The sequence below is a fragment of the Alteromonas sp. 07-89-2 genome (assembly GCF_013113925.1).
GTDB classification, from domain to species: Bacteria; Pseudomonadota; Gammaproteobacteria; order Enterobacterales; family Alteromonadaceae; genus Alteromonas; species Alteromonas macleodii.
The window spans coordinates 57,672-115,342 of record NZ_VTYM01000001.1; the positions used below are offsets into that span (position 1 = coordinate 57,672).

The 57,671-nt window shown below is 45.3% G+C and carries 47 protein-coding genes (2 of these 47 cut by a window edge); 11 read left to right on the top strand and 36 right to left on the bottom strand.

All coding sequences use genetic code 11. The annotated features are described in order from the left end of the window. The 4 genes from F0261_RS00245 to arcA form a co-directional block, all read left to right on the top strand. Positions 1 to 542: the 3' portion of a methyltransferase gene (locus F0261_RS00245; RefSeq protein WP_171336919.1), read on the top strand. Its footprint begins 541 nt before the window's first position; the window shows 542 of its 1,083 coding nt (coding positions 542-1,083); its start codon lies beyond the left edge, outside the window; it ends in the stop codon at positions 540 to 542. Between the two features lie 149 nt (positions 543 to 691). Further along, positions 692 to 2,116 (top strand): glycogen synthase GlgA, encoded by a 1,425-nt coding sequence (gene glgA, locus F0261_RS00250; protein WP_014978022.1) that lies wholly within the window; start codon positions 692 to 694, stop codon positions 2,114 to 2,116. Positions 2,117 to 2,223: 107 nt separating this feature from the next. Continuing rightward, entirely contained in the window at positions 2,224 to 3,870 is a 1,647-nt protein-coding gene (locus F0261_RS00255; protein ID WP_171336920.1) for a sensor histidine kinase, read from the top strand. Between the two features lie 154 nt (positions 3,871 to 4,024). Further along, positions 4,025 to 4,732: a two-component system response regulator ArcA gene (gene arcA / locus F0261_RS00260; RefSeq protein WP_014947922.1), complete on the top strand. Its 708-nt coding sequence runs from the start codon at positions 4,025 to 4,027 to the stop codon at positions 4,730 to 4,732. Between the two features lie 157 nt (positions 4,733 to 4,889). Here the strand turns inward: arcA and F0261_RS00265 are convergent, their stop codons facing one another. Continuing rightward, positions 4,890 to 8,009, bottom strand: coding sequence for a beta-galactosidase (locus tag F0261_RS00265; protein WP_171336921.1), 3,120 nt, complete (start codon positions 8,007 to 8,009; stop codon positions 4,890 to 4,892). 104 nt (positions 8,010 to 8,113) lie between these two features. Here F0261_RS00265 and F0261_RS00270 point away from each other — a divergent pair, with 104 nt between their 5' ends. Next, entirely contained in the window at positions 8,114 to 8,968 is an 855-nt protein-coding gene (locus F0261_RS00270) for an AraC family transcriptional regulator (RefSeq protein WP_069943554.1), read from the top strand. Here the strand turns inward: F0261_RS00270 and pmbA are convergent. After that, entirely contained in the window at positions 8,965 to 10,296 is a 1,332-nt protein-coding gene (gene pmbA / locus F0261_RS00275; RefSeq protein WP_039236933.1) for a metalloprotease PmbA, read from the bottom strand. The genes F0261_RS00270 and pmbA overlap by 4 nt on opposite strands. Before the next feature lie 72 nt (positions 10,297 to 10,368). On the opposite strand from pmbA, the gene yjgA reads away from it, so the two are divergent. Beyond that, the gene (yjgA, locus tag F0261_RS00280; RefSeq protein ID WP_014975398.1) at positions 10,369 to 10,926 is read left to right on the top strand and encodes a ribosome biogenesis factor YjgA; all 558 of its coding nucleotides are present in this window, start codon (positions 10,369 to 10,371) and stop codon (positions 10,924 to 10,926) included. Positions 10,927 to 10,987: 61 nt separating this feature from the next. Continuing rightward, the gene (locus tag F0261_RS00285; protein ID WP_156085774.1) at positions 10,988 to 11,416 is read left to right on the top strand and encodes a hypothetical protein; all 429 of its coding nucleotides are present in this window, start codon (positions 10,988 to 10,990) and stop codon (positions 11,414 to 11,416) included. 87 nt (positions 11,417 to 11,503) lie between these two features. Here F0261_RS00285 and tldD read toward each other — a convergent pair whose 3' ends face one another. The 29 genes from tldD to F0261_RS00430 form a co-directional block, all read right to left on the bottom strand. Beyond that, the gene (gene tldD, locus F0261_RS00290) at positions 11,504 to 12,946 is read right to left on the bottom strand and encodes a metalloprotease TldD (RefSeq protein ID WP_039217280.1); all 1,443 of its coding nucleotides are present in this window, start codon (positions 12,944 to 12,946) and stop codon (positions 11,504 to 11,506) included. Further along, positions 12,939 to 13,757, bottom strand: coding sequence for a carbon-nitrogen hydrolase family protein (locus F0261_RS00295; RefSeq protein ID WP_171336922.1), 819 nt, complete (start codon positions 13,755 to 13,757; stop codon positions 12,939 to 12,941). Before F0261_RS00295 ends, tldD begins: the two co-directional genes overlap by 8 nt. Beyond that, positions 13,750 to 17,745 (bottom strand): YhdP family protein, encoded by a 3,996-nt coding sequence (locus F0261_RS00300; protein WP_171336923.1) that lies wholly within the window; start codon positions 17,743 to 17,745, stop codon positions 13,750 to 13,752. The genes F0261_RS00295 and F0261_RS00300 overlap by 8 nt, the downstream gene beginning before the upstream one ends. A gap of 26 nt (positions 17,746 to 17,771) precedes the next feature. After that, positions 17,772 to 19,238 (bottom strand): ribonuclease G, encoded by a 1,467-nt coding sequence (gene rng, locus F0261_RS00305; protein WP_014947913.1) that lies wholly within the window; start codon positions 19,236 to 19,238, stop codon positions 17,772 to 17,774. Then, a complete protein-coding gene (locus F0261_RS00310) occupies positions 19,235 to 19,825 on the bottom strand; it encodes a nucleoside triphosphate pyrophosphatase (RefSeq protein WP_039236916.1) in 591 nt (196 codons plus the stop codon). Before F0261_RS00310 ends, rng begins: the two co-directional genes overlap by 4 nt. Positions 19,826 to 19,861: 36 nt before the next feature. Further along, positions 19,862 to 20,338, bottom strand: a complete 477-nt coding sequence (mreD, locus tag F0261_RS00315) for a rod shape-determining protein MreD (RefSeq protein WP_061093985.1) — start codon at positions 20,336 to 20,338, stop codon at positions 19,862 to 19,864. Next, positions 20,331 to 21,233, bottom strand: a complete 903-nt coding sequence (mreC, locus tag F0261_RS00320; protein ID WP_014978010.1) for a rod shape-determining protein MreC — start codon at positions 21,231 to 21,233, stop codon at positions 20,331 to 20,333. Before mreC ends, mreD begins: the two co-directional genes overlap by 8 nt. A gap of 37 nt (positions 21,234 to 21,270) precedes the next feature. Continuing rightward, a complete protein-coding gene (locus tag F0261_RS00325) occupies positions 21,271 to 22,314 on the bottom strand; it encodes a rod shape-determining protein (protein WP_014947909.1) in 1,044 nt (347 codons plus the stop codon). Positions 22,315 to 22,669: 355 nt separating this feature from the next. Then, complete coding sequence (locus F0261_RS00330) at positions 22,670 to 26,362, bottom strand: H-type lectin domain-containing protein (RefSeq protein ID WP_171336924.1); 3,693 nt, start codon at positions 26,360 to 26,362, stop codon at positions 22,670 to 22,672. Then, positions 26,362 to 26,823, bottom strand: a complete 462-nt coding sequence (locus tag F0261_RS00335) for an agglutinin biogenesis protein MshP (protein ID WP_171336925.1) — start codon at positions 26,821 to 26,823, stop codon at positions 26,362 to 26,364. Before F0261_RS00335 ends, F0261_RS00330 begins: the two co-directional genes overlap by 1 nt. After that, positions 26,813 to 27,568 carry a type II secretion system protein J gene (locus F0261_RS00340; protein ID WP_171336926.1) on the bottom strand — a complete coding sequence of 252 codons (756 nt, stop codon included), beginning with the start codon at positions 27,566 to 27,568 and terminating at the stop codon, positions 26,813 to 26,815. The genes F0261_RS00335 and F0261_RS00340 overlap by 11 nt, the downstream gene beginning before the upstream one ends. Next, positions 27,568 to 28,176 carry a type II secretion system protein gene (locus tag F0261_RS00345; RefSeq protein WP_171336927.1) on the bottom strand — a complete coding sequence of 203 codons (609 nt, stop codon included), beginning with the start codon at positions 28,174 to 28,176 and terminating at the stop codon, positions 27,568 to 27,570. The genes F0261_RS00340 and F0261_RS00345 overlap by 1 nt, the downstream gene beginning before the upstream one ends. Next, a complete protein-coding gene (locus F0261_RS20065; RefSeq protein ID WP_171336928.1) occupies positions 28,166 to 28,627 on the bottom strand; it encodes a type II secretion system protein in 462 nt (153 codons plus the stop codon). The genes F0261_RS00345 and F0261_RS20065 overlap by 11 nt, the downstream gene beginning before the upstream one ends. Before the next feature lies 1 nt (position 28,628). Further along, positions 28,629 to 29,132 carry a prepilin-type N-terminal cleavage/methylation domain-containing protein gene (locus F0261_RS00355; RefSeq protein WP_075177603.1) on the bottom strand — a complete coding sequence of 168 codons (504 nt, stop codon included), beginning with the start codon at positions 29,130 to 29,132 and terminating at the stop codon, positions 28,629 to 28,631. 22 nt (positions 29,133 to 29,154) lie between these two features. Further along, the gene (locus F0261_RS00360; RefSeq protein ID WP_014978004.1) at positions 29,155 to 29,742 is read right to left on the bottom strand and encodes a prepilin-type N-terminal cleavage/methylation domain-containing protein; all 588 of its coding nucleotides are present in this window, start codon (positions 29,740 to 29,742) and stop codon (positions 29,155 to 29,157) included. Positions 29,743 to 29,787: 45 nt separating this feature from the next. Then, positions 29,788 to 30,282, bottom strand: coding sequence for a hypothetical protein (locus tag F0261_RS00365; RefSeq protein ID WP_171336929.1), 495 nt, complete (start codon positions 30,280 to 30,282; stop codon positions 29,788 to 29,790). Between the two features lie 27 nt (positions 30,283 to 30,309). Further along, positions 30,310 to 31,545, bottom strand: a complete 1,236-nt coding sequence (locus F0261_RS00370) for a type II secretion system F family protein (protein WP_171336930.1) — start codon at positions 31,543 to 31,545, stop codon at positions 30,310 to 30,312. Then, positions 31,545 to 33,257, bottom strand: coding sequence for a GspE/PulE family protein (locus F0261_RS00375; protein WP_171336931.1), 1,713 nt, complete (start codon positions 33,255 to 33,257; stop codon positions 31,545 to 31,547). Before F0261_RS00375 ends, F0261_RS00370 begins: the two co-directional genes overlap by 1 nt. Continuing rightward, positions 33,257 to 34,483 (bottom strand): lipopolysaccharide assembly protein LapB, encoded by a 1,227-nt coding sequence (locus tag F0261_RS00380; RefSeq protein WP_171336932.1) that lies wholly within the window; start codon positions 34,481 to 34,483, stop codon positions 33,257 to 33,259. The genes F0261_RS00375 and F0261_RS00380 overlap by 1 nt, the downstream gene beginning before the upstream one ends. Continuing rightward, positions 34,480 to 35,382, bottom strand: coding sequence for an ExeA family protein (locus tag F0261_RS00385; RefSeq protein ID WP_014977999.1), 903 nt, complete (start codon positions 35,380 to 35,382; stop codon positions 34,480 to 34,482). Before F0261_RS00385 ends, F0261_RS00380 begins: the two co-directional genes overlap by 4 nt. Positions 35,383 to 35,384: 2 nt before the next feature. Further along, entirely contained in the window at positions 35,385 to 37,133 is a 1,749-nt protein-coding gene (gene mshL, locus F0261_RS00390) for a pilus (MSHA type) biogenesis protein MshL (protein ID WP_171336933.1), read from the bottom strand. Further along, positions 37,117 to 37,437 (bottom strand): agglutinin biogenesis protein MshK, encoded by a 321-nt coding sequence (locus tag F0261_RS00395; RefSeq protein WP_014947895.1) that lies wholly within the window; start codon positions 37,435 to 37,437, stop codon positions 37,117 to 37,119. Before F0261_RS00395 ends, mshL begins: the two co-directional genes overlap by 17 nt. Before the next feature lie 9 nt (positions 37,438 to 37,446). After that, the gene (locus F0261_RS00400; RefSeq protein WP_061439059.1) at positions 37,447 to 38,094 is read right to left on the bottom strand and encodes a type II secretion system protein M; all 648 of its coding nucleotides are present in this window, start codon (positions 38,092 to 38,094) and stop codon (positions 37,447 to 37,449) included. After that, positions 38,069 to 38,695 (bottom strand): PilN domain-containing protein, encoded by a 627-nt coding sequence (locus tag F0261_RS00405; RefSeq protein ID WP_061439056.1) that lies wholly within the window; start codon positions 38,693 to 38,695, stop codon positions 38,069 to 38,071. The genes F0261_RS00400 and F0261_RS00405 overlap by 26 nt, the downstream gene beginning before the upstream one ends. Then, entirely contained in the window at positions 38,692 to 39,606 is a 915-nt protein-coding gene (locus F0261_RS00410; RefSeq protein WP_156085765.1) for an agglutinin biogenesis protein MshI, read from the bottom strand. Before F0261_RS00410 ends, F0261_RS00405 begins: the two co-directional genes overlap by 4 nt. A 166-nt stretch (positions 39,607 to 39,772) precedes the next feature. Further along, positions 39,773 to 40,276 carry a hypothetical protein gene (locus F0261_RS00415; RefSeq protein WP_156085764.1) on the bottom strand — a complete coding sequence of 168 codons (504 nt, stop codon included), beginning with the start codon at positions 40,274 to 40,276 and terminating at the stop codon, positions 39,773 to 39,775. Between the two features lie 136 nt (positions 40,277 to 40,412). Continuing rightward, positions 40,413 to 40,997 carry a phosphoglycerate mutase family protein gene (locus tag F0261_RS00420; protein ID WP_171336934.1) on the bottom strand — a complete coding sequence of 195 codons (585 nt, stop codon included), beginning with the start codon at positions 40,995 to 40,997 and terminating at the stop codon, positions 40,413 to 40,415. 108 nt (positions 40,998 to 41,105) lie between these two features. Next, positions 41,106 to 42,653: a glycerol-3-phosphate dehydrogenase gene (gene glpD, locus F0261_RS00425; RefSeq protein ID WP_171336935.1), complete on the bottom strand. Its 1,548-nt coding sequence runs from the start codon at positions 42,651 to 42,653 to the stop codon at positions 41,106 to 41,108. A gap of 304 nt (positions 42,654 to 42,957) precedes the next feature. Next, on the bottom strand, positions 42,958 to 43,716 hold the full coding sequence (locus F0261_RS00430) for a DeoR/GlpR family transcriptional regulator (RefSeq protein ID WP_014947888.1): 759 nt from the start codon (positions 43,714 to 43,716) through the stop codon (positions 42,958 to 42,960). Between the two features lie 160 nt (positions 43,717 to 43,876). On the opposite strand from F0261_RS00430, the gene glpK reads away from it, so the two are divergent. The 4 genes from glpK to F0261_RS00450 all read left to right on the top strand — a co-directional run bounded on the left by glpK (position 43,877) and on the right by F0261_RS00450 (position 52,371). Next, positions 43,877 to 45,361: a glycerol kinase GlpK gene (glpK, locus tag F0261_RS00435; RefSeq protein ID WP_014947887.1), complete on the top strand. Its 1,485-nt coding sequence runs from the start codon at positions 43,877 to 43,879 to the stop codon at positions 45,359 to 45,361. A 305-nt stretch (positions 45,362 to 45,666) separates the two neighbouring features. After that, entirely contained in the window at positions 45,667 to 48,411 is a 2,745-nt protein-coding gene (locus tag F0261_RS00440; protein WP_014947886.1) for a TonB-dependent receptor, read from the top strand. A gap of 66 nt (positions 48,412 to 48,477) precedes the next feature. Further along, positions 48,478 to 49,932 (top strand): sodium/solute symporter, encoded by a 1,455-nt coding sequence (locus F0261_RS00445; protein ID WP_171336936.1) that lies wholly within the window; start codon positions 48,478 to 48,480, stop codon positions 49,930 to 49,932. A gap of 309 nt (positions 49,933 to 50,241) precedes the next feature. Then, positions 50,242 to 52,371: an alpha-galactosidase gene (locus tag F0261_RS00450; RefSeq protein WP_171336937.1), complete on the top strand. Its 2,130-nt coding sequence runs from the start codon at positions 50,242 to 50,244 to the stop codon at positions 52,369 to 52,371. A gap of 29 nt (positions 52,372 to 52,400) precedes the next feature. Here the strand turns inward: F0261_RS00450 and F0261_RS00455 are convergent, their stop codons facing one another. From F0261_RS00455 to F0261_RS00475, 5 genes are all read right to left on the bottom strand, one after another. Next, on the bottom strand, positions 52,401 to 53,498 hold the full coding sequence (locus F0261_RS00455) for a lipopolysaccharide assembly protein LapB (protein ID WP_171336938.1): 1,098 nt from the start codon (positions 53,496 to 53,498) through the stop codon (positions 52,401 to 52,403). Positions 53,499 to 53,668: 170 nt separating this feature from the next. Then, positions 53,669 to 54,955 (bottom strand): dienelactone hydrolase family protein, encoded by a 1,287-nt coding sequence (locus tag F0261_RS00460; protein ID WP_216600657.1) that lies wholly within the window; start codon positions 54,953 to 54,955, stop codon positions 53,669 to 53,671. A 179-nt stretch (positions 54,956 to 55,134) separates the two neighbouring features. Beyond that, positions 55,135 to 56,088: a hypothetical protein gene (locus tag F0261_RS00465; protein WP_039217390.1), complete on the bottom strand. Its 954-nt coding sequence runs from the start codon at positions 56,086 to 56,088 to the stop codon at positions 55,135 to 55,137. 208 nt (positions 56,089 to 56,296) lie between these two features. Next, entirely contained in the window at positions 56,297 to 56,881 is a 585-nt protein-coding gene (locus F0261_RS00470; RefSeq protein ID WP_014947881.1) for a single-stranded DNA-binding protein, read from the bottom strand. Positions 56,882 to 57,148: 267 nt separating this feature from the next. Further along, positions 57,149 to 57,671, bottom strand: partial view of a sodium/sugar symporter gene (locus F0261_RS00475; protein WP_014977986.1) — the 3' end only. The gene runs 1,040 nt beyond the window's last position; the window shows 523 of its 1,563 coding nt (coding positions 1,041-1,563); the start codon falls outside the window, past its right edge; it ends in the stop codon at positions 57,149 to 57,151.

The following is a 57,671-nucleotide window of genomic DNA, read 5'->3' on the forward strand; positions in this document are numbered from 1 at the left end:
TGAACACGTATCATGTTGAGGGCACAGCTTGGCAAGTGGCCTCTATGCCTGGTGTATTCAGCTACAAAGAACTGGATGCGGGAACTGAGCTTTTACTAGAAAAGCTCTCAACATCACTGAGTGGTGAAATTCTGGATTTCGCATGCGGCGCTGGCGTGATTGCCAGTTATATAATGCTTAAGTATCCGCATTTGAAGCTTCATCTTACTGATGTTAGCGCACTTGCAGTTTACTGTAGTGCACTCACCCTAGCAGACAACGGATTATCAGCAACACTATATGCTGCGGATGGATTGCACGGTTTTACCCAAAAAGTACAGCATATTGTCACCAACCCGCCATTTCATACTGGCATTAAAACTGACTACACCATCACTAAGCGCTTTATTTCTGACGCTAAAGCAAGCTTAAGTCGTGGCGGCACTATGCAGATGGTGGCAAACCGATTCTTACCCTACCCAGGTTTACTCGCTGAGCACTTCCAAACGGTCTATACCACAGCACAAACGTCGCAATTTTCTGTTTATCAAGCGGCTTTGTAATTAAAAAAACCATTAGCTTGTGCTAATTTAGCTTTTCTACCTGTTGCTCATGCCATTGCGTATTCCACGCAATGGCATACGGCGCTTTTTCCGTACACTATATTTAAGCATTACAAGTGCACTGCACGTTACGCTCTGGGGGATCACCTGTGAATATTGTATTTGCTATTTCAGAAGTTGAAGAATTGGTAAAAACCGGCGGCCTTGCAGACGTTGGAAAAGCACTCCCACTCGCGCTTGATACCTTGGGCGAAAGCATCACCATTGTTATGCCTTATTACCAAGTGCTGGCTGAACAGTTGAACCTACCAACTGTAACCGAGCAACAAACCCTGTTTACTGAAGGTCAAGTGTACCATTTTGATATTCGCTACATGCAATGGCACGGTATTCCTATTTACTTTGTAGACTCGCCTGAATACTTTATGCGTGAAGGGCTATACGCCAACGCATTTGAGGCCTATGAAGACAATGGTGAGCGCTTTAGCTTTTTCAGTGGCGCCGTACTTCAAACGCTAAAAGCTATCGATAAAAAGCCTGACATTATTCACTGTCACGACTGGCATGCGGCCATGCTGCCGTTTTTACTTACCCACGACAAATCTGGGTATTTTGACGGTACTAAAACCATATTCACTATACATAACGCCGCTTTTCAAGGCGTGCATAAGCTTGAGAGCATTCCCTTTCTTCGCCATCATCCAAACATTCTGGCGCAAGTGCACGGCGGTTACATCAATATGCTACAAAGCGGGATTGAATTTGCCACGAAAGTGACAACCGTAAGTCCTAACTATGCGAGCGAGTTACTTACTGACCTAGGTAGTCATGGCCTGCACGAGCGGCTTGTAAATCGTCAAGCCGACTTAAGCGGTATTCTTAACGGATGTGACTACACGCAGTGGAACCCCGAGACAGATACATTCCTACCTGAGAATTACAGTGTAGATAATCTTCATCCAAAGACCGCATGTAAACGAGCATTACAGGAGAAGTCGGGATTACCTGAGAATGGCAACGTACCGCTTATTGGAATGGTGTGCCGGCTGACTGAACAAAAAGGCTTTGGCTACATACTGCCCATTTTGGACGATTTAATTAAGCACAATGTTCAAATGGTAATTGTGGGCACGGGCGACCCTAAAGTGTGTATGGATCTTGGCGAATTCGCTCAACAACACCCTGACCAATTCGCGTTTATAAACGGGTTTAGTTCCGAACATGCCCATTTGGTAGAAGCCGGCGCTGATTTTTTCCTAATGCCTTCTCAGTTTGAGCCGTGCGGATTGAACCAGATGTACAGCTTAGCTTATGGAACCATCCCCATCGTACGTTCGGTAGGCGGACTCAAAGACACGGTTATCGATTACAGCAACGATAGCGAAGGTACGGGTTTTGTGTTTGATGATCCTACGCCACATGCACTGCTATCTTGCATTCGTCGAGCTCTGCTGGCGTTCTACGAAGATGCCGGAAAATTCAGGGCGATGCAGCAACGTGGAATGCGAACGCGATTCACATGGGAAGCAGCGGCGAAGAATTACCAGCAACTATACGTTTTAACCCTCAACTAAAGGGCTTTGCGTACATTAATTATTGTTTATGGGCGTCTTCCTTTTTGCGCATTTTTGCGCCACTATGAGTATATGGAAGACGCGAATGGACAATACGCAAAACGGATATGACGGATAAAGTAGTCAAGCTTACGATTAAAAGCCTTTTCATTTGGGTGGTAATGTCAATTACTACGTTTTCGCTTGCAGTGTTATCCAGTCTTGCCGTCTACACGCAAATTAAAACCTACCGTCATGAACTTGAGTCTAACGCACTCATGTTAGCCAAGTTGGTCGCAAGCAGTTCAGCTATGTATCTTTATGACGAAACGCCAGAGCGCATTGAACTTGCCCTAAGTAACCTTGCTGCCGCCGACCATGTATTAAATGCCCACGTTTACAAAGCGCAAAGCGGTAACCTAGAGCCCCAGATTTTCGCCTCTTATAACAAGGAAGGCCAGTTATTGTTAGGAGGCAAGGAAAATCAACTGGCGTCCATGTTTATGACACCTCAGTTGGCCGACAATGGGCAATACCTTGAATTAAGTGCAAAAGTCTTCGACACTGAGACGAACATTCAGTTGGGCTGGATATATTTACGAATTTCCTCAGAGAATTTTAACCAGCTTGTTGGAAAGTCGATTTGGCTTAATTTGGCAGTAGCCTTGGCGCTATTGGCTATTAGCTTTTACTTTGCAGTGCGTATGCAGCGTATTGTAACTGGCCCCGTTGAAGACATTGCTAACTTCTTGCAGCGTACTTCACGACAACGTGATTATTCAGCCCGTGCCAGCGGCTCCACCATTAGAGAACTCGATATCTTGGCTGACGCCGTGAATGTGATGCTGTTTCGTATGCAAGAGTATATGCAAAAGCAACGACAGGCGGAGGAGCAACATAGAAAGCTCAATGCCAGCCTTGAAGATATGGTAAGTCACCGAACCACCGCCCTTAAGGATGCAAACCAGGAACTTATTCAAACGCTAGAAAAGCTACATCAGTTCCAGCGTCAAATTGTACAGAATGAAAAGATGGCCTCGCTTGGTGATATGGTTGCGGGCGTTGCGCACGAGGTAAATACTCCGATAGGTTTAGGCGTTACTGCGTCGACAATGATGTTAGACAGGTTAGCGGTTATTCAAAAAGACTTTGAAAATAAAACGCTGAAAGCCAGTGTAATGAAACGCTTTTTGGATGAAAGTAACGAAAACCTCAACATTATTTACCGCAATTTGAACAGAGCTGCCGAACTTATTAGCAGTTTTAAGCAGGTTGCTGTAGATCAAACCTCAGAATCTAGTCGAAGTTTTTGCGTTGTACAGCTAGTTAATGAGATACTATTGTCATTGCAGCCTCGACTCAAAAAATTAAAACACAACATCAACGTAGATTGCGACCCTACCCTTAGCGTTGAAACGAAGGCTGGCCCAATAAATCAAATCTTGATTAATTTAATCATGAATTCGGTTATTCATGGGTTTGAAACCATGGATGAAGGCACAATTGATATTCGTGCCGAAATGGTGAGTAGCAATAAGCTCAAGCTTGTTTATACCGATAACGGAAAAGGCATTTCCCCAGAAATTCGCAAACGGATATTTGACCCCTTTGTCACCACGAAGCGTGGGCAAGGTGGTTCCGGATTGGGAATGCACTTGGTATACAACTTAGTAACGCAAGCCCTTAATGGTTCAATATCGATTACCAGTGAGGAAGGCAACGGCGTAGAATTTGTAATTATCTTCCCCGTTGTTAATGCGAAAACGTCAGAATAGTTGTATAAAGTATGAACTTTTCTTGATTTTTATTGGCTAACCCCAATACCTTAACAGTAAGAATATTCACAAGTTGCTTGCAATCAAGTACATGAATATTAAAATTTAACCAGTTAGTTGCTTAAATCGTATTTTAGAAAGAGTGTAGAACACCATGCAGACGCCAAATGTGTTAATTGTTGAAGATGAGGTGGTAACCCGTACCACGCTTAAGAGTTTATTTGAAGCGGAAGGGTATAATGTGTTTGAGGCCGAGAACGGTGATCAAATGCATGATTTCTTCGAGAATCACGCTATCAATTTGGTTATCATGGACATTAACCTACCGGGTAAAAATGGCCTTATTTTGGCACGTGAAGTACGTGACCGTAAAAACGTTGGGCTTATCTTCCTAACGGGTCGTGATAACGACGTTGACCGTATTCTAGGTCTTGAAATTGGCGCAGACGATTATCTGACTAAGCCATTCAACCCTCGTGAATTGACTATTCGCGCGCGCAACTTACTGTCTCGTACTACAAACTCTTCAGAAGACGACGATTTACCAAGCCGTGTAAGCTTCAACGGTTGGACGCTTGACGGTGATAGCCGTTCATTGATTTCGCCTAGCGGAAAAGAGTTCCGTTTACCACGCAGTGAATTCCGCGCTCTTCACCTTTTCCTAAGCAATCCAGGTAAAATCCTTACCCGTGAGCAGCTAATTATGGAAATGACGGGGCGTGAACTTCGTCCGAATGACCGTACGGTTGACGTAACGATTCGTCGTATTCGTAAGCACTTCGAATCAGATCCTTCAGATGAAGAATTGATTGTAACCATTCACGGTGAAGGTTACCGTTTCTGCGGTCAGGTTGACGGCTAAGACGTTGCCTGAACGAGTTTTGAATTAATGAAAAGCCGCTACTGTGTAGCGGCTTTTTTATATGTAAACACTTTATCCCAATGACGGCATAACTAAGCTATGCCGCGAATTGTCATTTGAGATATCGAGTGCTAAATGATCGACTTCACACTGAGGATTAGCTGTCAGCAGCGCTAAAGCAAATTGAATAGCGGTATTGCTTCTCTTCCAACAAGAATGCTTTATGTGTACTTGGGCTCCATGAATCATCGCCGCCTACGCCCATGTGGGCATGATCTATGTACACAAACACACAATCTTGAGGTGTTAAATCACAGGTGTGTTTTGCCTCGTCTAGCTGTGCTTGCCCATATTCGCTCACGTTAAAATAGAACTGTCCTTTTGCTTTCAGGCCACTAACTTCAAGTTGTGTACAGCCACAGCGCAAGCCGTTGTCCGTTGGGAATATGTAGCACGTTTGCATCTCTTCTATCGGTAAGGTGTAGCGACCATAACGCGCTGCCGCTTTTCTGTCAGGGTAGTTCTCAAATGGCCCTAGTCCTTGCCAGGTAATCGACGTTGGCTTATCGGCTACAGGCACTGCCGTTTGTATACCAATTCGCGGCATAGGTGGTAAACCGTCATCCAAGAGCACTTCAACGTCTACCGATAGCTTGGCCTGTGCATTTATGGTGTAAACCCACTTTGTTGCCGCTACCAGCTTTTCTGAATGGTGATAATCAAATAACGATGTTATACGCACGTCTTGCGCACCCTGCTCAACGTTTACGCCCGTGCAAGTGCGTGTCCACTTGCCAATTCCTGCACGACGCCAGCGAGACTCCCACGCATTTGGGTCTGGATTATCAACTTCGCTTACCCCAATGTCGTTATCTAGCGGCGCTCTGAAGAAGTTATCTTCTAGCGGCGCGCTAAGTGTTTCCTCCGCGCCTTGAAGCCACGAGGTTAATAGCCCGCTCTCACTATTAAAGCTAAATACGTTATTTTGCGCATGTACCAGCAACATCCCATCCTGAGCTTCAATTGATAGCTCACTAATGCCGCTTGTTATGTCGTTATCATTAAGAGAAAACGATACTATTCCACGCTTGTTGACTAGCGCTAACTGGGCGGTGTCCATAACATGCCCTGCTTTAGCCCACGAGCAGTCATTCGCTAGTACCACATCAATATTTAAGTGGTAGTCAGCGCCTGCTTTAAACGTAATATCAGGGCTAAGACTGAGCGTTTGTGCTTGTTGTGGCGCTATGTCGATTTCGCATTCGCCCTTCGCCTCAGCAATCGGTTGTCCATTTTCTAGCACTTGCCAACGTAACAACTCGTTGTCTGTGTGTCTAAATAAGTAATCGCTGCTTACCGTAAGCTCAAACTTGTTGTCTTTCTCAACCAACGAAAAGCTTAAGTGCTGCTGACAATATTTAGCTTCTAATAAGTGCGGATGTGGCGTTCTGTCTGGAAATAACAGACCGTTTATACAGAATTGTCTGTCGTTTTCAGTATCGCCGAAGTCTCCGCCGTAAGCCCAGTATGCTTCGCCGCTATTAGTGTGCTTTACTAACCCTTGATCAACCCAGTCCCAAATAAAGCCACCTTGAAGGCGAGGATAAGCCTTAAACGCTTTCCAGTATTCATCAAAGCTACCCAAGCTATTACCCATAGCATGCGCATATTCGCATAGAATAACGGGGCGGTTTTCCCCCGGCATCGACAACCATTTTTTAATGGCCCACTTAGGGACTGCATCGTCTTTAATGTCGGTATCAACCCGTGCGTACATTGGCGCAATAATGTCGGTAGCCGAAGTATCAGCGCCGCCGCCTTCGTACTGTACAGGGCGCGATGGGTCAAATGACTTTGCCCAGCCATACATTGCATCGTGGGTAGGGCCATGACCAGACTCATTCCCCAACGACCAAATAATGATGCTGGGGTGGTTTTTGTCTCGCTCGACCATTTGCGTAAAGCGCGCCATGTAAGCGCCGGCCCAGAGCGGGTCGCGAGAAAGCCTTCCCATCGGGAACATACCGTGGGTTTCGATGTTGGCTTCATCTACCACATAAAGCCCGTATTCATCACAAAGCTCATACCAACGAGGGTGATTTGGATAATGAGCGGTACGCACAGCATTGAAGTTGTTTTGCTTTAACAACTTAATGTCTTCAAGCATGTCATTTTCATTGATTGCATGCCCTTTCGTTTGATGGTGTTCGTGACGGTTAACCCCACGAATTAGCACGGCTTTACCATTTACCAGTAATTGGCCGTTTTTGATTTCAATGTTTCTAAAGCCAACGTTATAGGCCTCAACATCAACGGCATTGCCATCCTCATCAATAAGCGAGACTACGATGCGGTACAGATTCGGTGTTTCAGCAGTCCAGTGTTTAGGTTCATTCACATGAAGCGTTTGAAAAACTACATCATCCCAACCGCCCTTTTCATCAATACGCTTATTGTTAGTGCCGGTAATGACTTGCTCGGTGACAGCGTTATCGCCATCAAAAAGCTGGATGCCCACTTTGTAAGTAGAAGGCGCATTGATGGCGGTACGTACGGTTACTGTTGCGTCGCGATAGCATGCGTCAAGGCTTGGCGTAACAAACACGTCCTGAATGTGATGCTGAGGTTTGGTGACTAGATTTACGTCGCGGAAGATACCGCTAAGCCACCACATGTCCTGATCTTCTAAGTAGCTGCCGTCTGACCATCGGATCACCATTACCGCTAGTCGGTTTTCACCTTCGACCAAGTAGCCAGACAAATCGAATTCAGCCGGTAGTCGACTGTCTTGGGAATAGCCTACATACTCGCCGTTGCACCACAAGTGAAACGCGCTATTTACCCCTTCAAAGACAATATGATTGCGCTGTTTTAACTCATCCTCGGTAACGTTGAACGTTGTTCGGTAGCAACCCGTTGGATTCTCGCTGGGTACCACTGGAGGGTTCACCGCGAAAGGATATTTAACGTTACAGTAAATCGGTTTGTCGTGACCTTGCAGCTGCCAATTAGAAGGTACCGCAATAGGCTGCCAATTAGCAGATTCATCATCACTTAATGTTTTAGAAAGCAGGCTTTCAGGTACTTTTGCTGGTGCTTCAAATAAACGGAAATCCCACTGACCGTTTAAACTACGTTTTTGCGCATTGGTATTTTGCAATGCGTCTTTTAGCGTTTTGTATCCGTGATGTGGACTGTGGGCATTGATGCGATTCCTCTGAAATACAACCGGGTTTTGCCAATCGTTTTGAGCCACTACTTGCGCAACATTAAGCATGTCATATCCTTTACTTTTTCGTTAAGCGCAATATAGCTAACTTTCATTAAATCCTTTATGCTCTAATCTTTCATATATTTATCCAAAACTATCATTTCACATTTATGCAACTTAGCTTTAGAGACATTGTAGACATAGGCCCTAAGTGCTTTGAACGCTTTATTGATAGTAGTAATACGCCTGAAATCAGCGACCTGGAGATTGAACTAGCAGGATGCTCTAACTTATCAGGTAACTATACGGTAGGTCGCGTTTCGCCTCCTAACCACACCTTGTTTTACAGCATTCATGGTCAAGGAAAATTTCGTGTCCCGTCAGGCGAGATGCAATTGGATGAAGGACAGCTAATTATTTTACCCGCTGGACAAAGTTTCGAAGTCACAATAGTCAGTGAGCAATGGGATATAATTTGGGTAAACTTGGCAGACTCCGAACGCTGGACACCATTTAATAAGCTAGGTGCTGTGATAGTGGATAATGCCATGCTGGAAGGACTGCATCATGCAATGGAACTTTTGTATTTAGAGCGTGACGTCGAGAATCGAAATTCGGCGATGCAAGTTGTGTCTCGCTACCTGTACCGTATTATTGATGCGCCTTTGAGTGACGTACATACTCACGATGAGAAAGAACGACGCCAAGTAAGCAGACTACACAGCCTCTTTTCTGCGGTTGAAAAACAGCTTCAGTTTGATTGGGATATGGAAAGCTTAAGTGAGAAAGCGCATTATTCTGCCCCTCACCTTCACAGGCTGTGCTTACAAGTATTTGGGAGAAGCCCCAAACAGCACGTTATCCATTTGCGTATGACACGAGCCAAAAGCTTATTACTAAGCACGCAGTGGCCCGTATCTTATATCGCCAGTTATGTAGGCTACGCAAATGTATTTACGTTCTCGAAACGCTTTAAGAAGTCCACCGGGCTGTCTCCTTCAGCGTTTCGAGAAAGCGTAAACTAGCTGCCTGCTATCTTCATTTGGTCAATAAGCACAGAACCGGTCTGTACACTACCGCGCACATCTTTTTCAGCGCCAATTGCCACAATGCCTTTAAACATATCTTTCAGATTGCCAGCAATAGTTACCTCGTGAACTGGGTATTGGATGATGCCATTTTCAACCCAGTATCCCGCTGCGCCGCGCGAGTAATCGCCCGTCACACCGTTAACGCCCTGCCCCATCAGTTCGGTTACGAACAAACCTGTGCCCATTTCTTTAAGCAGGTCGGCGTCGCTGTGACCCGTATCACCTACTAGCCAGTTATGAATACCACCGGCGTGGCCATTCGAGCGGGTGTTTAGCTTACGCGACGAGTAGGTAGTATAAAGGTATGTAGCCAATTTACCCGCATCGACAATGGTCATGTCAGAACATGCCACACCTTCGTTATCGAAGCTTGAGCTTGCCAGACCGCCTTTAATAAACGGACGCTCTTCAATATTAAGCCATTCTGGGAAAACTTGTTTACCCAAGCTATCTAGCAAGAAGCTAGAGCGACGGTAAAGGCTGCCACCACTAATGGCTCCTACGTAATGACCAAACAAACTAGATGCGATGTCACGGTGTAAAAGCACAGGCACGTTTGCCGTGTTGATTTTACGAGCCCCCAAACGGTCTACAGTAGCTTTAGCGGCATCAATACCCACTGCACTTGCTGATTGCAGCAAAGACGCTTTACGACTTACTGTGTAAGCGTAATCGCGCTGCATATCGTTATCTTGTGCGCCAATAACCATACAGCTTAGTGAATAACGGCTGCTAGGATAACCTGCATTGATACCGTGCGTGTTGCCGTAAACGCGCATACCTAGATTTGCGTTATACGACGCGCCATCTGAATTTGTAATGCGCGAGTCGTAATTCATTGCCGCCGTTTCGGCTTCAATAGCAGTTTTAATGGCCTTTTCAGTATCTAATTCTTCAGGGTGATACAGATCTAAATCAGGGAACTCGGTAGCAATAAGGTCGGCATCGGCCAAACCTGTACAAGGATCTTCACTGGTATAGCGAGCAATATCGACGGCTTTTTCTACCGCGAGTGTTAGCGCCGCTTTGCTCAGATCTGCGGTAGACGCACTCCCCTTTCGCTTGCCTACGTATACGCTTATACCTAAGCCACCGTCGTTGGTAAATTCAACGTTTTCAACTTCTTGCATACGTGAAGAAACGGCGATGCCCTGCACTTTAGACATGCTGGCTTCGGCTTGTGTTGCGCCTTTAGAAAGGGCTAATTTCAGTACATCATCTACGACATTTTGAATGTCGGCTAACTGCTGCTCAATTTGCATAGTAAGTTTCGCTGTCTTAATTCGACTGTGATAGTTACAATTTAGCTAAAGTGTAACACTAATGAGTTTGAAATGAGTGATCAGAAATACAATTCTCCTGAAGATCCTTACTTCGAAGATGCGCAAGCAGATGAGTTCGAAGAGGAAGAATTAATCAGTAAAACTGAGCTGAAGCGTCAAGCTAAAGAACTTCACAAACTAGGTGAAACGTTGGTTAACCTGACCGATGCTCACATAGCGACGATTCCAATGGATGAAGAGCTTGCTGACGCCGTAGCTATTGCCCGCAAAGTGAATAAGAAAAAAGACGGTTACCGCCGTCAGCTTCAGTTTATCGGCAAAGCTTTACGTCATAGAGATACCGCCCCTATTGAAGAGGCGTTGGCTAAAATTACACATCAGCATCAGGCAAGCAATGCGGCCTTTCATGCACTAGAAAAAGCCCGTGAAGCCGTGATTGAACAGGGCGACCCCGCTATTCAAAAGCTGATTGAAGCGCATCCTGAACTGGACCGCCAAAAGCTGCGCCAATTTCATCGCCAAGTTAAAAAAGAGCGTGAAAAAAATGCGCCGCCTAAAGCATTCAGAGAGCTGTTTCAGTATTTGAAAGACGTTATTCATGAGGATTAACGGTCTGCAATTAAAGTAATCTCAACATCAAAGTTTCGTTCACCAGCCAAAGGGGGATAGTGTGAAAATATTTTCTAACCCTAACGCAACACTGAAAAGCAAGTACGGTCAGTATCAAATTGCTGTGCTTGGTAGCATTGTTGGCGTGTCGGCTGAAGGTATTGCCGATGGTTCAGCCATTGAACGCTATGCGCGGGATATGATGGATGTGATTAATAGCTTTGGTGGGGATAGCTGGGCATTTTTAGGTTTTTTGCATGGTTCTGCCCTTCTCACTAAAGCAGGTGAGACAGAACTGCAGCGTTCAATAGAGTGGCGTGCGAAGCACGGAATGGCGCTTGGCGCGCTGGTTATCGGCGATACCACGGTGCAGCCCATTGTAAGAGCGCAATTTCAGAGAATTTACGACAATGCAGGCCTTGAGCTAGGTATTTTTACCAACGAAGAAGATGCTATTGAGTGGTTGAATGGAAAAGGATTTGAAAGTTAGCCACGACTTATACCAGTTTGCATACAAAAAAGGTTGGTGCCTAGGCCCAACCTTTTTTAATTTTCCAGTTTACGGGTTTGAGCTGAATTAAGCCGTACCACCCACCGTCAACTCGTCAATTTTAAGTGTGGGCTGACCTACACCCACCGGCACGCTTTGACCGTCTTTACCACATACACCCACGCCTTTATCTAGGGCAGTGTCGTTGCCAATCATTGAGATTTTTTGCATAACCTCTGGACCGTTACCAATTAAGGTAGCCCCTTTCACTGGTGCAGTAATTTTACCGTTTTCAATTAAGTAGGCTTCCGCGCTAGAAAATACAAATTTGCCTGACGTAATGTCTACCTGTCCGCCAGCAAAGTTCGGCGCGTAAATACCTTTGTCGATAGACGCGATAATTTCCTGCGGATCGTGTTGGCCTTCCAACATATAAGTATTCGTCATGCGGGGCATAGGCAAGTGCGCATAGGATTCACGACGACCGTTACCGGTAGGCGCAACGCCCATAAGCTTGGCGTTATGTTTATCCTGCATATAACCTTTCAAGATACCATCTTCAATAAGCACGTTGTGCGCTGTTGGTGTGCCTTCATCGTCTACCGACAACGAGCCACGACGGTCGTTTAATGTGCCATCGTCAACAACCGTCACGCCTTTTGCTGCAACGCGCTGACCAATACGGCCACTAAATGTTGATGCACCCTTACGGTTAAAGTCGCCTTCAAGACCGTGCCCTACCGCTTCGTGAAGTAATACACCGGGCCAACCGTTACCTAATACTACAGGCATAGCGCCTGCCGGCGATGCCACAGCTTGCATGTTAACCCGCGCCATGTGAAGGGCATCTTCTGCCAACGTCTCGTAATACGGTTTGCCGTTTTCGTCTTGTTTAAAGAACGAGTAGGCATAACGACCACCAGCTCCAGCTGAACCACGTTCACGTCTATCGCCTTGTTCTAGCAATACCGAGCAGTTCAAGCGCACCAGCGGGCGAATATCAGTAGCTAAAGTACCGTCACTGCCAGCAACTAAAATTTCTTCATACACACCGCTTAAGCTCACCACTACCTGATTGGCAGACGGCTCTTGTTTGCGGATATAGGCATCTACTGCTTTTAAAAGCGAAATTTTCTCAGCGTCTTGCATCGCAAGAATAGGGTTATTTTCGCTGTATCGCGCTTGCACTGGTTTTTGTCCAAGCGAAGCAACCTGTTGTGAACCGCCGCTTGGCGCAATGCCACGAGCCGCTTTACACGCTTTGGTCAACGCTTCTTCGCTTATTTCGTCTGAATAAGCGAACCCTGTTTTCTCGCCGCTAATTGCACGCACGCCTACGCCGCGCTCTATGTTATAGCTGCCTTCTTTAATAATGCCATCTTCCAACACCCAGCTTTCGTGCTGGCTTGACTGAAAATATAAATCGGCATAGTCGGTATCGTGACGATGAATAGTCGCTAAAGCACGCTCTAGCTTAGAGATATCTAGCCCTGAGTCAGATAATAAATGACGCTCAACAGATTTAGACAAAGTGACTCCTGAATCGGTTATGTTCGGCAACCGGCATATTCTGTTTAATGGTTTCTCTTTCTGCAATATCTACTTTTGCCGAGACTAACCCTACGTCGGTTTTGCGTTCGGCAAGGGTCTCCCCCCAAGGCGACAGTACAAGACTGTGACCGTATGTTTCACGGCCATTTGCATGCACACCACTTTGATTTGCAGCTACCACAAAGCACTGCTTTTCAATGGCTCTGGCTTGCAACAACGCATGCCAATGCGCTTCTCCGGTGCGCTGGGTAAAGGCCGCTGGCAACACCAAAATATCGATATCGCCCATTGCAGTAAATAATCCTGGAAAGCGTACATCATAGCACACCGCAAGACCAATGTTGCCTATTGGCGTTTCAACAGTAACCACCTTGCTGCCCGCTTCGGTTGTCGCCGATTCACGATAACTGCCCGTGTTGTCGTTAACTGATACATCGAACATGTGAATTTTGCGGTAGTCTGCCAACACATCACCATCGGGGCCAAACAGCATGCAGGCTGCGGAAAACTTCTCTGGGCTATTGGTTTTCACTGGAAACGTACCCGAAACCAGATAGCACTGATATTGTGCAGCAAGCGCTGACAAACGTCGCTGAATCTCACCTTCGCCCTTTGTTTCTGCCACAGCAAGTTGGCCTTTGTCTTTACCGCCGAAATAAGCAAAACACTCTGGAAGCACAACTAAACTGTTTTTCTCAATCTTTGCCGATGCCATTTCGTTTGCAACGGTGTCGAGATTTTCTTCCACGCTTGGCGCAGATGTCATTTGTAATGCAACTAAATTAACCATCGATCACCTCCATTTTAAGCCTGCGTACGTCATCTTCCGTTAATGGCCTGTCTTGCGGGTTGGCCGGTACAGGCGCATTTTGCGCAGGTAAGCTGATGTCTTTGCTGTTGCGCTCAACTTCGTCGAACTTAGGATCTTTTATGGTACCTGTAACGCGATAGTTCACATTTGAAATGACTTTCGCAGAGGTTAGCACCTGATCTATGGCAAGAGCAGCGAGTGCAGTAGGCGGCGTAGCCAAGAAATACACTAAAAACGGTAAGTTCCCAGTTACGTTCGGTGCGAACGATACGTTGTAATTTAATCCACCGGTATTGAGGTCTGTGAAGCCCGTGATCTCTATTTCACCAGCGCCGCCGTCAATTTCAGTATCGTCGGTATACGCTTTGCCATCAACAATACTTAACGTACCGCCCATATCGTCGTAGAAAAAACCCTTAGCAAAAACGTCTCGAAAATCGAGGCTGAGCTTCCGCACTAACGAGTTCAAGCTAAACAGGGTAAAGATACGTGACCCCTTATCACTCAACTCAGTTAGATACCCATCTGAGAGCGACCACTCAACATTACCGTTTAGCTGTTCAAACCCGAAATCCATCGGCGCATTTGGCCAGTTGATATCAAACACCACATTTGCGCTAGAATCTTTTATACCTGATTCAACACCGTACTCTTTTAGCATCTGCCCAACGTCGGGAGACGTTAATGTTCCGTTTAACGCGCTTTGAATCTCGCCTCCCATGTGCTTCCAATAACCCGTTGCGGTAACGTTAGTTTCATCAGATTTCACTAGAAGCTGGCGAATGGCTAAACCATTCTCTTCCTTCGCGATGTCTAAGGTAATTTCACCTAAATCGATGCCGTGCACGCCACAGGACTGACAATAAAAATAAATGGGCGGTAGCGTATTTGGGTCAATATTGTAGGGCGACTCGCCTTCCTCACTTGGCATAGCACTATTCGTAGCTAACTCAACGCCGCTCTCTGAACCGGTTTTTGTCGCTCCCCCGGCTTGAGCAGGCTTCTCTAGTGATAAATAGTCGGCATTTATCTCAATGCCCTGCTCGTCTAAATCACTATTAATACGAATAGTGGCTCTTGCCTGAGGCGACGCTAAGTCTAGGATCCAATCTTTATTGCGTTCTGTTGCACTGAGCTGCGCATCATTAATACTGTGGCCAGCAAAATTTAGCTTGTCGGCTTTGGCGAATATCCGCGAGGGAGTACCAAACAAATTCGCTTTTTTGCTTTCGTTTGATTGGATACTCGATTGAGCATTTGTTTTTGCAACGGCGGTGCTGGTGTCTTTCCCTTTACCGGAAAGTAACATATTTATAGTGGTAAACCATTCTTGCACATCAGCTTGAGCTAGATTAGCACTGATACTAAAACCTGTACCAATGTTGGCTATATCGCTTTCGCCAAGTGCCAAGTGCGCACGTGAAAACTGCATTTCTTTGTGCGGTAGTACGCCATCAAAACGAATGTTATCACCAAGTGACGCCTCCACATTTGATGCTTTGCCATCGCCTTTACTGGTAATAAGCAGCGGTAAACTGCTGCCCGCTGGCGTATCGAAGGGAGCAGGCAATACACTTTGTGTCGCCGTTAAATCTGCAGTTAAATTGGCAGTATAGTTAAACCCACTGTTTGAAAGCGACAGTTGAACTGTAGTGTTCCAATCACTTTCGCCGTCGATGTATTCGGTGAGGTCTGTATTCACATAGTTAGCCAGCGGGTGTACATGCCATCGCCCACCTAACTCTACATTTAGGTCGTATGTGTCGCCCTGTCTACCGGATAGCGACAAGTTCACCGGCTGTTTAAGAAACTGCGCCTGAAGCCCACTTGCGTCTATATCGCCATTAACAAATGACACCTTTCCCGATGCCTTATCAAATAGCATATTTGTGGTCGCAACAAAAACGGGGTTATCCGACAAGTGCGCCGTTCCCGATGCCACCACATCTTTGCCTTTAAACGGGATATCAAGCTTTATATCGGCAGATAGAGGCCCGCCAATTTGCACGTCTTCGTTAAGTACTTTGCCTAAAGATTTTTTAAGGGACGAATCCATCATTAACGCGGTTAGCGCGTTACCAGTGCCAGTACCATTGGCATAAATAATCAGGCGAGCATCTGGACTAAAGCTTGGAATGGCAGCCGACATATCACTGATTTTCATACCAGCAAGCGTCGCACTAGGGCTCTCCATCACTAATGCATTATTCACAAAATACAAAGATAGGTCTAAGTTATTAAGTGCCGGCCAGTCTGGCGCAAAAAGAAAATCCCCCTGCTCAATATCGACATACGCCTGAAAAATGCCCGTGTTGTCGTCAAACGGAAAGTCACTCGTGCGACCGTGCCACAGCACGCGCGCATTTGCGATTTCACCTTCTCCTGTAAACGCACGAGTAAGGTATTTGTCGGTATTGGCCCCCATTAAAGAAGGGGGAAATAAACTGCTCACCTCATTTAGCGCCAATGGGCTTACATCCACATAAAGCGACATAAACCCTGTCGACGTATTCAGTTTAAACTGCGGATGAAGAGTAACGGCATCACTATCGAACAGCATATCGCTGCCTTTTACTACCCACTGCTTGTCTTCGCTATCTATCTGCTCTGGGTAAATATAAAACTGAGATTTAAACAGGTTTATATTGACGTCTTTCTTAATTACGCCGTTGGCACTTAGTAAGCTATCCGCACTCTCTAAGTAGATAGCGCCATTATTTTTATACCAGAAAAAGTCTGCATCTAGCGACGAAAGACCTGGTACCTTATCTGTTTTGTCCCACTGCAAATCTAGCACTTTAGCCGCTAAAGAAGGCTGGCCGTTGTGCCATTGAACCTGCAACGTGGCCAACTCGCCTTTTGGATTAAGCCCGCGTATTTCTTCTTCACTGGTATCATCCATGAAAAGCGGTAACAGCAGCAGAAAGGGGTTAATTTGCACCGGCTTTACGGTGTTTATCAGCGCATCACCATTTGCACTTATACTGCCAATTAGGTCTGTTGTAAGGGTCTCGTTGCTCGAATTAAGCACCAATTGATCCACTCGGACATTCCAGCCTCCCTGTCTGTTCTCGTCGTTAGGCAACGCCTGAAGACTACCACCGCTTATACCTGTTATTGTTTTCGCGCGGCCACTACCCCACTCTAGAAGACTCTCACTTAGCTCAGCTTGTACGCTAGTAACTTCACTTTGGGAAAAGTTAGTCCATACTTCAAAGTTTGCGCGGCTTTGCGCTAGTGGGCGCTTGGTTTTGATGAGATCGCTTACCCACGGAGAAATATCGAGCTCTTCTGCTTTGGCGTAAAACACGCCGTCAAAGTCTTCCCGCGTGCCCGTGATATCTATGATAAACGACGCCGAGTTAGCCGCTAAATCTGCAACCTTAAGCTGACCTAAACCTTGGTGTCGCTCTTCATGGTTGTTCCACGATAAACTTTCAATATCAAATGAATTGGTTTCATTAAGGTGAGTGACAGATACCACCCCGTCTTCTAACGAGAAGCTTTGAAGCTGCTCTAAAAACAGACGCTCTAGTGCATTTACTACAGGGAAGTTATTCTTATCGCCTCCAGAAAGGCGATCGGCGTCAATATCAAGCTTAAGACCACGCAGCTCAAAACGGGTAGATGAGATAAGTTGGTGGCGTAGCGATTCCCAAAAATCTAGCTCGACGTAGATTTGCCTGATATCCAATGCAACAGGGGAAGCATCGTTTTTAGCCAACGACACCGAATTGAGCACAATACTTGGACCATTGCGCTGCCAAACAGCATGCACACTTTGGATGGATAGGTTTACGCCATACTGCTCATTAATATAATTTTCCAACAGGTGTTTGTTGTGCTCAATATGCGGCAGAGCATAGCGTGCAGCGCTTAAAACAAGCGCGAAAAGTACAAGCAATACGGCGAGTAGCAGCCAAAACTTCTTAAGTAGATAAGCGGCTACCGACGAAAAATTTGTCACATTTTGCCTTTGTATACGTTAATGCGTTACATCATGACGACGTCGTACTTATCCTGATTGTACAATGTTTCTGTTTGAACCTTGATTTGTTTAGACACAAATACTTCCAGTTCTGCCAGCATATGAGACTCTTCACCCATTAAGGCTTCCGCCACTTTTGGTGAAGCGTAAACCACAAACTTGTCTGCGTCGTAGGCGCGATTCACCCGTACAATTTCACGCATAATTTCAAAGCAAATGGTTTCAATGGTTTTTACCGTGCCTCGCCCTTTACACACCGGGCATTCTCCGCACAATATATGCTCAATGCTTTCACGGGTGCGTTTACGGGTCATTTCAATTAGCCCTAGCGCAGTAAAACCGTGAATATTTATCTTGGCTCTGTCCTTGTTCGTCGCCACCTCTAGTGAGTGTAAGACACGTCGTTTGTGGTCTGGTTCAATCATATCGATGAAGTCGATAAGGATCATCCCACCCAAGTTGCGCAATCTTAACTGACGGGCAATTGCCTGCGTCGCCTCAATATTGGTGTTAAAAATTGTTTCTTCTAAGTTCCGGTGGCCAACAAAAGCGCCCGTATTAATATCGATTGTGGTCATCGCTTCGGTCTGATCAATGATCAAGTAGCCGCCAGATTTTAAATCGACACGGCGTTCCAAGGCTCGCTGCGCCTCATTTTCCACATCGTATAAATCAAAAATAGGTCTATCACCCGGGTAGTATTCGAGCTTGCCGTTCATTTCAGGCACATACTCTTTGGTGAACTGGTGAAGTTCATTGAATGATAGTTTCGAGTCGATACGAATTCTGTCGAGCTCTGTACCAACAAAGTCGCGTAGCACTCGTCGTGCTAGCGGTAAGTCTTCGTAAAGCACGTTCGACTTACGCTTTTTCATACGCGACTGAATTTTATCCCACAGCCTTCGCAAAAATGCTGCGTCGGACTGCAGTTCGTTTTTGCCCACGCCTTCCGCCGCAGTACGCAGAATGAAGCCACCGTTTTCATCACAAAACTCTTGCACCAGCGACTTTAAGCGCTCTCTTTCTGCTTCTTCTTCAATGCGTTGAGATACGCCTACGTGAGTTACCGAAGGCATAAATACAAGATAACGGCTGGGGATAGTAATGTCTGTGGTAAGGCGTGCGCCTTTGGTACCGATAGGATCTTTCACTACCTGAACCACAATATCTTGACCGTCTCGCACCAACTCGCGAATGTCTTGCTTTTGAATATGGCTTGCCGAGACTTCTTCAGCAATTTCATTGTGAATGACAATGTCAGATGCATGTAAGAAGGCGGCCTTTTCTAAACCGATATCAACAAATGCTGCCTGCATTCCCGGTAATACACGGCTAACTTTACCGCGATAGATATTGCCAACCAAACCGCGTTTGGTATGACGCTCTACGTGAATTTCTTGCAGTATTCCGTTTTCAATAAGCGCCACCCGTGACTCTGACGGGGTAACGTTAATAAGCAGTTCAGCACTCACGACACAACTCCAAATGCATTAAGTAATTGGCGGGTTTCGTACAGTGGTAGGCCTATTACGGCACTTGCACTGCCGTTAATGGAAACTACAAACTCACCACCAATACCTTGAATAGCGTAACTCCCTGCTTTGTCGGCAGGTTCTCCTGTTTCCCAGTATGCGTCAATTTGCTCATCCGTCAATGCTGCAAAAGTCACAGATGTGGTAATTACTTGAGTCTGTTGCTGAGCGTTATCAAGCACACAAATAGCGGTAAGGACGTCATGAGTTTTACCAGAAAGCATAGTGAGGATGCGCTTAGAATCTGCTTTATCTTCTGGCTTGCCAACACTTTGTCCGTTAAACGATATTAGGGTGTCGCTGGCCAGAATAACCTTGTCGTCGGTCATTGCCTGCTGATCCTCAAGGTATGCTTTCACCGCTTGGGCTTTTTCACTGGCTAGCCTTGCGACAAGCTCCATCGGTGGCTCGTTGTCACGGGGCGACTCGTCAATATCGGCAGGCTGTATTGTATGGGCTATGTTCATTTGCTTGAGCAAAGCGGTGCGTCGTGGAGAGGCTGACGCTAACACTACCGATTTTGTCATTGGCTTACCTTTGGTTTAATCGAGAACGTGTTCGGGTTACGAAATTGAAAACTGTCTGCGCGTGCGTCGAAGCAGCCAAAATACCCACGGCCACAACACCATTGACGTTATCACCGGCCACAGGTAATCGACTTGGAAATAAATATCAGTCAGTAGATGCTGCACCCAAAATGTAAGTAAGTGGTATAGCGCTGATAGTAGACCGATAATAATGGCTTGCTGCCAAACGGAGTAATTTCTTAGTCTTTGGTAATTAGCCGCTAATATATAAACACAAATACTTAAGCCGAAACTATGAATGCCCAAGGTTGTGCCTACAAGCACATCCATGGCTACGCCCGTTAAGAAGGCTACACCCACATTCACTCTGTGGGGCAACGCCATGCTCCAATATGCTAATACAACCAGCACCCAGTCAGGCCGGTACACATCTACTTGAGTGGGCAGTGGAACAATTTGCAGTACCAGAGCAACTAACAGACTAATCCATATAACGAGGTTACGTTTACGCATCTGAAGATTCTTCCTCGTTTACAGCTGGCTTATCAGTGTCGTCAGTTGAGTTAGCATCAGACTCATTTTCTGACTCAGGCGTGTGCCATAACAGCAATAGGTGTCGAAGCCTGTCTAGATTTGCTAAAGGTGTGACAATAACACGAGCAAAAGGGCGGCTTTCATCTCGGACGACTTGTGACACTCTTGCCACAGGGTAACCTTCTGGAAAGACTTTTCCTAAGCCAGACGAAATTAATGTATCACCTTCTTGAATATCGACACTATGAGGAACATGCTCTAGATACAGCTCGTTTAGTGCGCCGCTTCCGGTTGCGATAAAGCGAATATCGTTTCGAAGAGATCGCACAGGAATAGCGTGGGTAACATCGGCAATCAGCAATACACGGCTGTTTGTAGACCCAACTTCCATTACCTGACCCACTATGCCCTTATCATCAATAACTGGCTGAGACAGATATACGCCGTCTATCGCACCCTTGTTGATAACCACCTGCTGGCTATACGGGTTTTTATCCACCGCCATTAACTCAGCAACCATTTTTCGAGAAGAAACCCGAATAGGTGCCTGCAGTAACTCTCGTAATTGTGCATTTTCTTTTGCAATGACATCGAACTGCTGGAGCTTTTCGCTCATTAGCAACAGCTGATTATTAAGTTTCTGGTTTTCGGCCAGCAATTGTTCTTGAGAGGTAAGACGCTGGGCACTTTCATTTAGCATTAAACCGGGAAGGTTTGCTAAATACTGAAGTGGGCTCATTAATGAGTTGAGATAAACCCGCGTTGATTTGAAACCGTCTAGCTTATGGTCGACAAATATCAGAATCACCGACAGCACAAGCGCCAGTGTAAGCCTGTTATTTAACGAAGGGCCGCGGGTAAAAATAGTATCCATGATACAAATAAGGCAACCTTACGGTTGCCTTTCCTGTTTATTCGTAGCTAAACAGGTCGCCACCGTGAAGGTCAATCATATCGAATGCCTTACCACCGCCGCGTGCTACACAAGTAAGCGGATCATCAGCAATAACAACTGGAATGCCCGTTTCTTCCATTAGCAATCTATCTAAGTCTTTAAGTAACGCGCCACCACCGGTAAGTACCATACCGCGCTCAGAAATGTCTGAAGCAAGCTCTGGCGGAGACTGTTCAAGCGCCACCATAACGGCTGAAACAATGCCGGTTAGTGGTTCTTGAAGCGCTTCAAGAATTTCGTTTGAGTTTAGCGTGAACCCGCGAGGGACGCCTTCTGCTAGGTTGCGACCGCGCACTTCAATTTCGCGCACTTCTTCACCTGGGTAGGCAGCACCTATTTCATGCTTAATGCGTTCAGCGGTTGCTTCACCAATTAGTGAACCGAAGTTACGACGAATGTAGTTGATAATAGCTTCATCAAACTTGTCACCACCAATACGAACAGATGATGAATAAACTACGCCGTTAAGTGAGATAATGGCAACTTCTGTTGTACCACCACCAATATCGACCACCATTGAACCTGTTGCTTCTGATACAGGTAAACCCGCACCAATAGCAGCCGCCATTGGCTCGTCGATAAGATAAACTTCGCGGGCACCTGCACCCAGTGCAGATTCTTTAATTGCGCGGCGCTCAACTTGTGTTGAGCCACAAGGAACACACACTAATACACGAGGACTTGGGCGCAAGAAATTATTGTCATGCACTTGTTTAATAAAGTGCTGAAGCATTTTTTCAGTGACGTAAAAGTCGGCAATAACACCGTCTTTCATCGGACGAATTGCACGTATATTACCCGGCGTACGACCAAGCATTCGCTTAGCTTCTGCACCTACCGCTGCAACACTTTTTGGTCCTGCTGCGCGCTCTTGACGAATAGCTACTACTGAAGGCTCGTTCAGAACAATACCTTGGTCTTTTACATAAATCAGCGTATTAGCTGTTCCGAGGTCGATGGACAGATCGTTAGAGAACATGCCTCGAAGCTTTTTAAACATGAAGAGTGTATTCCTGTTTCTGTGTTAACGCGTATTTGCAAAGGTGAGATGGCGACGCTTTAACGTGAAGTCGATATTTATTCGCACACTTTAACAATGGGGGCTATTTTGGGCAAGTAATGCTGTAATTAAGTGACGAAATAACTGCATTTTTGCTTAGTAGTTTTAGCGCTTTACCCATGAAGGGATACCACACACGCGTTTCCAAATAATTTTAAAACTAGACCCACATAGTGACCCTGTGAAAATTAGAAGGTTCAAAAACAATTTGCTAATAATTTACATCTCTTTATGTTGGCGCCACTACGGTGTGCTACGCAACCAGCATTACGATCAAGCGGGATAACCTTCTTTGCTAATTATTGATTTGCTCGCGCTTGTAAATGATATTGTCGTTTCCTCGATACACACCATACGTGAGCGTTGCGTTTGGAGGGTTATCAGCTTCGCCATCTCCATCCCAATCCCACAATAGCCAAGCATCAGGCGTATAACTAACAGGATAATTGCCAGCACCGTTTGGTGATGACAGGCGTATTCCGTCACTATTTCTATAGGCTCCTTCACTTAACGACTCTTCCCCCGAAGAAACCAATTCACCAGATTCGTCATTCACGTTGTCGTGATCATAAGCCGTACAACTGTCATACTTATTAATTCGCCAATTATTTCCGTCCCAATATTGAGTGCGAAGCGGTAACAAAAGCGCTTCGTCGGCTGCACCGTAGTTATTTATCAACGTTGCACGACCGTAGGCAAAGCTGATTGAATCACCAAAATCGTCAACGCACTGACCGGAACAAGAAAGTCCATTGAAGTTTGCGCCCTCAATTTGTGCTTGGTCTGCCACCAGTACGACAGCAGCATCGATATATGCCCCATCCTGCGTTGCGCTACCTAAGCGGCTAAATGCAATGTCATTATCAGAGAAAGTAATTTGTCCTGTCGCTCCGCTTTGAGGCCAGCCTATCGAGTTGATATTTTCCAAACGGTTTAGCAAATTACCGTCATGCTCAACCTGCAAACCGAGACTGGTTAGCTTATTAAAACCATCGTAGTAGTTTGTGGTGCGGCTGCCATTTTGGTTAAGTGCGGTTAGCGAGAAGCTTACTTCACTAATAGGTTGTTCAAAGTAATTAAATGCACCATTGACGTTACATGCTGCTTCAACACTTCCGCTCAAGGCAAAATTAGAAGGTGCGAAACGCCCAACGTTTTGCACCAGCCCTTGCACGTTGGTATCTGACAAATAAGTACTCTGTGCAGCAATGGAAATTGTACCTACCTCATCGTAATTAACACCAACGTTAACTTTACCTTCGTCGCTAAATAAAACACTGGGCACGCTCAATGTACCCGTTGCGCCGCCACTAGGAAGTATATTTAAGGGTGTTAACAACGCGCTACCTGAAAAATGCTCCGCGGTATTATTGTTTTCCAGTGCTGCAAAGTTATCTGGTATTCCATCGTCGTTACTGTCTTCACCATCGACCCACTGTACTGTTCGCAAGCCTAAGACAAAGTCTTCCCCTGTCAGTTTGAGCAGCGAACCATTCGCACTATTCGCGTAACCGTTAAGATTGGAGCTCGTGCCGCTATCATTTAAGATATTCATAGCAAAGCCGAATGGACGCACTTTAAAAGTATTAGAAGAACCTGCAATACCGCTTCGATTAGTTATGTCTGCTGACAACGACAACTCTCCCGCATCTGGGTATTGAATTGTAAATGCAGCTCGCGAGTCAGCATCAAATTGGATAGGAAAGGTGCGTGGGGTTAGCCCCAGTTGATGTTCATTACCGTTATTGATAAGCAGTAGGGTGTTAGAACAATTGCTCGAACTAGCACAGTTATAATTTAATTCAACATCGACAATTTGATTTTTTAGCGTGTCAGAATTCCCACATGCTTCGATTGCATAGGTCTTGCTGTTAAAGCCAGTGTCTGAAGGCTTACCAGAAAGCTGAGTAACGATGGTTTCTGAATCATCAGTGATATTCTTAAACACCAGCCCGTCGGATTCATACTTTATTTTACAGCTACCTAAATTCACTTCTTTACCACCGATAAAGCAACGCAATTGAGAAGATGGATTTTCTCCCGAAGTAGCAAGTTCAGGATCTGCGCCTCTAAGGCTATCGAGTGTTAGCGAGGTCTGCCCGATAAACGTTACGCTGTCGTCAGGCGACCATCGATAGTTACCGCTATTAACGGGCACTAAGTTGACTGTAGATGGCTGAGAGTAGAGTAAATCACAGTTGACGTCTGCACAGGCTTTTAGGGTAACTTCTTTCGCGGCGCAGCTGCTACCCTTGTTATCAGCCAGTTCAAAACGATAGTGATTCAGTACTTCAATGACTTCCCGACCGCAGATGCCAGGAATATTGTTTGGCACGTCATTAGCCGTTACCCTCAGAGTAGCAGGTGAGCCAACGCCTCCTCCCGCGGTAAAGCGGCCTCTCAATGTGCCTTCAGACACATTGGCAAAGCTTATTTCACCTTTTGCTAAAACCAATGCGTTGGGGTTTGAGCCATCGATGACCACATCTCCATCGACATAAATAGCGAGATAAGCCCCTTCAGCGACAGTGATATTTGCGTTCACCATGGTGAACTTTGTAGCCACACCACCTATATTGTCCCCTGGGTCAGAAACATAAATTCGCGTGGGTGCAATTACGTTGTAGTTACCCGCCGCCATGGTTACCAGTTGACGGTTAAAATAATAATCCCCTGCTAAATCCCCTTCTGCTATCTCTGGGCCGCTATCGTCAATGGTAATTGTTGGTATCGCTCTCGCTTGTGAGTCGGTAAGCGCATCTGTGTTGTTCACGGTACAGTCGACAGGGTTCTGTCCGCATTTTGGGTAGTCTGCAGATCCACTTGTAGCGTCGGTGATAAACTGCTGTGCTGACAACACACCTGCATTTTCATCAATCATTCGGCTACCGGCTGCGAGTGAAATTGCGGAACCACCAAAAGCGGCAACCGCGCCAGGAAAGGCGTCATCACAACTAGGAACTTCGCCACTAAACACAAACTCTGAAGTCATAGCCAGAATGCTAGCGTCTTCTTCAGTGTGGTTGCGCTCAGAGTCTAAGCTCCTATCCTCATCTACACGAAGTCCAAGCCTATTTTTGTTTACGCCGCAGCTGCGAAGCCAACCGCCATCGCCGCCGTTTCTACTTATTTTACTGGCTGCAACCAAAGGAGTTTGCGTATAGTTGTTTTTAAAGTCATTTCGAAAGCAACCATCGTCCCACCCCTGTATGCGTACGTCGGCAAAATCGGCTTCCCAAACCACTTCAATACCATTGTCATCGAAAAATCTACGATTGAATCCCTCTGTTGTCGCCATGTAAGCTACCGTTTCATTGTGTGTAACTGGCGCATAATCTGTTTCAGACGCTTCCAACGCCATAAAATAAGACGGTGCTTCATACTTTGCTGCAATAGTTAGAAACGGCAACAAATGTTCGTTGGGTGGCTTCTTTCCATTAACGTCAACTTGGTTGTTTAACGTTTGAATAGAGTGAAAGAAAACAGGCTGTTCACCAAAATCAGTTTCAAGTGAAACGCGAGCATATCTCGCATTTTCTTCGCCCACCTTCAAGGGGCCGTCAGGTTCATACCAAGGAGAGCTTGTCGATGCCTGAATAGTCCCCCCTCCGAGCTCCATCTTACCGACTTCAACAATATCACCGTCAGGGAATTCATGAACGCCATACGCAATCGCTAAGTAATGTGCTCCCATCGTGATATGCGGACCATCTTCTCCAGAAGGCTCAAGGGGCAAAGCTTCAAAACCTGTGCGGGTAACGTTGCGAATTTTGACAATCGCTGGGTTGCTACCTTGATTAGTAGAGAGCATAAACACCGCTGGCGGCTCGTCGTATACCTGTGAAAAGCTAATGGTCGTCCACTCTGCTTTATTGTAGGTGTTTTGAAGCTCGATGAACCTGCCTTCGATTTGAGGGACGGCTTGCACGGGCAGTGCAACACATAACGTGAGAAACAAACAAAACAGCGAAATAGACTTTAAGTTCATTATTGTTCCTGCCTTACTTCCACAGTTACACTTCTAGAGGTATCAATTTGCCCGCTTCTACAACTTGCCGTTGCAGTAAATTCGTAGACATCTATCTTTCCGGACGTGACATCAGGCTCAATTACGTCGTCTGGTGTCTCAACGCATTCAACGCGAATAACACAATTAGGGAAAGAGACCGTACTTTGCGGCATAAGCTCATATTCGTCTGGACACAGCGGGTCCTCAAGTTCGACAAGTCTAGATACCAACATCTCAACACCGCTCTGCGCTGCTAAATAGGCGCGAGCGCCATAATACTCAATGGATTGCTGACGTATGTTTGACGAAATCTGATTAGACAACGCAATGCCAAGTCCTAGAAGTACAATGCTAATAATGATAGCCACAATGGTGGTAGAGCCACGTTGTTTTGATAGAGTGCGAGAAGGCGATAAAGTATATTGTCTATTAGGGAACATTGGGGAAATGTACCTCGTGCGAGAAAGCCAACGCCTCGTCATCATTACCGATGAGCGTTAAGTCTAATTTGACCAAAGCATTTTGGCGCAAACTTACCGTTATTACGTCTGCACTCCAACTACTTACATTCGTTGCGATAATACCTGTAATCGTTCCATCTCTTCGCACCAAGGCCTCACCTTGCGGCCTTGTTTCCTTACACACTGACACTGGATTTTCGTTAAACACAAAAAAACGCTTCCCTGGGGAGGATTGAGTGTTTACGGCTCCTAACTCAATTATGTATTGGTGATCTAAAACATTTCCTTCGTTATCGGTCGCGGCGGTATATCCATTATAGTCTACGCTGTTATCAATCGCACTTTGCGGACTCGTTGGGTAGATAACTAATTTATCTCCAGATGCGGGGGCTTTCATTTTAAAAACGACAGAATGTAGCTCATCATCAAAAGGGTCTGCGGTATATGTACCGCTCATAACGATTGGATAGTAGGTTAAGCACCCTAAACTAGCGTCAAAAGAGACCGAGTTAGGCACAATATTTCGAAGTTCTTTTTCCAATCGCAAAATAATAAAGCGCGCATCTGAAACAAGTCGGGTACGCTCTGCGCCAGTTATATAGATTTGTGCGCTTAAAGAAATAACCTGTGCCACGGATACGCTAATCACGCCTAAAATAGTGATCACTAAGATAAGCTCTATAAGTGTAAAACCGCGTTGGCGTCTTGCTTTTGGTAGGGACATTAATAGCTCCCTCGATAAGCACTGAAGTTGTAAACTTGGCCGTCTGGAGCTGTGACCGCGATATCGATACGCTTGTATTGTTTATTTTCGGGAACCACGCAGGCATTAATTGCCTCTTCTGGGTCTGGGCAATATACAACTGCTTGAGGATCAGAAGTCACATCTATTGAAGAGTCATACGTAACATCTACTTTGTATGCAAAGCCATTATAATTGCCGCCAACATTGCTAATAGCATAACCATTATAATCATCTACATCGTCATAAGCTTCTTCAGAGGTTTCACCAGCGTCGGGACCTAGAAGGTCGGAACACAAGTTATCATTGGCATCAGACGGATCAGGTTTATCGACGCAGGTGACAAATGGCGGGCTTCTGTCACTATTTTCATCATAAGAGCGACTAAGAATGTCATTCATTAAAGACTGCCCTAATTTCGCCGCTTTCACCTGACGAAATGGCTCTGCGGTTTGTTCAGCTTGCGGGACAATAAGCGACAGTACTACGGTTAGGCTAATCGTAAATACAACAATGCCAATCACCAGCTCTAGCAGGGTAAAGCCGTTCTCGCATTTTCTATGTACAGGCAACACAACCCTAGCACGCATAAACTGCCCCTTCGCTTTGTAAACACATGGCAAAGGTACTTATTTGAATTCTACAATTCGTTGAACACGCTATATTTCGCGGCCTGCCAAACCCGTCAAACTGAATTTGAGAAAAGCTATCGCCATTTTCATCGGCAGTTTGAAAAGTAAAGTCGGTGCTTGATGCATCGACTACCTGATCGGCATCAAAAGCGGTAGAAAGGGCGTTTGTACAATCGTGGCCAGCGGGAGGGGCAATGATTGTGGCGGTTATTTTCACACAGCTAGTGTCTTGCACATTTTGCATAGCACGAAACTGCATGTTACGAACGACTTGAAGCGTGCGATCGCGAAGGGCGATAGCTTCTTCCGTATCGTTACCAAGAAAGCGAGGTGCGGCGGTTACCGCCAGCACCCCAATAACCAATATGGTTATGATAAGTTCTACTAATGTAAAACCGGTTTTCTTCACATTACTGAACGCAAGTTTCAACGTTAATAGAGGGTCTCTCACCAATAGCAGAAGGAGCTGTGTAGGTGATAGCACAATTTGAGTCTGCGTCAGTAGGAGCTGTAGTGTAGCCAGTGTAACCTTTATAATAAATTAGGATTTGAGCTGGATCCGAATTCGGTACAGGATTAGTTAGATAATCGTTGCCAATATCTGAGTCTAATAGATCATTCAAATTATCAAGTGTTGCATCTGGATAACCGTACACTGTTTCCACAGTGATGTTATTACCAATGTCTACCGTACCTGTTTCGGCATTGGCTTGGCCATTGATCAATGCTTTGCCATAGACCACTGACGAAGCAGATTCCAAAGCTCCGGCAATTCCCTGTAATACAGAATCACGCGCATCATCTTGAAGGTTCAAAAACTTAGGTGCTGCGGTTACCGCTAGAATACCCAGCAGTACAATAACAATGATTAACTCGATTAGGGTAAAACCCTGTTGTGTTGATACTTTTTGCATAATTAAACTTCCTAGGTATTAATTAAAAAACAGTAACCTGGCCAGTGGCTGGGTTGTAAGTGAAACCGTCGTACGTTGTGCCGTCTGGCGTTCCGTCTGCCGGTGCTGAACTATTAGGTAAACCCATAGATTCAACTAAGTAGTAAACACAAAGTGTATTTGCACCTGAGTCGTCCTCACGAACGGCATATCTGAAATCAGCAACAACGGTGTCGTTCGTCGACGTTGTGTTTGTTGGTGCTGACTGAAGAATTAGGTCAAATACGTTTTTGCATTCAGTGTCGTTAACGGTAGAAATAAGTGTGTTGCCTGTAGAGCTTCCCGTTGGGTAACCAATGGTGCCGTCTACCCCTACTTGCGTTTGATCGTAAGTGATTACAGTGCCGTTCCCATTTCCATTGTTTCCGCTCGGACGGCCTTCAACTTCCCACTGCGCTCTTACAAGACCTACCGCGGCTGCAAAACCGCCGGCAACACCTTCAACACTTGCTTCACGAGCTTCATCAGTAACATCAATAAAGCGTGGTAATGCTGTGGCCGCAAGCAACCCTAGAATGATTACAACAATTATCAGCTCGATTAGCGTAAAGCCTTGTTGTTTGGTGTTCATAACATCTCCTTGATGACGATAAAGGCGAATTGTGCCGCCGTTTAATCAACTGTTTCTTTGCCTGACAACGCCGCTACCAGCGTTATATTCAAACCAAATCTCTCTTCCCCAAAAGAATGCACATTGTAAGTGACCGTTTGCATACTGGTCGCTTACAGTCACTGTTGACAGCGCTTCACCTTCTCTTAAGGTTGCAAGTGTCAGCATGTATTCGCACGCATTCCCCTGTTCTTTTTCAAGCCCTTCGGGCCAGCCTTTTTCATTAATGTATAGCTCTGCCGCCACATCTTTGCGCTGTTTAACTTTGCCACCAGCGTCAAACTCAGTTTCGTAAATAAGCACAGTATCTTGCTTAGTCTTTATCCATTGTGCCCTGGCTAACATCACCACTCGCTGAAACTGTGCAACCGCGTTCTCTTTGTTAACCTTTTCCGCTTCATCAATAATTGGTGTCGCGTAAAACACGTATGTTGTCCCAATAACAGCAAGCAATACGCCTATAACAACAAAATTAAGTAACCCCGTTTTGGTGCTTGCCACGCTTTTCCCCAGTTATAAAGCGCTTTATCAGCCGCCTTTCACCGCCGACATCATGTTCCACATTGGCGTAAATATGCCAAGCGCCAGGATCAATACCATTACCGCAACAAAACCAATCAAAATAGGTTCGATTTTGGCCGTTAAACTTTTCAAGTCGAAGTCGACTTCACGTTCGTAATAGTCAGCACTTTCTTCTAACAATGGTTCTAGTCGCCCCGTCTCCTCACCTACTGCAATCATCTGTAGTACAAGTGTAGAAAACAGTTCGCTATTTTTCGAAACTCTAAGCAAACTTTCGCCTTTTTCGATCCCTTGCCGCATTTCTTTGATGCGCTTTTGCATGTGCGCGTTGTCAACGGCGTCGGCAGTAAGTGAAAGCCCTGCGGTTAACGGCACGCCTGCACGTAAGATCATTGAAAAACTTCGGCTATATCTTGAAAGTAATGATCGCTCAATAATGCTGCCCACGATAGGCAACTTTAGTTTAAATTTGTCCCATTTGAGTCGTCCATTAGTCGAACTAACGTATTGTTTAACAGCGAAAATCCCTCCCACAATCACAATAATTAGCAGCCACCAATAGTTCACAAAGAAATTGGAAGTTCCAATTAACACGCGGGTCATAATTGGAAGTTCAGTGTCAAAGCGCTCAAACATTTGGGTGAACACTGGCACAACAAATAGATTCAAAATAAACATGGCAATTGCTAGCGCAATTAACACAAAAGTGGGATAGCGCAGCGCCGATTTGATGCGCTTGCGGGTTTCTTGCTCGCGTTCGAAATAGAGGGCAAGCTGTAGGAATACGTCGTCTAATTTACCGGTATTTTCACCTACCACCACCACGGATATGGTAAGTCTCGTAAACACTTTTTCATATTTAGCCATGGAAGAAGACAGACTTCGTCCCTGCTCTAACTGGTCTGCAATATCTTTCAAAATCTCTTGAAAGCGTTTATGCGATGCATTTTCGCTTAGGCCTTTAATGGCGCGAATAATGGGAATACCGGCCTTTAGCAATGAGTACATTTGGCGGGAGAATATGATCATTTCATCCAGTCCCACCTTTTGTTGAAATAAACGCGTGATATCGAAGCCGTCTCCTTCATTTTCTGCACTGCGTTTTTTTGATTCAACAATGGTAAGAGGCACAATGTTTTGTGACAGCAAGGCTTGTGCTGCGGCTTGCGATGACGCGGCTTCAATAACCCCTTTTTGAGGCCCGCCTTGCGTTGACTTACCTGCGTACTTGAACTGTGGCATTAGTGATTCACCACTTCAGGAACAAATTCAGCGACTTTGAACACTTCATCTAAAGAAGTTTTGCCCTGAGCTGCGTAGTCCAGTGCCATGTGAGATAAAGGAACAAAGTCTTTATTCGCCTTAGTCGCATCTACGAAGCCCTGCGTGTCGTCTTCACGCAAGGCCTCCATCATGTCCTCGTTCATTTCCAGAAATTCAAAAACACCTATCCGGCCTTTGTATCCTGTGTGATTACAACTGTTGCACCCGCGCCCTTTATAGAAGGTGGCAGTGGCTAATTCAGGTTTCAAGAAGCCAACCCACGCTTGTTCTTGGGCGGTTGCAGGCTTTTCTTCTTTACAGTTTTCACACACCCTACGAACCAGACGCTGTGCAAGCACTCCTCGTAATGAAGTAGCAACCAAATACGGCGCCGCGCCCATATCGATAAGGCGAATAGCGCTGGTTACTGAGTCGTTGGTGTGAAGCGTACTTAATACCAAGTGGCCGGTTAATGCACCTCGAAGACCAATCTCTACGGTTTCTTGGTCACGCATTTCCCCCACCATTATAATGTCAGGGTCTTGACGTAACGTAGTGCGAAGAATGGCGGCAAAGTCCAGCCCAATTTTGGCATTAACCTGAACTTGGTTGATTCGCGGTAGACGGTATTCAATGGGGTCTTCAGCCGTTATGATTTTAAGGTCAGGCTTATTGAGTTCGCTAAGTGCCCCATACAGAGTCGTAGTTTTACCGGAACCCGTAGGCCCCGTTACCAGGATCATACCGTGGGGACGATTAATGGCAGCTCTAAATTTCTCTGCCATAGCATCGGGCATACCGGTTTGGTCTAGCGTTAGTAGGCCAGCAGACTGGTCTAACAAACGCATAACAACCGCTTCTCCATTGGCTACCGGCATGGTCGACACACGCACATCTAAGGTGTGTCCTTTCACTTTAATATTAAATCGTCCGTCTTGTGGAATACGCTTTTCAGATATATCCAAGCCAGACATGAGTTTGAGTCGTAGTACCAGCGCCGACGCTATTTTCACTTGGTTGAGCGTGTTTTCTTGCAAAACGCCGTCGACACGTTGACGAATACGCAGGATTTTTTCATCGGGCTCGATGTGAATATCTGATGCCCTAACTTGAACGGCATCTTCAAATATGGAGTGAAGCAGCTTAACGACCGTAGCATCCGAGGTGGTGTCATCAAGGGCTGACAACTCAAAATCAGCCTCGTCTGCATACTCTTCGCCTAGTTTTTCAGCAAACGACGCGATGTCCTGGGTACGGCGGTAAACAGAATCAAATGCCTCTAGCATTTGGTGCTCTTGTACGATAGCCAGCTCAATGGTTCGAGGAGCGACTAACGGGCCCAGCTGGTCTAAGCCTCCCAAGTCCGTTGGGTCGCTCATACCCAGCAGCACTTCATCGTCGTCCGCTTCTAACACCAAGGCACGGTAGCGACGTGCGTAAGTCTCTGGGATAAGCTGAGCTTGCTCTGGGTCTATACGGCGCTGTGTTATATCCAAGAAAGGAATATTTAGCTGCTGTGCCAAGAAGCGAAGAAGCTGGGGTTCGCCAATAAAGCCCAAATCGATAAGTGTATCCCCAAGTTTGCGCCCTGACGTTCGCTGCGCCGCAAGCGCATTGTCAAGCTGCTCACTGGAGATAATGTTTTCGTGAACGAGTAAGTCGCCAAGGCGCATCTTTAATCGAGGTCGCATTAAGGCTGCTCCTGTAAATCAGTTAGACGCGAGTTTGCATATTGTGCAGATGCAGAGGAAAGCCCGCCAATGGCGAGTGCCCTGGAATAAGATGATATCGCCAGACGCTCATCTGCCAATGCGTCATAATTCACCCCTAACGCCAACCACCATTTCGCATTATTAGGCTGTAGCGATGTCATAGCGCTGAATGCTGATATCGCTTGCTCTGACTTATTGATGGTTTGAGCAGAGGTGCCCTTTAAAATTAGATAGTCGGCACGGCCTTCGGCTAACGCTTTAGCATCCAAGCTATCAGGCATCAAATTCAATACTTCTTCGAAGCGGCTTTCTTGCACCAGAATTTTGGCCATTAGCTCTCGCCAAATTAATTCGCTAGGCGAGATCACAATGCCCTCTGAAAGTACCTGCAGTGCCTGTAAATTATTGTTTTGTCCAAAATAAAGTGCAGCTAGCTGCTTGCGCGCCTCGTCATTTTGCGGAAAGGTTGCCAGTGCTAGCGTGAAGCTTTTTTGAGCCTCATCAAAAATGCCAAAGTTATACGCTTTAAGTCCTGCTTCTAAATGCACTGCACTTTGTTGTTCAGGTGACTTAGGTGCTACCTCAACTACAGGCTCTCTGGTTATGATATTTGTGGGTTTAGGCTCTGCGGCCTTCGAGCTTGAGGGTTGTGTTTTGCTAACCGCAGACAGTTCTGATTGAGGGCTACTGGCGTTTGCGCTGTTATTGACGTTTGACGCCTTCACATCATCAGCTGTGCTGGTTGCTGATACCGTAGTTGTAACCCTTTTTCTGTATTGAGCTTCATCATCTTCAAGGGACTCATCAACGGTATTGAAAACAAGCTCAGCCACATCTGACGCACGGTTTTGTAGCGCCATATCACTTTCAGATAACGGGGTTGATTGCATTCCTTGTGACGGCGCATTTATATCTGCTGTACTATCGGCAACGCGCTCTGAAATTGTACTTTCAGCAGGCGGGTTGTTAACGCTCGGGGCACTTGAAACGGCCGTTGTGCTTAATCCATCTTCATTTTTTTCGCGATGGGAAGTACCAGATAAAAGTGTAATTACTAACCATACTACAAACACCAAAACGGCGATGATCATGAGCGCTTTTGGCCAAACTGGACGTTGACTGACTTCAACGGTTGGCGGCAAACCAAAGTCTTCACTTTTATTGCGTTCATCCAGTGACTTTAAGGTGTCATTCAAAATACTCATATGCCACCTGCGCCGTATACATGCAGTACACTTGCAACTGCCACCACAGCAAGCGACAAAATAACAAGACTCTGCCTTGGGAGAAGTCGGCGTTTACAGTCATGTGTATCGAAAACGGCGCTTAGGGTATGTGACCAGGTCGCCGACGCCTTGCCCTGACCATATGCGCGCAAAAGAATCTTATGACAAACTATGTTAACCAAGCGAGGCGTACCCTTGGTAACCAACGCTATAAATGCGCGCAGTCCTCTAGATATCAACTGCTCGTCACCACCTGCTGTCGTCAACCGGTGACCAATGTAGTAATCGACTTCGGCTGACGTCATTGTGCGTAAAGTGTAGGAAAAACTTATTCGCTGGCGGATTTGTCTTACTTTAGGGTTTGCCAGGTTGTCATCAAGTTCAGGCTGTCCAAACAAGACAATTTGAAGCAGTTTACTTTTTTCCGTTTCCAAATTGCTAAAAAGACGCAGCATCTCAAGAGCATCCCAACTCAGCGACTGCGCTTCGTCAATGATTAATACCGCTTGTCGCCCCTCTTTTTTAAGGGCTAATAGCTTTGTCTCTATTGCATTATGCAAGCCTTGATTATCACTATTTCCTTCCGTAACAATGCCTAACTCTCTCGCAAATGCTTGGCGTAATTCATCAGGCGAAAGGTATGGATTGGGTAAATAGCAGGCTACAAATTTATCAGACAGATGATTAATTAATTTACGGCATAACAATGTCTTACCTGTACCGACTTCACCGGTTACTTTTATAAAGCCTTCAGACATACTCAATGCTGATAAAATGACTTTCAACGCTTCATTGTGTGGCGCAAGCGCACAAAAGAAATCCGTATTCGGGGTAAGCGAAAACGGCATATCTGTGAAGTGAAAAAAGCCCTGATACATAATTAGTTTCTATACCACTGATCAAGTAATGACTGAGTGCGAAGACGTTGTTTTTCCCACGTGTCCGGCTGCACAACTGATGGGCGTATCAAGATCACCAGCTCGCGCTTACTTTGCGTTTTGGCTTTGTTTTTAAACGCATTACCAATGAATGGAATGTCGCCCAACAAAGGCGTTTTTGATTCTTGCTCACTGGTAACGGTTTCCATCAAACCGCCAATAACGACAATTTCTCTATCGCGGGCACGAATTACCGTATCTGACTCTCGGATATTACTTTGTGCCAGTGGCAGCAAGATTTGTTGATCGCCCACCTGAATGACTTTAGTTTGCTCTGCCGTTTCCGTTACTGATGGGTGAACGTGCAATATAACCGAGCCGCTTCTATCAATTTGAGGGGTAACATCTAAGGCAATACCTGAAAAAAACGGGGTAAGTTCGATGTCATTTTCGTTTTCGGTTTGAGTCGCGCTTTGATCTTCACTGGTCGACACATCGGTGACAAAGTATTCGTCCTGACCGACTTTAATCACTGCTTTCTGGTTGTTAGTGACGGTCACTCTGGGGTTACTCAACATCTGAACATCACCTTGGGTTTGCAGCATATTGATAACGCCGTCAAAGTCACCTCGGGAAATTCTCAAAGTAGAAACGCCGCCAATATCTGTAGAGATTGAGTTCCCTATGCCATTAACTGCATTTATGGCTGGATCTATACCTGCAGCGGTATTTGCAGCGAAGTTTGACGCTATAGCTCCGCCACTGAAGCCAAAGTTCACACTGCCCGTCAAGCCGCTTGCAATGCGATCCCAGCGCACGCCTTGCTGATAGCCGTCGTTTAGCGTGACTTCAATAATGCGCGCCTCTAATACCACCTGTCGCTGTAAGCTCTCTTGGCTTTGGTTTAAAAAGTCTTTCACCACTGCGATTTCACTGGGCAATGCTCGAACGGTCACTAAGCCCGCTTGGGGTGAAACCACAACCTGGCGGCCTTCTGTTGGAGAGACCAGTACTTTTAGTGCCTCTTTTAAATCGCTCCAAAAGTCGTTTTCACTGGTAGTCTGAATGTTTGAGCCATTGAGCTGTTGGATGTTATTGCCACCAAGTCCGCCTTGGCCTCCAAAACCACCCTGACCACCTAGGGCGTTCCCGCTAATGTTGTTATTGCCGTTAATTCCACCGTTGTTGCCACCATTGTTTTGGTCTTGCTCACTTACCCCACCGGCAATAACGCTTACGTTAGATACACCGAAGCGCTTGATCATAAGAAAGTTAACCGGGATAGATTCCGTCTTTAGTTGAGAAGGCATAACCTGAATTACCTTTCCTTCCAAAAACACGTCTAACGGATACATTCTCGAAATAATGGTTAACACATCTTCTAACGCCACTTCTTTGAGCGTTAAACTAATTTGCCCTGACACGGCTGGATGAACGGCGACACTGTAAGGTGTGTCTTCAATTAACGCGTCGAAAAACGGACGCACGTCTACATTGTTAGCAGAAACTGCGAACATTTTCTGTGATGTTGGCGCAGGTAACGCTTGATAACGGGCAACCTCTGCCAGCAGTTCTTGATTAAGCTGAGGGGGCGGTGTTGGTTTACTTGATGTCGTATTCTGAGAACGTGCTAGTTCATCGCGAATATGAGGTTTTACTTCCTCGCCAACACCATAAGATTGGCAACCTGCCACAACTAACGCTGCAGACAAAACCAATGTGTTAACAATGAGGCTATTTTTTAATTTCATATGCATACATTCTTAGTATTTTCTGCTGACGTCCGTCAGTGATAACCACGTTCTTGGGGTTAATTTTTGATACGGTGTATTCGTTCAGTGTGTCGCCCACGCGGTAAGATTTACCCGATATGATCGCGCTATAACCTGTACTGCGTTTAAAGATAGATTGAAGTGCTAGCTCTCCTGCTACCGCTTCATCATTGCTAGACACTGATGCACTGGCGATTGCAGGCCTAGTCGGGTCGACAGACGCAACTGCAGGTAAGCATGTTGCTATCGCTAAAGCTGTGACCACAATTCTTAACCGTTTCACACTCTCTCCTTACAGCGAGATAAAGGTTTCATTATTGCTTACCGTTGCTAACCCCAGTGCTAACGTGGCACTTGGGTAAGCTTCAACGTTGTAAGCAAAATCTGTTACTACGACTTTTTCAGGGGCGGCTTGAAGGCGCGCTAGGTAGCTACGCAGGTCAAAGTAACTTCCCTCAATAATTAAGCGCATGTTATGACGGTAAAACGGTGTGCTTTGAGACTCACCGTCACCAAAGCGTACTGTTTCGGTAGGCTCGACCTTAAAATTCACTAAACGTACGTTGTCTTCTTCGTTTAGAAGCGTCATAAGCAGCTCGGGCATTCGATCGGCTGCGACAAACCCTTCATTAAGTGAAAGTAGTGCCTCATCAATTGATAGTAGGTCTTTTCTGGCCTTATCGAGTTCTAGCTGCGTGCGCTTTGTATAATCGATGGTTAGCGCTTCTTGAATAGCATCTCTTTGAATGACCAATGCTTTGTGCTCGCTCTCCTTTCTGATGACTGCTTTATCGGTTGCAGACAAGTCATCAAGTGCAGGCGAAACACCGAACCAGAAGAATAGATAGATAATGAGAGCAAAACTCACCCATGTAATTAGCTGTTTTTCTCTGCTTTCAAGAGCGGAGAATTTCTCAGAGAGCTGCTGGTACTGATTCATCAGCGTCTCCTTCAAAATCTGTGGATATCAAGAATTGTTTCACGTTTTCTTTGCCGTCTACTTCATCAAACTGCACTGAAGAAAATGACTTACCTTGGAAAAACGGAGACTGCTGCAACTTTTTAAGCCACACAGGTATAGATGAAGGCGCCAAGGTTTGGCCTGACAGGCGAATGGTTTGTGTATCGATATCAATACTCGTCAGCCATAGGTTCTGATTGTGGAAATTAGCCAAGTCGTCCATCACCTCGCCGTACTTTGTTGCGTCAAATGACAACTCTCCGCTATCAAGATACGCTAACAGACGTCTTCGGTTTTCAATTTTGGCGTTCACCTTTTCAAGCTGTTGCTGAAGCGACTGGGTGTCTCGTTTCTTCTCGAGTGCAGCGCTTAAGGTTTTAATTTCGCTATTCAGTTGGCTAATCGCGTTTGTTTTTTCATTTAACTTTTTCTGCTTCGCCCCCAACGTAATATTGAGCGCGATTACCACCACCAACATGACACCTATTGCCGCGCCATTAAGCCAAAGTACCTTCGAGAATGGTAACCGCTCTTTCTTTGGTTTAAGAGAGTCCTGATAGAGGTTTATCGTTCTTTTCATGCCACCTCTCTCGCTGCAACAAGTGCACTTGCTAACGCAAAGTGGCAGGCAGGTTCAACTACATCGGCTAAATTAAGCTGTGAAGTAAAGACATTCATGGCAACGGGCTGAAACGGCTTCAGCCGTTCGATCACTGGCACACAGTCAAATTGAGTTTTAAACAGAATTTCTTTTAAAGGTGGCTGCTTAAGTTGCGACTCATAGAAATCCATTGAGCGTTGAATTTCTAACCCCAAAGTATCACTTAGCTGTGACAGGTCTGTCTGCTCATTAACTTTGCTTACAAATCCACGTAAGCGACGTGCCAACCAAATAGCCTGAGAGCGCACTATCATTAAAAACGGTTCACTGTTGGGCTCTTGGATGATGAGTAGTCGCGCATAGTCATCATTTGGCACCATTTCAGTTGCTAACACTTCTTTGGTGTGGATATGTGTAAGCTGCTTGTCTTTCTTTTTTGCCATGCTCGCTGCGACGGCAGCAAGTGAGGACCTTTCGGCAGCGAATACATTTATCTTTTGGCCGCCACTCCGACTTTTAACCGGGTAGTCGACATAGTCTAAAACCATGTTGCTGGAGTCATAGGGAACCAGCTCTCCGAGAGTCCACGGTAACGCTGTTGTAATATCCTCTTCTGCCATTTCTGGCTTATCAACCTGTACCATGTGGTACATATGCTGTGAAAGCACTATAGAAACATTACAGGTCGACTTAGCAAACGGGCTTAACGCCGCCGATAGCTGTTGCTTGAGAGGCTGATGCTGATCATAGGGAATTGAAGAAACAGAATTAAGTGAAACAGCGTCGCCACTGCGCTCTATAGCCACAATGTGTAGCTCAGAAGCACAGACCGATACGCCTACAGTGACGCTAGTTTTTTTACTTTTCGAAGAAAATAAGCGTGAAAGCATATATCTACTTAATTCGTTAATGCCGAGTATTATCTTATAATCAACAATACCTTATGGCGCCAATAAGTAACATGGCATTAACTCAAAAGTAGACTAATTATCTAAATAGAACAAATACCTATATAAGCATAGGCCTATATTGTGCACCCTCGTTTATGTGGCCAGTTTAATCGCTTAAATTTGTTACTGTTCCGTTTGCAGGAAAATAGTCGAAATACGCGCCGCTACTTAAGCTGAAGCGACACCAATAGTTGTCTTCGTTCTCTTCAAGTTCAGCATAGTAGTCGGCATGGATCTTAAAGCCGTCCACGCGCAGTGGTGTCGCCACTAGCGACGTCCATATTTTTTCACACCCTTCACTAGAAAGCTCAGCGGTCGGCCATCCGTTGTGATTCATTCGCACCGGAGTACGGTTCGTTTCTTTGCCCGACTCATTGTAGTGAATCAGCATTATCATAGTAGTGGGTTGGCGGACTCGCCATTGCCAGTGAGACGAGACGACGTGACGCTTAAACGTATCTAGGTTTAGTGCAAAGGCGATTGTTGTGGTGTCTTTCTCGTCGGTATGAAGAAAGTTGATAGTAACGCCAAGGGTAATTGCAAAAATAGCTGAAATAGCCGCCTTAAAAACATTAGACGTGGAAGGTTTCTTTTTGTTGGTTTTATTCATTGTCGATTCCCCATGCCTTTGTTCAAGTCGTTAGCGCTTGTTAGGCATTGTTCTATTTTATCGACATTTTGAAGAAAAAATGAAGTAGGTATAAATAAACCTTAAGAATTTCTGGTTAAAAAACGAAGACTCAGCATTATGGCAACGGCTTGTGCAATATCGTAATTCCCCAAAAATCACCGTCTTTTTGCTTTAATTGCCAGCCATTTTTTATGAGTGTTTTTCGGGTGTAATAGTTAGTCATACCATGCCCGAATAGCACTATCCGCTCGTGTTTCTCACACAGTTTTTCAATACGCTCGGAAACAAGATTAACCCTTTGCTTGGCAGCTTTGAAACTTTCAAATCGACCTTTAAATCCTATGAACCATAATGCACGGCTTAAGACGACCCAGTGCCAACTGCGCAAGGTGAACGGAAGTTTGTAGTAAGGAATATCCATTTCTTTAAGATAGGGCAACTCTTCATCAATTTGAGTCGCGCCGTAATAAGCCGCAGACAATTTAGCCCTTAGTAACGGGCTAACCACAATGTAGCTGTCGTCGATATGGGTCTTCTGCTTTGGGTGACTTGTTGGATCGAGTATCGATTTATCATAGTTACGCACCCACTGAGCATATTGAGCTGAGTTTACTTTGTCATTATGCGCCGAGAGAGGCTTACCGTGTCTAATAAGTACGACTTCCTTGACGGAAGTATTGTTTATCACGTCCATGTTCATTTTAAGTCGTCTACTTTATCCTGTTGGGCTAGCTAATCAATGGCGATTGAGCCATCTTATCGCTTTTCAAGCAAAGATGGCTCCTTCTAATACGTACCTTTTCACGGGTTAGGCGCTTGCCAATACAGCATCCACAGACTCATCCGATTGAACTGCGCCAGAAACTTTCATTGAGATATAAGAAGACAGTGCTTCCTGTTGGGCTTTGTCCAAGCGTAATCCATGTTTTGTTCTGCGCCAAATCACGTCTTCTAGACAACAAGCCCACTCGCACTCTATAAGGTAATCAACTTCTGCCTGATACATACCAGCCCCGAAATGAATCCCCATAGCATCTACTGACGCTTTACCTTTAAGAAACTTATAACATAGTAAGCCATACTGTCTTGCGTAGCGTTCAGCGATAGCGTTGTCCAGCCAAGAAAACTCGGAAGTTAGTTGAGCAACTAGCGATTCTTGACTTTCAAATGCACCACCTGGTAGCGGTACTTCTTTGGTCCACGCTTTTTTCGCTTTCGGGAAACATGAGACAAGTTTATCTACCGCGTGCTCTGAAAGCTTTCGATAGGTTGTAATCTTGCCGCCGAAGATATTCAGTAATACGGGCTTTCCAGCCTCACCCTTAAGCTCTACTTTATAGTCCCGAGTAAGTTCTTGTGCTGACGCGTTTTTCTCTTCTAAAAGTGGTCGCACGCCACTGTAAGTATGGACTATATCTTCGCGTGTTATCTTGGACTTGAAGTAGTTGTTTACGACGTCAATTAAGTAATCAGTCTCTTCGTTTGAAATTGCAGCGTCTGACGGGTTACCTTTAAAGTCTTCGTCTGTCGTGCCCACAAGTGAGAAATCACCTTCGTAAGGGATCACGAATACAATACGCCCGTCTTTATTTTGTAAAATGTACGCTTCGTCAGAGTTATATAGCTTGGGAACGACAAAGTGGCTTCCCTTTACCATGCGCATCGCATTGGGGTTGTGAATATTTACCAAGCGATCTAGAAACGATACTGCCCACGGTCCAGCCGCATTAACAATTGACTTGGCCTTAACTGTAAACGTTTTCCCTTGAGACGTTTTAAGCTTCACATTCCACAAATTATCTAACTTTTCAGCTTTAACGCATTCAGTACGCGTATATATCTTCGCCCCCTGATCTCGGGCAGCTAGTGCATTTAGTACCACTAAGCGTGCGTCATCTACCCAACCATCTGAGTATTCAAAACACGTTGAAATATCGCTAACCAGCGGGCTTTCACTGGTGGTCGTTAGCTTACGTGAGCGCGGTAACATATTGCGCTTAGCCAGCGAGTCATAGAGGAATAAACCAATTCGTATCATCCACGCAGGCCGTAAATGCTTTTGGTGAGGCAAACGAAAACGTAACGGCCACATGATGTGAGGCGCTTTCTTCAACAACACTTCACGTTCTGCCAGCGCTTCTTTCACTAAGCGAAATTCATAATGTTCTAAATACCTAAGTCCACCATGAATTAATTTGCTGCTAGAAGAAGACGTTGCGCCTGCGAGGTCACCTTTCTCGCACAAAGCAACCGAAAGCCCGCGTCCCGCAGCGTCAAGCGCGACGCCTACGCCGTTAACACCGCCGCCAACGACTAAAACGTCGACTGTCTGTTCAGTTTGATTGCTTTGACTCATACATTGCCTCTAGTGGTATTTATATGGATATCCTCATATGGTTGTCTATTTGACAAGCAAAAAGAAAACATGTCAACACAAAACGAACATTTACGAACATTAAAGAAAGTTAAAATTCGTAATTAAAAGGAATGAACAAATCCAATCGCAACAATATTTGACTGATTTACATTGAAAAATACGTGGTGTGTAAGAGCGCTTGCGGCAACAGTGCGTAATGTTTAAAGAAGGCTGCCACAAAGTAGAATGCGACCAAAACCGAGAACAGGTTTAAGAGTAGTGGAAAACTATGGTAAATAGATGGTCACGCTTTGACAAAGGTGATGTTATTTTCTTCGATTATCTTGCTTATGCTGGGCGGCGGCGTTTTATCACAAACCAAGCAATCAACCTGTGAAATGTGCCCCTGCTCCACCATTGCGCGGCGTTCAAACTTACTGTAGTCCGCAGCTAATATAACGTGTTGAGTATGTTCCAAAATGGCTTGGGACACTTTCACTTCTCTGAAATCAAAGTCAAGTAGTGCACCGTCCGAACTAATACCACTGATACCGATTATGCCGTAATCCATGCGGAACTGGCTTATAAAATCGCAGGTTGCCTCGCCAATGATTCCGCCATCGCGATAGCGAACTTCACCGGCAGCAATTATGACGGAGAAATCCTCTTTAGCCGAAAGAATGGTAGCAACGTGAATATTGTTAGTTACCACGTGAAGATTTTTGTGGTTGAGCAACTTAGTTGCAATCATTTCCGTCGTCGTACCGATATTAATGAACAACGATGCGCCGTCAGGGATCATCGCAGCCACTGCTTCAGCAATTTTCTCTTTGACTTCGCTGTTTTGGGTTTTCCTTTCCTGATATGGCGTGTTTTCCCAACTTCTGTTTAGGCCAGCACCACCATGATAGCGACTTACCACACCATTTTCAGCAAGCTGGTTAAGGTCTCGACGGATTGTTTGCGGCGTAACTTCGCAAGCACTGACCAAATCATCAATAGACATAAAACCATGTAGCTTTATAAGCCCAACAATTTTTTCGTGTCTTTGCGTTTGATTCATCACGAGTCCTCAGAATTAGAAAATTACATCAATTATACGTGCTTAACTTCAATGTTCCCATAACAAAACGAAACACCAATGTTCGTTTTCGAAAATATAGCATTGTTAATCCTGTGTAAATGATGCAAACTCTATGAAAACTATCTTCAGGAGTGACCTTATGGGACAACATATCCTTGCCATTGACCAAGGTACAACAAGCTCTCGCAGCATCATTTTTTCTCCAAAGGGCAGTATAGACGCTATTGCACAGCAGGAATTCTCTCAAAAATATCCGAAAGATGGCTGGGTTGAGCATGATCCAGAGGAAATTTGGGAAAGCGTTGTCTCTACCCTCAAAGAAGTTTTCAATAAATGTTCATTAACACCATCAGATATCGCAGCCGTTGGTATCACTAACCAGCGCGAAACAACCTTAGTGTGGAATAAAAACACTGGCGAGCCGGTCTACCCGGCTATCGTTTGGCAAGACAGACGCACAGCCCAGCTTTGTCGTGATTTAAGTGAAGACGAAGAGCTCGTCTCACACATTACTGAATCGACAGGGCTTCTGTTAGACCCTTATTTCTCTGCCACAAAAGTAGCTTGGATATTAGACAATGTAGAAGGTGCAAGACAGCAAGCCGAGGACGGAGAGCTGCTGTTTGGAACCGTAGACACGTTCCTTATATGGCGCTTAACGGGTGGTGAGTCACACAAAACTGATGCCACCAATGCCTCGCGTACAATGCTGTTCGACATCAATAACCAATGCTGGGATGAGAAATTACTTAATAAATTCAATATCCCACGCTCAATGCTACCCGAGGTGATGGATTGTGCGGCTGACTTTGGTGTAACGAAAGAAGACATCATAGGCAGAGCTATTCCTATCCAAGGCGTAGCAGGCGACCAGCAAGCAGCATTAGTAGGCCAAGCGTGCTTTGAAAAAGGCATGGCCAAGAGCACCTACGGTACCGGCTGTTTTATGATATTGAACACTGGTGACGCCCCTTTGCAATCGAAAAACCGATTACTCACCACCGTTGGGTATCGTTTAAACGGCAAAACGACTTATGCGCTTGAAGGCAGTATTTTTATGGCCGGCGCAACCGTTCAATGGCTCAGAGATGGTCTGAAGCTTATCGACGATGCCGCCGAATCTGAGGCACTTGCACAGCGAGCAAGACAAGATAACGGCGTCTTCCTTGTCCCGGCATTTACTGGTTTAGGCGCACCTTATTGGGATCCAGATGCCCGTGGCGCAATTTTAGGTTTAACCCGCGACACAGGCATTAGCGAAATCGTTGCTGCGGGACTTCAGTCTGTTTGCTACCAGACTAAGGACCTGCAAAAAGCAATGGAAAGCGATGGCGCTCGCCCCACAACTATTCGTGTAGATGGCGGTATGTCGCGTAATGATTGGGTAATGGGCTTTCTTTCAGACATATTGGGCGCTGAAGTAGAACGCCCTGAGATTACGGAAACCACCGCTCTTGGTGCTGCCTTCTTAGCAGGATTACAGGCTGGTGTCTTCAATTCAATCGACGATTTAACCCATTGTTGGAAGAGTGATAGCGTTTTCACTCCAAGATTGACCAAGCAAGAACGTGATCAAGCCTATGATGGTTGGAAAGCCGCCGTCGACCGTATCCGCTGCAGCTAATTTTCCTTTATTTTTCTGATTGTTAATAAAGTGCGGCTATAGGCCGCACTTTTTTTATACAAAAAAATTTTTTATAACATTGTAATTACATTGTCATTTTGTGCTAGTATTGGATCCAAGGTAAACGTTCCACCTTTTACCTTAAATCAGAAACGCTATATTTTTCATAAAGTTACAAATAATAATCACGAAAATATAACGTTAAATGTGTAAAAGTATTGTTAATAAGCTTGATCCGCACATACTAAAAACGTAATTTAAGTGCAAAGTACGTTAAAACGTAGCCTACTCACGGAGAAAACACAGTGACACATAAAATTAACACATCACAGTTAGGCCCTATCGCGAAACGCTCACTTTTAGGTGTTGCTATCGCCTCTGCCCTACACGCCCCTATTTCACTGGCACAGGAAGCAACTACTGCTACTGATAAAGAAGTGGAAGTTATCGAAGTTAAAGGTTTTACCAGCTCTCTGAAAGCATCAATGCTAGATAAGAAAGCATCTGATGTTGTTTACGACGGTATTACGGCTGAAGACCTAGGTAAATTTCCAGACCAAAACGTAGCTGAATCACTACAAAGAATTACTGGTGTTGCCATTGATCGTTCAGGTGGTGAAGGTCAATTTATTACTGTGCGTGGTTTCGGCCCAGATTTTAACACCGTACTTGTTAACGGCCGCCAGATTGCTACAGAAAACCAAGGTCGTGCTTTTAGTTTCGATACGCTTCCAGCTGAACTTATTAGCGGTGCAAAAGTTTACAAGAGCCCTCTCGCTTCTATGCAAGAAGGTGGTATCGGTTCAACCGTAGAAATCACAACTGCTCGCCCATTCGCATTTGACGGCTTCAAGGCCGTTGCAAGTGTAAAAGGCATGTACGAAGACATTTCTGAAGAAACAACGCCACAAATGTCGGGCTTAATTACCAATACCTTTATGGATGGTAAACTAGGTGTGTTAGCTGCTGCATCGTTCCAACAGCGTAAGCTACAAACAAACATGCTAGAAACGCGCTACTGGCGTCCTGAAGTAAGCCTAACCAATCGTTCTGAGCTAGATAACCCTGATTACGCTGACAATGCTCAGTTCAACGGTGTTTACATTCCGCAGAACTTTGACCAAATCGTTGATTTAGTCGATCGTGAAAGAACATCTGGTAACCTTGTTGTTCAATATGCTCCTAACGATGACATGACGCTTACTTTAGATGGTCTTTACTCTAAATTTGAAGTTGACTCAGACGCACACAGTGTTGGCCACTGGTTCTCTGATAGCAACCTCGACAACATGTCTTTCACTGACAACGGTAGCCTATCAGGTGTAACAAGCACCGTTGTAGACGGTGTTGGTGGTGCGACTGACTTTATTCGCCGCCGCTACGGCCGAGATGTTGAAATCCAGGCTTTCGGTGCAAACTTTGAGTGGTTAGTAAACGACAACTTAACTGCAAACATTGATATCTCAACTTCAACTGCCGAAGACAGCAGTGGCGGTGACAACTTCTTCACTGTTGTGGGTTATAACAATGAATACAGTGTAGATTTCACAGGTGCTACTCCATCATTGACTGTTGCCGGTGGTGATGCCGCTTTACAAACACCTTCACTAGGTCGTATGCACTACAATGAGCGCAACGGTTTTGACACGGAAGATACCATCAGTGAGTACCGTGCAGACTTCTCTTGGGTACCTGATTCAGACAATGCGTTCTACAAAGCAGATTTCGGTATCTATTTCCAAGATCGTGAAAAATCTAATACTCGCTTGTTCGCTTCTGGTTGTGACATTTATTGCGGCTACACATTCGATCTTCCTGACGAGCTTCTAAGTGTATTTACTGCACAAAACTACTTTGGCGGTGTGCCTAATCAGTGGCTAACTTACGACCCTGAAGCGTTCTTTGACTACGCAACGTCTGATGCAGCAGTACAGCAAATTGCAGACGCTACAGGTGAATCGTTTGATGACGTTCGCGCAGCGATTGATGCAACAAATATTGGCAACCCACAGCCAAGCAATGACTCATTCGTAGTGAGCGAAGAAGTATTAAGTGCGTACGCACAATTCTACTTCACTACTGAAATCTCAGAGATGCCACTTGATGTGAATTTTGGCTTCCGCTACAGCGAAACTGACACTTCAGTAGACGGGACAAGTCAGATTGTAAGAGATCTTCAGCCAATCCCTAACGATCCGTCAGATCTTAATGTAGTTTATGAAACAGAAGTAGGTGCGCCGGTTAACGAGAAAAACAGCTACTCTTCGCTGCTTCCTAACTTAAACGTTAAGTTACAGTTAACAGACGATTTATACCTACGTTATGCGTTTTCTGAAACGCTAACGCGTCCAATGATGGATGACTTAGTGCCTGTATTTAATGTTACTGTGAGCCGTCCGGGTAACTTGCAAGCACAAGCGGGTAACACTGAACTTAAGCCATATAAAGCGACCAGCTGGGATGTATCTTTAGAATGGTACTACGATGATACTAGCTACTTCTCAGCAGCAGCCTTTAACAAAGAAGTGGAAGACTTCATTGCAGGTGATGTTGCTGATGAGTCTCTTTTCTTAGAAAGTGGCGAGTATGTATTTAGCGTTCTGCGCCCTCGTAACGGCGATACGCTTGAAGTTGAAGGTTTAGAGCTTGCTTGGTTGCACACGCTTGAAAGCGGCTTCGGTATCCAAGCTAATGCTACTATCGTTAACTCAGATGCAGAATTTAGCCTACCAGGTTTAGGTAACTCACAAAACATTACATTGTTCTACGAAAAAGATGCGTTCCAAGCGCGTGTTGCACTGAACAACCGTGAAACCTTTATGCAAGAAGCGGTAAGTACTCTTGGTGGTACTGAGCCTCGTTTCACTGAGACTTACACCCAAGTTGATATGAGTGTAAGTTACGATGTAACTGAGTCTCTTACGGTATTCTTCGAAGGCATTAACATTACTGACGAAGAGCTAACGCGTCGCGGTCGCTTATCAGAACATTTCGTTCAACAAGTTGCTGACGGTGCTCGTTACGCTGTTGGTGTTCGTGCCAGCTTCTAATAACAACTAGTCTATCAAGGGGGCGCTGTTGCCCCCTTTTGTCTTTATTCTGCTGAGGAGTTTTTCGTGTCAGGCAGCTTAACCCAACTTGTCGTTTTTATTTTCATCACCGCACTTATCGGGCTTCTTACCTATTTAAAGTGTCGCGGTCATGGGCATAGTAAAGCCAACGAAAACAAAGAATATTTCTTAGCTGGCGGCGGACTAACATGGATATACGTCGCGGGCTCAATAACGTTAACTAATTTAAGTACCGATCAACTTGTAGGGATGAACGGTAACCAAATGGCACTGCTTGCGTGGTGGGAATTTGCCGCGGTGGCGGGCCTAATCATTCTCGCGCGAGTTTTTCTTCCCGTTTATTATCATTATCAGTGCACCACAACCACCGAATTGCTGGAAATGCGCTATAACAACAAGCATATAAGAGCACTAATAGGCCTTCTTTTCTTCCTAGGTAGCAGCCTTATTTTCATGCCTGCCGTAATCTACACCGGCTCGCTTTTCATGATTAACATGTTCAATGTAGACATTCCACTTATGTATGTTGCGACCGCTTTTGCATTGATTGGTGCCTTCTACGCTATCTTTGGTGGGCTTCGCGCGGTTGCAGTTTCAGATACCTATTCTGGCGTATTGCTTTTGACTATGGCGGTTGTTGTTGTCGTTCTTGCACTATTCGCAATCGATTTTGATTTCTCGGGCATACCTGCCGAACGGTTAACCCTGATTGGCGATAATGATTCACCCCTACCATGGCACACGTTATTAACCGGTATGGTGTTTATCCAGACTTTCTACTGGAGTACAAATCAGGTAATCACTCAGCGCGCCATGGCTGCACCTAATTTAAAAGAAGCACAGAAAGGCGTATACGCAGCGGCGATCATCCGCTTTATCATTGTTCCTACCATTATCGTAGTTCCAGGTATCATTTCGTATAAGCTGTACGGCGATATCAACGATGCCGCTTACGGTACGTTGGTAGGTGATGTTTTACCTAGCTGGCTATCAGGTGTATTTGCAGCGGCCCTCGCTGCCGCAGTACTCACTACTTACAACAGTAACCTCAACTCTGCGACTGCACTTTATGTCTGCGATATACACGAGGCGTATTTTCAGAAGAAGCCAAACGTTGCACGCTTAAGCGGCTTTGTGACCGCGGCGCTTACTATTGTATCGCTAGTTATGGTTCCTGTGTACGCGCAAGCAGAAAGCATCATCAACTTGCTTCAACAACTTTTCGGGTTGTTAAGTATGCCTATTCTTTCCATCTTTATTGTTGGATTACTATTTAATAACGTAAACGCCAACGCGGGAATAGCGGCAGTTATCTTTGGTGTGGGTCTATACGCTTTCTTTAGCTTTGTACACGCTCCTTTCGGCCTGCACTACATTCATCTGATGTTGGTCACATTGGTTTGCTGTATTGCCCTCGCCCTTGTCTTAAATCGGGTTGTATTTAAGCAAAAGGCAGAATGGCGTGGTCGTTTGATAGAGAGCGAAGAAGCACACGGCTAATAAGGTCAGCCATATATTGGCTGGTTCAGATAACTAGGATTACTACGGTTGTGGCGGAGCAAAAGTACGGTTTGTTGCGTACTTTTGTTCCGCCACACGCTGTGAAGTAGATGAAAGCAGAGAGAAGACTCTGTAAGCGTGATTGAAACAGATTTAATTACTCGACGACCGTGCAAGAAAGCAGGTATTAAGCTCGATAAACCGTTGTAAAACCATAAAACCGTACGGATGTTCCTTCTGTACTTTTCAGTCATCTTTTCTTTTAACAACATGCGCTATAAACATCTAGGCATGTAAAATGAGGTTTTTATGTCGTCACTCACATCATTCGTTCGTTTGTCGAACGAGAAAGCCACATTAATATTCGACTGCCAGGGTCGTATGCCCAAAGTCATTTACTATGGTGCGCCATTAAGTGACAGTACAACACCAGAAATGCTGAGTGTTTTAAACACCCGTCAAGAAGCCAAATGCGCACCCGTAATTGAACCGCCGATTACGTTGGTACCGACTCACGGTGACGGCTGGACGGGTCAGCCAGGTCTTGAAGTGTCGGGCGATGCCGACCAGTGGTCAGCAGGCTTTAGCCTGACCGAAATAAATGAAGATGCACAGTCTGTTGCTTTCGTAAGCGAAGACGCTCGCCGCGGTATGCGTCTTATCACAACTGTTGAGCTCGATAACAAAACGAGCGTAGTAAAATACGTTTCTCGTCTCGAAAACAGTGGCGAAACACCGCTCAATTTAGGCTATTTGAATGCCGCTAGCCTGCCCTTGCCTACTTCCGTAAGCAAAATTAAAACATTTGAAGGCCGCTGGTCAGCAGAGTTTCAAACCAAAGATCACGACCTCTTCTTTGGAAGTTATGTACGTGAAAATCGCCGAGGCAAAACATCTCACGACACCTTCCCTGGCCTGATTGCATTTCCTCAAGGCACGGGGGAACTTAACGGTGAGTGCTATGGTTATCACCTTGGCGCTTCTGCAAACCACAAGCTTCGCGCCGAGCTAATGGCTGATGGCAGAAGCTATGTGCAGTTTGGTGAGTTGTTATTTCCAGGTGAAGTGGTACTTAACGCTGGCGAAAGCTATACATCCCCCGTGCTTTACACAGGCTATGGCTGTGAAGGTTTCTCTTCGCTATCACAACAGTTTCATAACTTCATTCGCAGTAACGTGCTAAACCACAGTGCTGAATCGAAGCCTCGCCCGGTGCACTACAACACCTGGGAAGGTATTTATTTCGATCATAACGAAGATGAACTAAAAGCCTTAGCCGATAAAGTTGCACCACTGGGCATTGAGCGCTTTGTGTTAGATGATGGTTGGTTTAAAGGGCGCAGAAACGACAAGGCTGGGCTTGGCGACTGGTTTGTTGATGAAGCTATCTATCCTGAAGGACTAGACGGACTCATTGACCATGTTACTGGCCTTGGCATGGAATTCGGTATTTGGTTTGAGCCAGAAATGGTAAACCCTGACAGCGACCTTTACCGCGCACATCCTGAGTGGGCGCTGCAAACCGAGAATAACCCTCACGTTCCTTTCAGAAATCAGTACGTATTGGATTTAACCAACCCTGACGTGGTTGAGTACCTTTATAAAGTGATTACTGATGTACTAAAGGCGTACCCCAAAATCAGCTACATCAAATGGGACATGAACCGCGACGTAAACCACCCCGGCAACCTTCACGGTAAACCTGCGATGCATGGTCAAATGGCTGCGCTTTACAGCTTAATAGACCGCGTTAAGGCAGCGAAGCCAGGCATTGAGATAGAAAGCTGTTGTTCAGGCGGCGGCCGTGTAGATTTAGGTATTTTGCCACACACAGACCGTTTCTGGACATCAGACTCTAACGACGCACTAGATCGGTTGTATATTCAGCGTGGCTGCTCATATTTCTTCCCATCTGAAGTAATGGGGGCACATGTTGGCCCGCGTGACTGCCATATAACGGGTAGACACTTACCTATTGAGATACGTTCGGCAGTCGCCTTGTTTGGCCATATGGGTATAGAGATGGACCCACGTGAACTTACCGACCACGAGCAAAGCGTGCTTACTGATGCTATTTCACTTTACAAGAAGTATCGTCATATCACTCATGGCGGCGACCTTTTCCGCATGGACGATGACGGCATGAACGTAAAATTTGGTTATGTGTCTAAAGACAAGAAAGAAGGCATTTTTGCATATAACAGCGTTATGGAAACTGTTCGCACTACGCCAAACCGCTTCTACTTTGCAGGTCTTGATGCTAACAAACAATACACCATTGAGCGTGTTTGGCCTGAAAAGCTAAAAGAATACACCCCGTCTATTTTGCAACAAACTGAAGGGCAGGTATTCTCTGGCGAAGTATTGATGAAATACGGTATGCAGCTGCCGGTGCTCTTCCCACAAACTGCATTGATTTACACCGTCAAAGCGGTGTAGAGCTAGAAGCTAAAGCGAGCTTAGCGGTGTTACGCCGCAGCTCGCTTTTTCAAAGCCTTTTTGATTTTTTTAAGAACCTTCGCAAAACGCTCGTCTTTCTCTTCTGTCATTGTGTTTACAACGCGCTGCGCTTCATCAACCTGACCAGCATTGAGCAGTAATTCAGCCAACCGCAATTGTGCCCAACTAGGTGTAGGTAGGCTCTCTGTATCAATAGCCGTAGATTCATAGTCTTGTAAATAGTCTTTTAAAGCATTTATACCTAATTCTGTGTACTCACCACTTTCAACTGCAACTTGCCCCAAACGATACTTTCCATACATAAGGCTACTTTTTCGCTTCTGATAAGTGTCCCAAGCATCATTCTCGGCTTTTGTTACTTCTGTTAATTCAAGATCTGTGAGTGGAGACAATATCTCGAACGAAGAGTCGTATTGCTCATCAGACAAATAGAAGCTTCCAAGTTCAACACGAGCGCGAATTTGGGTTTGCTCGTCGTCTATCAGAGACGCAAATATTGCCTTAGCTTCTGTCTCTTGTTCCTCTTCCAGATAGACTCGGGCAAGAGCAAATTGACCTTCGGTTTTGTCTAGAGCTGCAATTTTTTGGGTTAGGTTCATGGCTTCATCCATATCCCCTCCAGCCATAGATGGCGCCATTAAGTGAAATTGCATTAAAGCTTGATAAACCTCAACATTTTCGGGAGCAATCTCGACGGCCCTCTCTAAGCTTTTTTTCGCTTTCTTTGCGTAACCCAGAGCAGAAAAAATGCTACTTGAAGCCTGTGCACCCATTACACTTGCGTGTGTATGGTATGCCCTGTAGTCATCGCTATATTTTTGAATAAATTGCTCAGCCGCCTCTTCGGCATCGTCCAAATCGATATTCATCAACGCAGAAATCAACATATTGTGCTGTTCAGGTGATTTGTTTTTCACATCATCAAGAACATCTACCACATGGGCGAAATCTCCTTGCTTAAAGGATGCTTTTAATAGCTCTACGTCGTTGCTGTTTTCAGCAACTATGCCTTGTTTTACGGTATTCGCTTCAGCATAAGCAGAGGGTTGAACAGCAGCAAAAGAACAGGCACAAAGCACTGAAGTAACTAACTTACGCATTTTCATTTCACTTCCTTATGATGTTAATGATGAGTTCGATTGATTGTTATAGTAAATGAAGGTACTGACGAAAACATAAATGTTTAAGCATATACATTACGCCACAATTGAATTAGATACAGCGTAAATATGTAACAAGAATTAAAAAGGGTGCTTAAGCACCCTTTTGTAACGCATTACTTACTTTGCATCTCCAAGCCTAACGCCCAGCGATCGTCAAACCCTTTCCAAGGCTCTGGCTTTTTGCCGTTTACAGGGACTTGTGCACTGCTGCCATTTACATTTAGGTAGCCGCAATACTCAGGTAAGGCTTTCACATGGCAGTTCATAAGCGCCAGCGCAAAATGCTCGTTAATGGCATTAAGCTTTTGCACTTCCCATGCCGGCTCAATGTAACTTCCTAAATCAAACTCACTACCATAGGCTTCTTTAGGTGCAGGGTGAGGTGCAACATTGTGGCGGGCGTTCTTGATGGTCAATAACTTAGATTCTTTATTGCCGGTATTATCGAATAACCACTTTATACCGTCGTAGCCGGAAATATCGTCGTTATCACCCGCTACATAAAGAACCGGCACCTTAATATTATTTAGTGATTCAACATTAAATAACTGATGTTGCCCACCCCATGGAGCAAGTGCTAGCGCCGCTTTCCAGGCTGGTAATGTTTCTTCGCCACTGGCTTTGCCACCTGCGCAGGTGTTAAGCGCTTCTTTTATTAACGCCGCCGCTTTAGGATCTTGTGTTCCAGTGAAGGTTGCAGCGGTTTGGTCGTTAAAAGCATAGCATCCTCCTACCGTGCTAACTGCGCCGTAGCCCCCCATTGAATAGCCAATCACTCCCGCTTTGCTCGCATCCACACTCTCTTTAAAAAAGGTATTTTCGCTGATGCTGTTCAAAGTAAGAACTTGATCTCGTGAACGATTTAATAATGTACTTGGAAAACCTGAATAAGGATTTTCTGCAAAGTTAACATCTTTGTTTGTGGAATCTGTGTGGTCGATTGCCGCTACTACATAACCGTGAGACGCGAGGTGTTCGCCTAAATAAAACATAAGGGTGCGGTAACCGGTATAACCATGAGAGATAACAATTACCGGAAAATCAGTGTCAGCAGCGGCAATAGGCGCATCACGACTAGCATCAGCTTGTAACTCAAACACCTGACCACTTCTTGTTTCATTAATGTACGTGGCCTTTTGAGCCGAGCTTGCTGCAGGATACCAAACCTCCAAAGTAAGTGATCGCTCGACTTCATTACCAGCAATGTCTTTTACTTTAACAGGATAAGCCGCTTCGATTGTCTTTACGCCAACATCATAGTTACCTTTCTCACTTAACGATGGCATTACGTCGGCTGGAAACGGCTTATAAAGCGTTTGAGCAGCTGATACCGAAGGAGATATGGCAGCGGTCGCTGAAACCAGAACAGCACCGCCAAAAAGAAGGGATAACGTTTTCATGATTTGGGTAATTTTCTCGTTATTAACAGGCAAATTTATAATACCTCGTCACGGGTATCGCACAAGCCAAACACTATTATTATTGGTGATTAGGAAGAATAAGGGCTGGTAATAAAACAGGGCGGTTTAAGCACGAATTGTCATAAAAGAAAAGGTAAAACGTAAAACCTTGAAAGCCTTTAGTTTGAAAGGTATTGCTTCCACCTTTCATCAAAAAGCGGTTTAAGAAATAAAGGGTATCCATCTGCCACAAAGTTAATGTCTCTTAAGGTTTGGCTTTTCATAGGCGTGGATGTAATGTGAGTTAGCGCGCTGTCTAGATCACTCGTTACCGCTTGTCCTAGCTCACTCTTAGAACACAGTAAGCGCTTTGTTCCTCTTAGCTGCTGGGACAGTTCACTGATTTGATAAACATTAAGCGCATCGAGTTCTTCTTCTGGTAATGCTGAAAGCTCGCGGTGCCCTACATAGCCAAAATCTATTCTCCCACTTTCCAGTAGGGCAATGGTGTGCATGCCTAAGTCTTTGCCTAACCCATTTAAACGAACCACATTGTTTTTTGTAGCCCATTGCTCAACAGTATCGGCGTATACGTTATTCACATCGTTGTAGAGTACCGTTCTCAAATTATGCTGAAGCAAAGCGCGTAAAGAAATGGACTCAAAATACCCCTGCGTTGGCTGAGACTGCGCGGTATCTAATTCATTTTTCAATGAAGGCTGAAGCGCTTTTCTTGCAACAATGAGTAGCGGTAAGTTTATAGAGGTTGGCTGGGAGTAATATCCCCACTCAGCGCGTTCTTCTTGGTAAGCGGCGCCATAAAAACAATACACTTTTTGTGCGGATTGTTGATGCTGTACCATCGACCATGCGCGTTTAACCGGATAAGCTTCAAATTGGTGGTCGTAGTTATGCAGGTGTGTAGAGAGGTACGCCATGACGTCATAGATCGGCCCTGAAGTGATACTGACACCACTGCCTTCAATTCCAAGCTCGGGTGGTCGCAACCATACTACTGTAGGCTTTTTGGAGGCGCAGCTTTCCCCTTCACATTCGCCGTCTGTTTGCGCAAACAACACGCTGCTTTTAAGACACAACAAAACAAAAGCCACCAAGGTTACTACTACTGACACTGCAAAAACCCAACCTTTTACACGTAATTCTTAAAGCTCACTCATCGCGTTTATGGGAAAACAACAATGAGAATATGATGAAATTATTTTAAGGTAATCGGGGGAAGAATGGCGGGCACCAATCTCATAATTGGGCGAACTTAGCTCAAAAAAAGAGCCGCTATTAAAGCGGCTCTTAGAATATTTTCAACACGTGAACTGTTTTTGCTTAGAACGGAATGTCATCGTCGAAGTCAAAATCTGGCTCAGCCATTGGTGGGTTCTTTGGCTGACCTTGATTGCCACCCTGAGGCGCTTGATTGTAGCCACCACCTTGGTTTGAGTTGTAGCCGCCCTGCTGACCACCACCTTGCTGTGGCGCTTGGTTATAGCCGCCCTGCGCTGGAGCTTGATTGTAACCACCTTGGTTGTTTTGAGGACGTTGGTAACCACCGTTACCGCCGCCACCTTCACCACCGCGACCACCAAGCATTTGCATTTGGTCTACGATAATTTCAGTGGTGTATTTATCTTGGCCTTGCTGATCTTGCCACTTACGCGTTTGCAATTTACCTTCAACATAAATTTGCGAGCCCTTTTTCAGGTACTCTCCGGCAATTTCTGCTAAGCGACGGTACATTGTAAGGCGGTGCCACTCAGTGCGCTCTTGAACCTGACCCTGTTGGTCTTTCCAGCTTTCGCTAGTTGCTAGGCTTAAGTTCGCAACGGCGTTTCCGTTAGGCATGTATCTAACTTCAGGATCATTGCCAAGGTTTCCAACAAGAATAACCTTATTAACGCCTTTCGTTGCCATTGATGTCTCCTGTAACGTTTTTAGTGGCTTGCTGTATAACTCTTCTTAATAAGACATCAGCAAGCGCGAAAGTTCATCGAATATTAGCCGGTTAGTATACCGTATTTTATGAGGGAAAATTGAAGTTTTTCGCCACAGGTTTACGTTACTAACTGCAACACGTTCTAGAACTTAACAAAATTTATTGTCAGCGTCTTCTGAACTTTCGCGTTGTTTTTAGTTAATTTTGGCAAGGGCGTTGCGATTAAAAACGCCCTTCCTTGTCTGCTACCACCACGTTATGTAAAACGCCGCTGTAAGGATAACTACAGCGATAGATGCTACATTAAATCCGCTTGTGGTTTTGAACTGCACTTCGTTTAGGTCGACAGCGTTTTCACTAACACCTTTTTTCTCTAGCAGAGAAACAACCACAGCTAAAGCAACACAAAGCAGGAACACAAGTCCAACACGGTCAATAAACGGCAGTTCAGGCCAGAACTGTCTAAACACAATGCTTAAAACAAATGAGCCTAATGCGGCCAACAGACCACCGTTTGCTGTGGTTTTCTTCCAGAACATACCTAAAACGAACAACGCGCAGATACCTGGTGTAAAGAAGCCTGTGAATTCCTGGATATACTGGAATGCTTGATCGAAATTACCCAACAGCGGCTTGGCCACCACCATAGCGATGATAAGCGCCACCAAGCTTACGATACGACCCACTTTCACATAATGCTGCTGCGACTCGTTTGGACGCTTATCTTTATAAAGGTCCATGGTAAAAATAGTAGAAACGCTATTTGTC

Bases quoted from the DNA above. Each gene is read 5' to 3' on its own strand.
- F0261_RS00430 (WP_014947888.1), bottom strand. From the start codon at position 43,716: ATGAATCAAACGCAAAGACACGAAAAAATTGTTGGGCTTATAAAGCTA.
- glpD (WP_171336935.1), bottom strand. From the start codon at position 42,653: ATGAGTCAAAGCAATCAAACTGAACAGACAGTCGACGTTTTAGTCGTT.
- F0261_RS00410 (WP_156085765.1), bottom strand. From the start codon at position 39,606: ATGCTTTCACGCTTATTTTCTTCGAAAAGTAAAAAAACTAGCGTCACT.
- mreD (WP_061093985.1), bottom strand. From the start codon at position 20,338: ATGCGTAAACGTAACCTCGTTATATGGATTAGTCTGTTAGTTGCTCTG.
- F0261_RS00450 (WP_171336937.1), top strand. From the start codon at position 50,242: ATGTCGTCACTCACATCATTCGTTCGTTTGTCGAACGAGAAAGCCACA.
- F0261_RS00380 (WP_171336932.1), bottom strand. From the start codon at position 34,483: ATGAGTATTTTGAATGACACCTTAAAGTCACTGGATGAACGCAATAAA.
- F0261_RS00420 (WP_171336934.1), bottom strand. From the start codon at position 40,997: ATGAACATGGACGTGATAAACAATACTTCCGTCAAGGAAGTCGTACTT.
- F0261_RS00355 (WP_075177603.1), bottom strand. From the start codon at position 29,132: ATGCAAAAAGTATCAACACAACAGGGTTTTACCCTAATCGAGTTAATC.
- F0261_RS00325 (WP_014947909.1), bottom strand. From the start codon at position 22,314: ATGTTTAAAAAGCTTCGAGGCATGTTCTCTAACGATCTGTCCATCGAC.
- F0261_RS00310 (WP_039236916.1), bottom strand. From the start codon at position 19,825: ATGACAAAATCGGTAGTGTTAGCGTCAGCCTCTCCACGACGCACCGCT.
- F0261_RS00405 (WP_061439056.1), bottom strand. From the start codon at position 38,695: ATGAAAAGAACGATAAACCTCTATCAGGACTCTCTTAAACCAAAGAAA.
- F0261_RS00345 (WP_171336927.1), bottom strand. From the start codon at position 28,176: ATGCGTGCTAGGGTTGTGTTGCCTGTACATAGAAAATGCGAGAACGGC.
- F0261_RS00360 (WP_014978004.1), bottom strand. From the start codon at position 29,742: ATGAACACCAAACAACAAGGCTTTACGCTAATCGAGCTGATAATTGTT.
- F0261_RS00330 (WP_171336924.1), bottom strand. From the start codon at position 26,362: ATGAACTTAAAGTCTATTTCGCTGTTTTGTTTGTTTCTCACGTTATGT.
- F0261_RS00370 (WP_171336930.1), bottom strand. From the start codon at position 31,545: ATGCCACAGTTCAAGTACGCAGGTAAGTCAACGCAAGGCGGGCCTCAA.
- glpK (WP_014947887.1), top strand. From the start codon at position 43,877: ATGGGACAACATATCCTTGCCATTGACCAAGGTACAACAAGCTCTCGC.
- mshL (WP_171336933.1), bottom strand. From the start codon at position 37,133: ATGAAATTAAAAAATAGCCTCATTGTTAACACATTGGTTTTGTCTGCA.
- arcA (WP_014947922.1), top strand. From the start codon at position 4,025: ATGCAGACGCCAAATGTGTTAATTGTTGAAGATGAGGTGGTAACCCGT.
- F0261_RS00415 (WP_156085764.1), bottom strand. From the start codon at position 40,276: ATGAATAAAACCAACAAAAAGAAACCTTCCACGTCTAATGTTTTTAAG.
- mreC (WP_014978010.1), bottom strand. From the start codon at position 21,233: ATGGATACTATTTTTACCCGCGGCCCTTCGTTAAATAACAGGCTTACA.
- F0261_RS00455 (WP_171336938.1), bottom strand. From the start codon at position 53,498: ATGAAAATGCGTAAGTTAGTTACTTCAGTGCTTTGTGCCTGTTCTTTT.
- F0261_RS00270 (WP_069943554.1), top strand. From the start codon at position 8,114: ATGCAACTTAGCTTTAGAGACATTGTAGACATAGGCCCTAAGTGCTTT.
- pmbA (WP_039236933.1), bottom strand. From the start codon at position 10,296: ATGCAAATTGAGCAGCAGTTAGCCGACATTCAAAATGTCGTAGATGAT.
- F0261_RS00335 (WP_171336925.1), bottom strand. From the start codon at position 26,823: ATGTTCCCTAATAGACAATATACTTTATCGCCTTCTCGCACTCTATCA.
- F0261_RS00255 (WP_171336920.1), top strand. From the start codon at position 2,224: ATGACGGATAAAGTAGTCAAGCTTACGATTAAAAGCCTTTTCATTTGG.
- F0261_RS00340 (WP_171336926.1), bottom strand. From the start codon at position 27,568: ATGTCCCTACCAAAAGCAAGACGCCAACGCGGTTTTACACTTATAGAG.
- F0261_RS00400 (WP_061439059.1), bottom strand. From the start codon at position 38,094: ATGAATCAGTACCAGCAGCTCTCTGAGAAATTCTCCGCTCTTGAAAGC.
- F0261_RS00385 (WP_014977999.1), bottom strand. From the start codon at position 35,382: ATGTATCAGGGCTTTTTTCACTTCACAGATATGCCGTTTTCGCTTACC.
- F0261_RS00460 (WP_216600657.1), bottom strand. From the start codon at position 54,955: ATGAAAACGTTATCCCTTCTTTTTGGCGGTGCTGTTCTGGTTTCAGCG.
- F0261_RS00470 (WP_014947881.1), bottom strand. From the start codon at position 56,881: ATGGCAACGAAAGGCGTTAATAAGGTTATTCTTGTTGGAAACCTTGGC.
- F0261_RS00295 (WP_171336922.1), bottom strand. From the start codon at position 13,757: ATGGTTAATTTAGTTGCATTACAAATGACATCTGCGCCAAGCGTGGAA.
- F0261_RS00265 (WP_171336921.1), bottom strand. From the start codon at position 8,009: ATGCTTAATGTTGCGCAAGTAGTGGCTCAAAACGATTGGCAAAACCCG.
- F0261_RS00375 (WP_171336931.1), bottom strand. From the start codon at position 33,257: ATGCGACCTCGATTAAAGATGCGCCTTGGCGACTTACTCGTTCACGAA.
- yjgA (WP_014975398.1), top strand. From the start codon at position 10,369: ATGAGTGATCAGAAATACAATTCTCCTGAAGATCCTTACTTCGAAGAT.